This window comes from Cellulomonas endophytica, assembly GCF_004123805.1.
GTDB classification, from domain to species: domain Bacteria; phylum Actinomycetota; class Actinomycetes; order Actinomycetales; family Cellulomonadaceae; genus Cellulomonas; species Cellulomonas endophytica.
This window is the reverse complement of the sequence record NZ_RWJX01000015.1, coordinates 1-55,645: the sequence shown is the minus strand read 5'-3', so window position 1 is coordinate 55,645 and position 55,645 is coordinate 1. Positions and strand designations below refer to the sequence as shown.

The 55,645-nt window shown below is 77.8% G+C and carries 53 protein-coding genes (1 of these 53 cut by a window edge); 34 read left to right on the top strand and 19 right to left on the bottom strand.

Going from position 1 to position 55,645, the window contains the following annotated elements:
• On the bottom strand, positions 1-1,145 hold the 5' portion of the coding sequence (locus EJA20_RS06725; RefSeq protein ID WP_129337413.1) for a cation:proton antiporter domain-containing protein. It extends 133 nt beyond the left edge of the window; only the first 1,145 of its 1,278 coding nucleotides appear in the window; its start codon is at positions 1,143-1,145; its stop codon lies off the left edge, out of view.
• 224 nt (positions 1,146-1,369) lie between these two features.
• Here EJA20_RS06725 and EJA20_RS06720 point away from each other — a divergent pair, with 224 nt between their 5' ends.
• The 3 genes from EJA20_RS06720 to EJA20_RS06710 all read left to right on the top strand — a co-directional run bounded on the left by EJA20_RS06720 (position 1,370) and on the right by EJA20_RS06710 (position 6,446).
• Entirely contained in the window at positions 1,370-2,536 is a 1,167-nt protein-coding gene (locus EJA20_RS06720; protein ID WP_129337412.1) for a M20 metallopeptidase family protein, read from the top strand.
• 197 nt (positions 2,537-2,733) lie between these two features.
• Complete coding sequence (locus EJA20_RS06715) at positions 2,734-4,278, top strand: GGDEF domain-containing protein (protein ID WP_129337386.1); 1,545 nt, start codon at positions 2,734-2,736, stop codon at positions 4,276-4,278.
• Between the two features lie 77 nt (positions 4,279-4,355).
• Positions 4,356-6,446, top strand: coding sequence for a thioredoxin domain-containing protein (locus EJA20_RS06710; RefSeq protein ID WP_129337411.1), 2,091 nt, complete (start codon positions 4,356-4,358; stop codon positions 6,444-6,446).
• A 71-nt stretch (positions 6,447-6,517) separates the two neighbouring features.
• On the opposite strand, the gene EJA20_RS06705 is transcribed toward EJA20_RS06710, so the two are convergent.
• The 3 genes from EJA20_RS06705 to EJA20_RS06695 form a co-directional block, all read right to left on the bottom strand.
• Positions 6,518-7,711, bottom strand: coding sequence for an FAD-dependent monooxygenase (locus EJA20_RS06705; protein WP_129337385.1), 1,194 nt, complete (start codon positions 7,709-7,711; stop codon positions 6,518-6,520).
• 10 nt (positions 7,712-7,721) lie between these two features.
• Positions 7,722-8,222, bottom strand: coding sequence for a DUF427 domain-containing protein (locus EJA20_RS06700; protein ID WP_129337384.1), 501 nt, complete (start codon positions 8,220-8,222; stop codon positions 7,722-7,724).
• An 80-nt stretch (positions 8,223-8,302) separates the two neighbouring features.
• Positions 8,303-10,429 (bottom strand): putative bifunctional diguanylate cyclase/phosphodiesterase, encoded by a 2,127-nt coding sequence (locus tag EJA20_RS06695; RefSeq protein ID WP_129337383.1) that lies wholly within the window; start codon positions 10,427-10,429, stop codon positions 8,303-8,305.
• Between the two features lie 107 nt (positions 10,430-10,536).
• Here EJA20_RS06695 and EJA20_RS06690 point away from each other — a divergent pair, with 107 nt between their 5' ends.
• Positions 10,537-11,922 (top strand): aminotransferase class V-fold PLP-dependent enzyme, encoded by a 1,386-nt coding sequence (locus EJA20_RS06690; protein WP_205687402.1) that lies wholly within the window; start codon positions 10,537-10,539, stop codon positions 11,920-11,922.
• A 118-nt stretch (positions 11,923-12,040) separates the two neighbouring features.
• Positions 12,041-13,675 (top strand): RecQ family ATP-dependent DNA helicase, encoded by a 1,635-nt coding sequence (locus EJA20_RS06685; RefSeq protein WP_129337382.1) that lies wholly within the window; start codon positions 12,041-12,043, stop codon positions 13,673-13,675.
• Here EJA20_RS06685 and EJA20_RS06680 read toward each other — a convergent pair.
• From EJA20_RS06680 to EJA20_RS06670, 3 genes are all read right to left on the bottom strand, one after another.
• Positions 13,672-14,682, bottom strand: coding sequence for an RDD family protein (locus EJA20_RS06680; RefSeq protein WP_164983862.1), 1,011 nt, complete (start codon positions 14,680-14,682; stop codon positions 13,672-13,674). The genes EJA20_RS06685 and EJA20_RS06680 overlap by 4 nt on opposite strands.
• Positions 14,683-14,769: 87 nt before the next feature.
• Entirely contained in the window at positions 14,770-15,156 is a 387-nt protein-coding gene (locus tag EJA20_RS06675; RefSeq protein ID WP_129337380.1) for a hypothetical protein, read from the bottom strand.
• Positions 15,157-15,215: 59 nt separating this feature from the next.
• A complete protein-coding gene (locus EJA20_RS06670; RefSeq protein ID WP_129337379.1) occupies positions 15,216-15,713 on the bottom strand; it encodes a hypothetical protein in 498 nt (165 codons plus the stop codon).
• A gap of 107 nt (positions 15,714-15,820) precedes the next feature.
• On the opposite strand from EJA20_RS06670, the gene EJA20_RS06665 reads away from it, so the two are divergent.
• The 6 genes from EJA20_RS06665 to EJA20_RS06640 all read left to right on the top strand — a co-directional run bounded on the left by EJA20_RS06665 (position 15,821) and on the right by EJA20_RS06640 (position 21,083).
• Positions 15,821-16,672, top strand: coding sequence for a UbiA family prenyltransferase (locus tag EJA20_RS06665; RefSeq protein WP_240675130.1), 852 nt, complete (start codon positions 15,821-15,823; stop codon positions 16,670-16,672).
• A 65-nt stretch (positions 16,673-16,737) separates the two neighbouring features.
• Positions 16,738-17,787, top strand: a complete 1,050-nt coding sequence (locus EJA20_RS06660; RefSeq protein WP_129337378.1) for a type III polyketide synthase — start codon at positions 16,738-16,740, stop codon at positions 17,785-17,787.
• A 1-nt stretch (position 17,788) separates the two neighbouring features.
• Positions 17,789-18,409: an isoprenylcysteine carboxylmethyltransferase family protein gene (locus tag EJA20_RS06655; protein ID WP_129337377.1), complete on the top strand. Its 621-nt coding sequence runs from the start codon at positions 17,789-17,791 to the stop codon at positions 18,407-18,409.
• The gene (locus EJA20_RS06650) at positions 18,406-19,458 is read left to right on the top strand and encodes an NAD(P)/FAD-dependent oxidoreductase (RefSeq protein WP_129337376.1); all 1,053 of its coding nucleotides are present in this window, start codon (positions 18,406-18,408) and stop codon (positions 19,456-19,458) included. The genes EJA20_RS06655 and EJA20_RS06650 overlap by 4 nt, the downstream gene beginning before the upstream one ends.
• Before the next feature lie 736 nt (positions 19,459-20,194).
• Entirely contained in the window at positions 20,195-20,464 is a 270-nt protein-coding gene (locus EJA20_RS06645; protein ID WP_129337375.1) for an acylphosphatase, read from the top strand.
• Between the two features lie 100 nt (positions 20,465-20,564).
• Positions 20,565-21,083, top strand: coding sequence for a mycothiol transferase (locus EJA20_RS06640; protein WP_129337374.1), 519 nt, complete (start codon positions 20,565-20,567; stop codon positions 21,081-21,083).
• An 87-nt stretch (positions 21,084-21,170) separates the two neighbouring features.
• Here the strand turns inward: EJA20_RS06640 and gndA are convergent, their stop codons facing one another.
• Both gndA and EJA20_RS06630 read right to left on the bottom strand, forming a co-directional pair.
• Complete coding sequence (gene gndA / locus EJA20_RS06635; protein WP_129337373.1) at positions 21,171-22,622, bottom strand: NADP-dependent phosphogluconate dehydrogenase; 1,452 nt, start codon at positions 22,620-22,622, stop codon at positions 21,171-21,173.
• Positions 22,623-22,807: 185 nt separating this feature from the next.
• Entirely contained in the window at positions 22,808-23,641 is an 834-nt protein-coding gene (locus EJA20_RS06630; RefSeq protein ID WP_129337372.1) for an aldo/keto reductase, read from the bottom strand.
• Between the two features lie 190 nt (positions 23,642-23,831).
• Between EJA20_RS06630 and EJA20_RS06625 the strand changes: the two genes are divergently transcribed.
• A complete protein-coding gene (locus EJA20_RS06625) occupies positions 23,832-24,434 on the top strand; it encodes a DinB family protein (RefSeq protein WP_129337371.1) in 603 nt (200 codons plus the stop codon).
• Entirely contained in the window at positions 24,431-25,300 is an 870-nt protein-coding gene (locus tag EJA20_RS06620; RefSeq protein ID WP_129337370.1) for an inositol monophosphatase family protein, read from the top strand. The genes EJA20_RS06625 and EJA20_RS06620 overlap by 4 nt, the downstream gene beginning before the upstream one ends.
• A 64-nt stretch (positions 25,301-25,364) precedes the next feature.
• Here EJA20_RS06620 and EJA20_RS06615 read toward each other — a convergent pair whose 3' ends face one another.
• Genes EJA20_RS06615 through EJA20_RS06605 form a run of 3 tightly spaced genes read right to left on the bottom strand, consistent with a single transcriptional unit; the run spans position 25,365 to position 28,592 of the window.
• Positions 25,365-26,264 (bottom strand): ABC transporter permease, encoded by a 900-nt coding sequence (locus EJA20_RS06615; RefSeq protein ID WP_129337369.1) that lies wholly within the window; start codon positions 26,262-26,264, stop codon positions 25,365-25,367.
• Positions 26,251-27,279: an ABC transporter ATP-binding protein gene (locus tag EJA20_RS06610; RefSeq protein ID WP_129337408.1), complete on the bottom strand. Its 1,029-nt coding sequence runs from the start codon at positions 27,277-27,279 to the stop codon at positions 26,251-26,253. The genes EJA20_RS06615 and EJA20_RS06610 overlap by 14 nt, the downstream gene beginning before the upstream one ends.
• Positions 27,280-27,284: 5 nt before the next feature.
• The gene (locus EJA20_RS06605; RefSeq protein ID WP_129337368.1) at positions 27,285-28,592 is read right to left on the bottom strand and encodes a LolA family protein; all 1,308 of its coding nucleotides are present in this window, start codon (positions 28,590-28,592) and stop codon (positions 27,285-27,287) included.
• A 155-nt stretch (positions 28,593-28,747) separates the two neighbouring features.
• On the opposite strand from EJA20_RS06605, the gene EJA20_RS06600 reads away from it, so the two are divergent.
• The 5 genes from EJA20_RS06600 to EJA20_RS06580 all read left to right on the top strand — a co-directional run bounded on the left by EJA20_RS06600 (position 28,748) and on the right by EJA20_RS06580 (position 32,840).
• The gene (locus EJA20_RS06600; protein WP_129337367.1) at positions 28,748-29,401 is read left to right on the top strand and encodes a response regulator transcription factor; all 654 of its coding nucleotides are present in this window, start codon (positions 28,748-28,750) and stop codon (positions 29,399-29,401) included.
• 13 nt (positions 29,402-29,414) lie between these two features.
• On the top strand, positions 29,415-30,854 hold the full coding sequence (locus tag EJA20_RS06595) for an ATP-binding protein (protein ID WP_129337407.1): 1,440 nt from the start codon (positions 29,415-29,417) through the stop codon (positions 30,852-30,854).
• Entirely contained in the window at positions 30,851-31,063 is a 213-nt protein-coding gene (locus tag EJA20_RS06590) for a hypervirulence associated TUDOR domain-containing protein (RefSeq protein ID WP_129337366.1), read from the top strand. Before EJA20_RS06595 ends, EJA20_RS06590 begins: the two co-directional genes overlap by 4 nt.
• 10 nt (positions 31,064-31,073) lie before the next feature.
• A complete protein-coding gene (locus EJA20_RS06585; protein WP_205687401.1) occupies positions 31,074-31,886 on the top strand; it encodes an esterase/lipase family protein in 813 nt (270 codons plus the stop codon).
• A gap of 117 nt (positions 31,887-32,003) precedes the next feature.
• Complete coding sequence (locus tag EJA20_RS06580; RefSeq protein ID WP_129337365.1) at positions 32,004-32,840, top strand: alpha/beta fold hydrolase; 837 nt, start codon at positions 32,004-32,006, stop codon at positions 32,838-32,840.
• 62 nt (positions 32,841-32,902) lie between these two features.
• Here the strand turns inward: EJA20_RS06580 and mtnN are convergent, their stop codons facing one another.
• Entirely contained in the window at positions 32,903-33,667 is a 765-nt protein-coding gene (mtnN, locus tag EJA20_RS06575) for a 5'-methylthioadenosine/S-adenosylhomocysteine nucleosidase (protein ID WP_240675128.1), read from the bottom strand.
• Positions 33,664-34,164 carry an S-ribosylhomocysteine lyase gene (locus EJA20_RS06570; RefSeq protein ID WP_129337364.1) on the bottom strand — a complete coding sequence of 167 codons (501 nt, stop codon included), beginning with the start codon at positions 34,162-34,164 and terminating at the stop codon, positions 33,664-33,666. The genes mtnN and EJA20_RS06570 overlap by 4 nt, the downstream gene beginning before the upstream one ends.
• Before the next feature lie 54 nt (positions 34,165-34,218).
• Between EJA20_RS06570 and EJA20_RS06565 the strand changes: the two genes are divergently transcribed.
• The 4 genes from EJA20_RS06565 to EJA20_RS19415 all read left to right on the top strand — a co-directional run bounded on the left by EJA20_RS06565 (position 34,219) and on the right by EJA20_RS19415 (position 37,771).
• The gene (locus EJA20_RS06565) at positions 34,219-35,484 is read left to right on the top strand and encodes an MFS transporter (RefSeq protein ID WP_129337363.1); all 1,266 of its coding nucleotides are present in this window, start codon (positions 34,219-34,221) and stop codon (positions 35,482-35,484) included.
• 197 nt (positions 35,485-35,681) lie between these two features.
• Positions 35,682-36,563 carry a hypothetical protein gene (locus EJA20_RS06560; protein WP_129337362.1) on the top strand — a complete coding sequence of 294 codons (882 nt, stop codon included), beginning with the start codon at positions 35,682-35,684 and terminating at the stop codon, positions 36,561-36,563.
• Positions 36,564-36,685: 122 nt separating this feature from the next.
• Positions 36,686-37,108, top strand: a complete 423-nt coding sequence (locus tag EJA20_RS06555) for a ChaB family protein (RefSeq protein ID WP_129337405.1) — start codon at positions 36,686-36,688, stop codon at positions 37,106-37,108.
• A gap of 30 nt (positions 37,109-37,138) precedes the next feature.
• On the top strand, positions 37,139-37,771 hold the full coding sequence (locus tag EJA20_RS19415; RefSeq protein WP_240675127.1) for a DnaJ family domain-containing protein: 633 nt from the start codon (positions 37,139-37,141) through the stop codon (positions 37,769-37,771).
• Positions 37,772-37,783: 12 nt separating this feature from the next.
• Here the strand turns inward: EJA20_RS19415 and EJA20_RS06545 are convergent, their stop codons facing one another.
• Complete coding sequence (locus EJA20_RS06545) at positions 37,784-38,773, bottom strand: DNA-3-methyladenine glycosylase family protein (protein ID WP_240675125.1); 990 nt, start codon at positions 38,771-38,773, stop codon at positions 37,784-37,786.
• Positions 38,770-39,141 carry an RNA-binding S4 domain-containing protein gene (locus EJA20_RS06540; RefSeq protein ID WP_129337361.1) on the bottom strand — a complete coding sequence of 124 codons (372 nt, stop codon included), beginning with the start codon at positions 39,139-39,141 and terminating at the stop codon, positions 38,770-38,772. Before EJA20_RS06540 ends, EJA20_RS06545 begins: the two co-directional genes overlap by 4 nt.
• Positions 39,142-39,229: 88 nt before the next feature.
• Between EJA20_RS06540 and EJA20_RS06535 the strand changes: the two genes are divergently transcribed.
• A complete protein-coding gene (locus EJA20_RS06535; RefSeq protein WP_129337360.1) occupies positions 39,230-40,510 on the top strand; it encodes an amidohydrolase in 1,281 nt (426 codons plus the stop codon).
• 71 nt (positions 40,511-40,581) lie between these two features.
• On the opposite strand, the gene pgi is transcribed toward EJA20_RS06535, so the two are convergent.
• Positions 40,582-42,276 carry a glucose-6-phosphate isomerase gene (pgi, locus tag EJA20_RS06530; protein ID WP_129337359.1) on the bottom strand — a complete coding sequence of 565 codons (1,695 nt, stop codon included), beginning with the start codon at positions 42,274-42,276 and terminating at the stop codon, positions 40,582-40,584.
• Between the two features lie 117 nt (positions 42,277-42,393).
• Here pgi and EJA20_RS06525 point away from each other — a divergent pair, with 117 nt between their 5' ends.
• A complete protein-coding gene (locus tag EJA20_RS06525; protein ID WP_240675124.1) occupies positions 42,394-42,783 on the top strand; it encodes a hypothetical protein in 390 nt (129 codons plus the stop codon).
• 22 nt (positions 42,784-42,805) lie between these two features.
• Here the strand turns inward: EJA20_RS06525 and EJA20_RS06520 are convergent, their stop codons facing one another.
• Complete coding sequence (locus EJA20_RS06520) at positions 42,806-43,981, bottom strand: GNAT family N-acetyltransferase (protein WP_129337358.1); 1,176 nt, start codon at positions 43,979-43,981, stop codon at positions 42,806-42,808.
• Between the two features lie 73 nt (positions 43,982-44,054).
• On the opposite strand from EJA20_RS06520, the gene EJA20_RS06515 reads away from it, so the two are divergent.
• The 3 genes from EJA20_RS06515 to EJA20_RS06505 all read left to right on the top strand — a co-directional run bounded on the left by EJA20_RS06515 (position 44,055) and on the right by EJA20_RS06505 (position 47,859).
• The gene (locus tag EJA20_RS06515; protein ID WP_129337357.1) at positions 44,055-44,435 is read left to right on the top strand and encodes a DUF3039 domain-containing protein; all 381 of its coding nucleotides are present in this window, start codon (positions 44,055-44,057) and stop codon (positions 44,433-44,435) included.
• The gene (locus tag EJA20_RS06510) at positions 44,432-46,258 is read left to right on the top strand and encodes a DEAD/DEAH box helicase (protein ID WP_129337356.1); all 1,827 of its coding nucleotides are present in this window, start codon (positions 44,432-44,434) and stop codon (positions 46,256-46,258) included. The genes EJA20_RS06515 and EJA20_RS06510 overlap by 4 nt, the downstream gene beginning before the upstream one ends.
• A gap of 83 nt (positions 46,259-46,341) precedes the next feature.
• Positions 46,342-47,859: a serine hydrolase domain-containing protein gene (locus EJA20_RS06505; protein ID WP_205687400.1), complete on the top strand. Its 1,518-nt coding sequence runs from the start codon at positions 46,342-46,344 to the stop codon at positions 47,857-47,859.
• Positions 47,860-47,868: 9 nt separating this feature from the next.
• Here EJA20_RS06505 and EJA20_RS06500 read toward each other — a convergent pair whose 3' ends face one another.
• The gene (locus EJA20_RS06500; RefSeq protein ID WP_129337354.1) at positions 47,869-49,194 is read right to left on the bottom strand and encodes a nicotinate phosphoribosyltransferase; all 1,326 of its coding nucleotides are present in this window, start codon (positions 49,192-49,194) and stop codon (positions 47,869-47,871) included.
• A 62-nt stretch (positions 49,195-49,256) separates the two neighbouring features.
• On the opposite strand from EJA20_RS06500, the gene clpS reads away from it, so the two are divergent.
• The 7 genes from clpS to EJA20_RS06465 all read left to right on the top strand — a co-directional run bounded on the left by clpS (position 49,257) and on the right by EJA20_RS06465 (position 55,318).
• Positions 49,257-49,550 (top strand): ATP-dependent Clp protease adapter ClpS, encoded by a 294-nt coding sequence (gene clpS, locus EJA20_RS06495; protein ID WP_129337353.1) that lies wholly within the window; start codon positions 49,257-49,259, stop codon positions 49,548-49,550.
• 3 nt (positions 49,551-49,553) lie between these two features.
• Positions 49,554-50,264: a DUF2017 family protein gene (locus tag EJA20_RS06490; RefSeq protein WP_129337352.1), complete on the top strand. Its 711-nt coding sequence runs from the start codon at positions 49,554-49,556 to the stop codon at positions 50,262-50,264.
• A 20-nt stretch (positions 50,265-50,284) separates the two neighbouring features.
• Positions 50,285-51,100, top strand: coding sequence for a glutamate racemase (gene murI, locus EJA20_RS06485; RefSeq protein ID WP_129337351.1), 816 nt, complete (start codon positions 50,285-50,287; stop codon positions 51,098-51,100).
• A complete protein-coding gene (locus EJA20_RS06480) occupies positions 51,097-51,885 on the top strand; it encodes an MBL fold metallo-hydrolase (protein WP_129337350.1) in 789 nt (262 codons plus the stop codon). Before murI ends, EJA20_RS06480 begins: the two co-directional genes overlap by 4 nt.
• A 72-nt stretch (positions 51,886-51,957) precedes the next feature.
• The gene (gene rph, locus EJA20_RS06475) at positions 51,958-52,818 is read left to right on the top strand and encodes a ribonuclease PH (RefSeq protein WP_129337349.1); all 861 of its coding nucleotides are present in this window, start codon (positions 51,958-51,960) and stop codon (positions 52,816-52,818) included.
• A complete protein-coding gene (rdgB, locus tag EJA20_RS06470; RefSeq protein ID WP_129337348.1) occupies positions 52,815-53,492 on the top strand; it encodes an RdgB/HAM1 family non-canonical purine NTP pyrophosphatase in 678 nt (225 codons plus the stop codon). Before rph ends, rdgB begins: the two co-directional genes overlap by 4 nt.
• 17 nt (positions 53,493-53,509) lie before the next feature.
• Complete coding sequence (locus tag EJA20_RS06465; protein WP_129337347.1) at positions 53,510-55,318, top strand: ABC-F family ATP-binding cassette domain-containing protein; 1,809 nt, start codon at positions 53,510-53,512, stop codon at positions 55,316-55,318.
• Positions 55,319-55,645 lie beyond the last annotated feature (327 nt).

Here is a 55,645-nt window from a genome sequence, read left to right as displayed (position 1 = left end):
AGCGCACCGACCGCCCAGAGCGTGTCCGCCTCGGCGAACTCGCCCTCCTGCAGCGCGTAGGCGAGGTAGTACAGCGAGCCGACGCCGCGGACGCCGAAGAAGGCCGTCACGCGGCGCTCCTGCGGCCCCGTGCGCCCGCGGGCCAGCCCGACGAGCCCCGCCACGGGCCGCACGACGAGGAGCACGGCCGCGGCGACGAGGACCCCGTCCCAGCCGACGCCGTCGAGCAGGCCGCGCGCCACGGCGCCGCCGAGCAGCACGAGCACCGCGACGGTGAGCAGCCGCTCGACCTGCTCGACGAAGGTGTGCAGCACCTGGTGGTAGCTGTGGGTGCGCTCCGCGTGGCGCAGCGTCACGGCGCAGACGAAGACCGCGACGAAGCCGTAGCCCTCGACGAGCTCGACGAGGCCGTACGTGAGGAACGTCGCCGCGAGGGCGACGAAGCCCTGGGCGTGCTCCGTCAGGCGCACCCGGTCCGCGAAGGCGGAGAAGAACACACGGCCGAGCAGCCAGCCGACGCCCATCCCGCCGCCGACACCCGCGACGAGCCGCCAGAGCAGGTCGAGCAGCAGCCAGTCGCCCAGCCACGCGGCCGGCGCCAGCCCGCCGAGGCTGATGGCGACCGCCGCGTGCACGAAGGGGAAGGCGAGGCCGTCGTTGAGGCCGGCCTCGGAGGTGAGCGCGAACCGGGCCTCGTCGTCGACGGCCCCCGGCTCGTCGACGGGCTCGCTCACCTGCACCTCCGTGGCGAGCACGGGGTCCGTCGGTGCGAGCACGGCCGCCAGCAGCAGCGCGGCGGCGGCCCCCAGCCCGAGCGCGGCCACGCCGAGGGCGCCGACCGCGAGCATGGACAACGGCATCGTGATGCCGAGCAGGCGCCAGGTGCTGCCCCAGCCGCGCCACGAGAAGGGCCGGTTGATCGCCAGCCCGGCGCCCATGAGCGAGACGATGACGCAGATCTCCGTGAGGTGGAGCGCCACCTCCCCGTGGACCCGCGGGTCGGGGTCGGGCAGGTGCGGGAGCAGGGAGAAGGCGAGCACCCCGGCGCCGAGCACGACCGTGGGCATGGACAGCGGCAGGCGGCGCAGCGCACGGGGCAGCACGGCGGCCGCGAGCGTGGCGAGTCCGAGGGCGGCGAAGACCATCGCCGCCCCGTCGAGTGGGGGCACCCGGTGACGGTAGCCCCGGGGGCGGCCCGCGGCGCGGGGCCACCGCCGCCCCGCGCCCGGACCCTCCTCAGCCGGACCGGCGTCGCGGCCGCGGCTACGGTGGCCCCGGCGACGCCGCCCGGGCGCCCGCCGCGAGAGGAGCACCCGTGACGACGACCGGACCCGTGCCCGACCCGGCGCTGCTGGCCGAGGCCGAGGCGATGGCCGCCGACCTCGCCGACCTGCGCCACGACCTGCACCGGGTCCCGGAGGTCGGGCTGGACCTGCCGCTCACCCAGGCCCGGGTGCTCGCCGCGCTCGAGGGCCTGGACGTGGAGGTCACCACGGGCCGGACGGTCTCCTCCGTCGTCGCCGTGCTGCGCGGCGGCCGGCCCGGGCCGGCCGTGCTCCTGCGCGCCGACATGGACGCCCTGCCGGTCACGGAGGAGTCGGGGGAGCCGTTCACCAGCGAGCACCCCGGGCGGATGCACGCCTGCGGGCACGACCTGCACGTCGCGGGGCTCGTCGGGGCCGCGCGGCTGCTCGCCGCCCGCCGCGCGGGGCTGGCGGGGTCCGTCGTGCTCATGCTCCAGCCCGGCGAGGAGGGGCAGCACGGGGCCCGGGCCATGCTCGGCGAGGGGGTGCTCGACGCCGCCGGGGAGCGGGTCGTCGCCGCCTACGCGGTGCACGTCGTCTCCTCGCTCGTCCCGCTGCGGGTGGTCACGGCCCGGGCGGGCACCGCGATGGCGGCCTCGGACCGCATGACCGTCACCGTCCGCGGCCGCGGCGGGCACGGGTCCATGCCGCACCTGGCGGCCGACCCGGTCAACGTCGCCGCCGAGATCGTGCTGGCGTTCCAGTCCGTCGTGACGCGGCAGTTCGACGCCCACGACCCCGTGGTGGTGAGCGTCGGCCACATCCGCGCCGGCGAGGCCGAGAACGTCATCCCGGCGGAGGCCGTGCTCGCGGCGACGGTCCGCACCTTCTCGCCCGAGCAGCACGCCGTGGTGCCCGACCGGCTCGCCCGCGCGGCCGAGCACATCGCGGCCGCGCACGGGCTCGTCGCCGAGGTGTCCTACGTCCGCGGCTACCCGGTCACGGTCAACGACGCCGCCGAGGTGGACCGGGTGGCGCGCGTCGCGGCGACGGTGCTCGGCCCGGACGCCTACGTCCCGGCGTCGCGGCCCGTCTCCGGCGCCGAGGACTTCTCCTACGTGCTCGAGGAGGTGCCGGGTGCCTTCGTCTTCGTCGGCGCCACCCCTCCCGGTGCCGACCCGGCGACCGCGCCCTACAACCACGCGCCGACCGCGCGCTTCGACGACGGCGCCCTGCCGGTCTCCGCCGCGCTGCTGGCCGGGCTCGCCCTCGACCGGCTCGCCGCCGGCTGAGCGGGTCGCTCGGCCGTCCGGGTGAGCCTGCCCGCGGGCGTCGGGACCGGGCCGCCCCGTGCCGATGGGAGCGGTACGGCCCCGTCGTCCGGACGGGTCGGACGCGGGCACGAGGGGCAGGGCACGACATGGGGCACGGGGCCGGCGCAGGGACGCGCCCCCGCAGGGCGGCCGCGTGGGCCCCGGCGCTGCCGGCCGTGCTCCGGCCGCCGACGGGGCTCGTCGCCCGGACGCGCTGGCTGTACCTGCTCGCCGGGCTGGCCTCGCTGCTGCTCGTCGCGCCCGGGCTCGTCCACGGCGCGACCCCCGTGACGCTGGCGGCCCTCGTCGCCGGCACGGTGCTCCTGTCGGGCGCGTGGGTCCTGCGCTCCGCCCGCCCGGCCACCGGCGCCTGGCTCGGCGTGGTCGAGGCCGTCGCCCTGGGCGTCTTCCTCGTCGCCTGCCCCGAGCCGGCCATGGTCTTCGCGGTCGTCTTCCCGGCCCTGTGGTACCGCGCCGTGTTCGGCACGACCCGCGGCGTGGTCGCGTACGGCGTCGGCGCGTCCGTGGCCCTCGTCGCCGCGACGCCGGTGTGGGGGCTCGTGCCGGGCCGCGGCAGCGCCCCCTTCGACGCGGTCGTGCCGACCCTGCCGATCATGCTCATGACGGTCCTCGTGGCCCGGCACCTGGCCCTCGGGCTCTTCGCCCGCGAGCAGGCGAAGCGGCGCGACGCCGCCCTCGCGCGGCTGGGGACGGCCCTCATCGGCGAGCGCGACCGGGAGGAGATCCTCCGGCTCACGGGCGCGACCGCCGACGCGCTGTGCGACGCGACCCCCGGCCTGCGCCTGCTCGTCGCCCGGGCGGAGGCGGACGGCCTCGTCGTGGCGCGGACGGCCGGGCCCTGGCGCGCGGTGCCGGAGCGGCTCCCGCTCGGCGTGCTGCCCCCGGGGGCCGCCGCCGCCGGCGGGCGGGCCGCCCTGCGCGCCGTGGGCGGGGCGGGCGACGGCGCGGAGACCGTGACGGTCCTGGCCGTCGCCGACGACGCCGCCCTCGCGGACGCGGCGGGGGAGGCGGTGCGCTGGTCCTGCCTGCCCCTGCCCGACGGCCCCGGCCTCTGGCAGCTCGTCGGCGTGCCCGCCGCCTCGCGCGAGGAGGCCCTCACGGCCGTGCGCTCCCTGTCGAGCCACGTCGTCCTCGCCCTGGCGACGAGCGCCGCCCACGAGGCCCTCGCGCGGCAGGCCGCCACCGACACCCTCACGGGGCTGGCCGACCGCGCGGAGTTCCACCGCCTCGTCGCGGAGCACCTCGCGGCCCCGGGCGCCGCGGGAGCGGTGCTGTTCCTCGACCTCGACGACTTCAAGCGCGTGAACGACACGCGGGGGCACGCCGCCGGCGACGAGGTGCTGCGCACGACCGCGCACCGGCTCCGGCACGCCACCGCGCCCGGGGACGTGTGCGCCCGCCTCGGCGGCGACGAGTTCGCGGTGCTGCTGCGCCCGGCGCCCGGGCGCCCGGTCGACGACGCCCTCGTCGCGCGCCTGGCCGAGCGGCTCGTGGCGCTGGTCGCGGCGCCCGTGCCGCTGACGACCGGCGCCGTGCGCGTCGGCGTGAGCATCGGGACGGCGCCGCTCGCGCCCGGGCTGCCCGACGGCGAGGCGCTGCACCGCGCCGACCTGGCCATGTACGCCGCGAAGGCGGCGGGCAAGAACCGCACGGCCGCCTGGGACGCCGGGCCTGCGCTCGCGGGACGCCGGGCCGGCTGACGCGGGCCGCCCGGGTCGGCCCGGTCGGCCCGGGTGCCCGGGTCGCACCGCCCCGGCGGCTCGGCGACAGTGGAGGGGTGCCGAACCGCCTCGCCGCCAGCACGAGCCCCTACCTGCAGCAGCACGCCGACAACCCGGTGGACTGGTTCCCCTGGGGCGACGAGGCGTTCGCGGAGGCGCGCCGGCGGGACGTGCCCGTGCTCGTCTCCGTCGGCTACGCCGCGTGCCACTGGTGCCACGTCATGGCGCACGAGTCGTTCGAGGACGAGCGGACGGCGGCGTTCCTCAACGCGCACTTCGTCGCCGTCAAGGTCGACCGGGAGGAGCGCCCCGACGTCGACGCCGTCTACATGGAGGCCACGCAGGCGATGACGGGCCAGGGCGGCTGGCCCATGACGGTGGTCACCACGCCGGACGGCGCCCCCTTCTGGTGCGGGACCTACCTGCCGCCCGTGCCGGTCCACGGCGTCGCGTCCTTCCCCCAGGTGCTCGCCGCGCTGGCGGCGGCCTGGACGACGCGCCGCGAGGAGGTCGACGCGACCGCCCACGACGTCCGCACGGCCCTGGGGGACCGGCCGGCCTTCGTCGCACCGCCCGGGGCCGTCGTCGACGAGGCACGCCTCGAGGACGTGCTGCGGGCGGCGGCGAGCAGCTACGACGCGGCGCGGGGCGGCTTCGGCGGCGCGCCGAAGTTCCCGCCGTCGATGCTCCTCGAGTGGCTGCTGCGCCACCACGCCCGCACGGGCTCCGGCGAGGCGCTCACCATGGCGACCGGCACGCTCGACGCGATGGCGCGCGGCGGGATGCACGACCAGGTGGGCGGGGGGTTCGCGCGGTACTCCGTCGACGCCGGCTGGGTGGTGCCGCACTTCGAGAAGATGCTCTACGACAACGCCCTGCTGCTGCGCGCCTACGCCCACGCCTGGCGGAGCACGGGCGACCCGGCGGACCGGCGCGTCGCGGAGGGGGTGGCCGGCTCTCTCCTGCGGGAGCTCGCCACGGCCGAGGGCGGGTTCGCGTCCTCCCTGGACGCGGACAGCGCGGGCCCCGACGGGGTGAGCCGCGAGGGCGCCTTCTACGCCTGGACGCCGCAGGACCTGCGCGACGCCCTGGGTGAGGCCGACGCCGGCTGGGCGGCGGACCTGCTCGGCGTGACCGAGGCCGGGACCTTCGAGCACGGTGCCTCCGTGCTGACCCTGCGGCGGGACCCGGACGGGCCCGACGGGCCGGGCTGGAGCCGCTGGGAGGACGTGCGTGCCCGGCTGCTCGCCGCCCGGGAGCGGCGTCCGCGCCCGGGCCGCGACGACAAGGTCGTGGCCGGCTGGAACGGGCTCGCGGTGGCCGCGCTCGCCGAGGCCGGCGCCCTGCTCGAGCACCCGGACTGGGTCGCGGCGGCCGAGGGGGCCGCCCGGCTCCTGCGCGACCGGCACACCACGACGGGCCCGGACGGCGGCGTACGGCTCGCGCGCACCTCGCGGGACGGCGTCGTCGGTGACGCGCCCGGCGTCCTGGAGGACCACGCCCTCGTCGCGGAGGGCTACCTCGCCCTGCACGCCGCCACGGGCGACGCCGCGTGGGTGACGGCCGCGCGGGCGCTGCTCGACACGGTGCTGGGGCGGTTCGCCGACGGCCGCGGCGGCTTCTTCGACACCGCGGACGACGCCACGGACGCCGTCCTGGCGACGATCCGCCGGCCCCGGGAGATCGGCGACGGCCCCACCCCGTCGGGGCAGGCGGCGGCCGCGGGCGCCCTGCTGCAGCTCGCGGCCCTCACGGGCGAGCACCGGTACCGGGCCGCGGCGGAGGCGGCCCTGGCCGAGCCCCTCGCCCTCGCGCCGCGGTACCCCCGCGCCGCCGGGCACGCGCTCGCGGTCGCCGAGGCCCTCCTGGACGGGCCCCGGGAGGTCGCGGTGGTCGGGCCGGCGCAGGACCCGGCGACGCGGGCGCTGCTGCGGGCCGCCCGCCGCTCGCCCGCCCCCGGGGCGGTCCTCGCCGTGGGCCCCGGCGCGGGCCCCGGCGCGGGCCCCGGCGCGGAGGCCGCGGAGGTGCCGCTCCTGCGCGACCGTCCCCTCGTCGGCGGCCGGCCCACCGCCTACGTCTGCCGCGGGTTCGTCTGCGAGCTGCCCGTCACCGACCCCGACGCCCTCGCGGCCCGCCTGCGCGCCTGAGCGGCCCCGCCCCCGGCGCCCCGTCGGTCGGGCAGCCCGCCGGCCCGTCGGCCGGTCGACACGTCGGCCCGTCAGCCGACCACGGGCGGCCGCCACCCGACGACGGGCGTGAGCGCCCGCGCCGTGAGGGCCGCGGGCACGAGCCCGGCCGTGCGCAGGCCGAGCGCCCGCAGCGCCACGAGCGGTGGCGCCGACAGCTGGCCGACGCGTGCGAGGCGGCGCGAGCGGGTCGCGATCGCCGTCACGCGCGGCAGCCGCTCCGCCGACCACGTCGCGAGCGCCGCGTCGAGGTCCTCGGCCGCCCCCACGCGCAGGGCGAGCACCGCGGCGTCCTCGAGGGCCAGGCCGCCGCCCTGCCCGAGGTCCGGCGTGAGCGCGTGCCCGGCGTCCCCGACGAACGCGACGCGACCGGCCCGCAGCGCGGGCAGGGGGCGCGCCAGCTCGTGGACGTCGTGCCGGAGCACGGCCTCCGCCGGCGTCGCCCGGACGAGCGCCGCGACGGGGTCGTGCCAGCCGCCGAAGAGCCGCAGCAGCTCGGCGCGGTCGTCGGCGACCGGGCGTCCGGGCGGTGCCGAGACCGTGGCCCAGCAGTAGACCTCCCCGCCGGCCATGGCCAGCGCGCTGAACCGCCGCCCGCGGCCCCAGGTCTCGAACTGCCCGAGCCGGGCGACGTCGGGGGCCACCCGGGGCAGGAGCCGCCACGCCACGTAGCCGGCGGGGCGGGTGCCCGGGTGGCCCGGGAAGAGCGCCCCCCGCAGCCGGGAGCGCAGCCCGTCGGCCGCCACGACGAGGTCGGCCTGCGCCCGGCCGTCGGCCGTCGTCACGGTGGCCGGGCGGCGGGCGTCCCCCGGGTCGGCCGCGAGCACCTCGACCCCCGTCCGCACGGTGCCGGCGGGCAGCGCGCCGAGCAGCAGGGCGACGAGGTCCGCCCGCCGGAGCACGACGAAGGTGTCCCCGAGCACGGCCGTCACCGCGCCCAGGTCCTGCCGCAGGAGCCAGCGCCCGCCGGGCTCGCGGAACCCGCCGGCGCCCTGGGGCGAGGCGAGCCGGCGGACGGCGTCGCCGAGCCCGAGCACGTCGAGCGCGCGCAGCCCGTTGGGCGCCAGCGCGATGCCCGCGCCCACCGGCCGGACCTCCGGCGCGCGCTCGAGCACCCCCACCGACCAGCCCGCACGGTGGAGACCGACCGCGGCCGCCAGCCCGCCGATGCCGGCGCCCACGACCACCGCGTGCCGCCCGGCGGCCTCCGCAGCCGTCCCCGTCACGGTGGTCGCCCTACCAGCCGTGGGTGCCGGGGCCGCCCTTGAAGGGCCCGACGACGTCCGCCGTGACCCAGCCGCCGTAGAAGCCGCCCGGCTGGGGGGTGACGACCTCGCCGTCCACCGTGCACCGGTCGACGAGCGCGGCCATGACGGCGACGGACCCGGCGAGGATCTCGAAGCCGGCGCTCGGCGCGGGGTAGGACCACGCCGCGCGCGGTACGACGACGTCCCCGGCGACGACGTCGTGGTAGGCCGCCCGGCCCTTCCACTCGCACCACGAGGAGCCCTCCGCGTCGCGCAGCGCGCCGGGCGCGAAGGCGTCGCGCGGCAGGTACCAGGTCGGCGGGTGGCTCGTCTCGAGCACGCGCAGGGCGCGGTCCGTCGTCGCGACCCGTCGCCCGCCGAGCCACACCTCGACGCGGCGGCCGTCCGCCGCCACCCGCGGCGGGCGGGGGTAGTCCCACACGGACTCCTGGCCGGGGCCGGGACGGACGGGGGTGGGAGGAGGGCGCACGGGCCCAGCATGGCGGCCCGGGACGGCTCCGCGCGCCCGCACTCCGGGGCCCTCCCACGGGGTCCTCTCAGCGGGTCCTCTCAGGCGGCGGCGACGACGCCCGCGCCCCGCCCGAGCACCGCCCCCGACAGGTGCGGCACGAGCGCGGCCGGCAGGGGCTCGGCGAACCGGTAGCCCTGGCCCAGCGGGCAGTCGAGACCCTCGACGACGGCCACCTGGTCGGCGTGCTCGAGGCCCTCGGCGACGACCTCCAGGCCCAGGGTGCGGCCGAGGCGGATGATGGCCTGCGCCAGCGCGCGGTCCTCGGCGCTCGTGGCGACGCCGTCGACGAAGGACTTGTCCATCTTCAGCACGTCGATGGGGAAGCGGCGCAGGTAGGACAGCGAGGAGTAGCCCGTGCCGAAGTCGTCCAGCGCGAGCCGGACGCCGAGCGCCTTGAGCCGCGCGAGCGTGTCGGCGATCTCCGGGGTGTCCTGCACGAGGAGCGACTCCGTGATCTCCAGCGTGAGCCTGCCGGGGGCGATGCCGGCGTCCCGGAGCGCGTCGGCCACGTCGGCGACGAGGCTCGGGTGCGTCACCTGGCGGGCGGAGACGTTGACGCTCATGCCGAGGTCGGCGCCGGCGTCGGCCCACCGCCGGGCCTGCGCGAGCGCCTCCCGCAGCACCCAGCGGCCCAGCGGGACGACGAGCCCGCTGTCCTCGGCGAGCGGCACGAAGCGGCTCGGCGGCACGGCGCCGAGCGTGGGGTGCTGCCACCGCACCAGGGCCTCGTAGCCGGTGATCCGGCCCGTGGGCAGCTCGACGATCGGCTGGTAGTGCAGGTGGAGCGCCCTGTCGTCGAGCGCCCGGTGCAGGTCGGCGCGCAGCCCCTCGCGCTCGAGCTGCTCGCGGTGGTGCTGCGGCAGGAAGGTCTGGGTGCGGCCCTTGCCGGCGGTCTTCGCGGCGTACATCGCCAGGTCCGCCGCGCGCAGCACCCCGATGCCGCCCTCGCCGCAGGTCTGCGACGTGGCCACGCCGATGCTGGCCCCGGCGCGTGCGACGGCCCGGCCCAGGGCCACGGGGGCGCGCAGGGCCGCCTGGACGTCCGCGGCGACGCGGCCCGCGCGCTCCGCGGCGTCGTCGCCCTCGAGGAGGACGGCGAACTCGTCGCCCGCGAGCCGGGCCACGACGTCCCCCGGGTCGGACGCCTCGACCAGCCGCTCCGCGACCGCCCGCAGCAGGGTGTCGCCGTGCCCGTGGCCGAACGTGTCGTTGACGGTCTTGAGGTCGTCGAGGTCGACGAAGAGCACCGCGAACGGCCGCCCGGCCCCCCGCTGCGCGCCCTCCGCCGCGTGCAGCCGCTCCATGAACAGCGCGCGGTTGGGCAGCGCCGTCAGCGGGTCGCGGAAGGCCTGCGCGCGCAGGCGCTCCTCGAGCTCCGTGCGGTCCTCGACGTCGCGCGTCATGAGCACCAGCCCGCCGACGGCGGCGTCGTCGCGCAGGTCGTTGGCCACCGTCTCGACCCAGCGCCACCCGGCGGAGCGGTGCCGCATCCGGCTGCGCACGGAGGTCGCCAGCGGGTCGCCGGCCGTGACGGCCGCGAGGAAGGCGGCGAAGGCCGGCAGGTCCTCGGCGTGCAGCACGTCCCGCATCGGCGCGCCGAGGAGCGCGTCCGGCCGGTACCCGAGGACGTCCTGCACCGACGGCGTCTGGTAGGTGATGGTGCCCTCCGCGTCGAGGACCGTGATGACGTCGCTGGCGTTGCGCACGAGGGAGCGGAAGTGCTCGCCGTGCTCGAGGGCGTCGAGCAGGTCGTTGAACGCCCGGGCCGTGTCGCCCAGCTCGTCGTCGGAGTCGACCCGGATGCGGTCCGTCGTCGAGGCCGTCCGTTCCCCGTGCCCGCCGGGCCCGACGGAGGCGGCCACGGCGCGCAGGCGCTCGGCCAGGTCCCGCAGCCGGCCACCGACGACGACCCGGCACAGCGCGAAGTTGGCGGCGCCGAGGAGGGCGCCGGCCGCCAGGCACGCGGCCCGCAGGTGCGGCATCGCGTCGTGGTCGACCTCGACCCCCAGGACCTGGACGAACGGGGGGAAGACGGCCCCGACGACGAGCCCGAGGCCGACCATGCACACGGCCAGGTCCCAGATGACGCGGCCCGTCAGCCGGGGGCGGCGGGCGCCGGGGCGTCGGGGGGCGACGGGGCGGCGGCGGTGCGCGAGGGAGAGCACCTCGGGTGCATCGGCAGGTCCCCCGGGGACCTTGAGGGGTCGGGGCAGGATTCCTCCCGGTGCCCCCCGGGCTCCACCCGGGTGCCCCGCGTGCCGATGCCTCGGGCATGAGCCTCCTCACGCCGCCGCGGCCGGCCGTCCCCGCGCTCGCCCTCCTCGGCGACGACGTGCGCGTCCCCGTGCTCGGCGGCGGCAGCCGGCGGTCCGTGGACCTCGACGCCGCCGCCACGACGCCGGTCTCGCGCGCCGTGCAGCGCGCCGTGGAGGACCACCTGCCGTGGTACTCCAGCGTGCACCGGGGCGCGGGGGCCAAGTCGCGGTGGACGAGCGAGCGCTACGACGCGGCGCGCGAGACGGTCCGGGCGTTCGTCGGCGCGGACGCCGCGACGCACCACGTCGTCTTCCCGCGCGGCACCACGGAGGCGCTCAACCTGCTGGCGCACCGGCTGCGCCTGGCCCCGGACGACGTGGTGGTGAGCACGGCCGCGGAGCACCACGCGAACCTCCTGCCGTGGCGACGGTACGCGCGGGTGCGGCTCGTCGACGTGGCGCCGGACGGGACCTTCGGCGTCGAGGACGTCGTGCGCGCGCTCGAGGAGGCCCCGCGCCCACGGGTGCTCGCCGTCACCGGCGCGTCCAACGTCACGGGCTGGGTGCCGCCCCTGGCGGCGATCGCGGCGCAGGCGCGGCGGCGGGGGGTGCTCGTCGTCGTCGACGGGGCGCAGCTCGTCCCGCACCGGCCCGTCGACATGGCCACCACCGGCATCGACGTCCTCGCCTTCTCCGGCCACAAGATGTTCGCGCCCTACGGCGCCGGGGCCCTCGTCGTCCCGCGCGCCGTGCTCGACGAGGGCGAGCCGTTCCTCGTCGGCGGCGGGGCCGTGGCCGCCGTCGGTGACGACGACGTGGTCTGGGCCGAGGCGCCGGCCCGCGACGAGGCCGGCACCCCGAACGTCCTGGGGGTCGTGGCGCTCGCCGCCGCGGTCGAGGAGCGGGTCGCCCTCGGGTGGGACGCCGTGCTCGCGCACGAGGCCGACCTGCGGGCGGCGATCGACGCGGCGGTGGCCGCCGTCGCCGCGGTCGTCCCCGGCGTCCGGCGCCTGGGCCCGACGGACGCCGACCGCCTCCCGGTGGCGGCCCTCGCCGTCGACGGGGTCCCGCACGGCCTGCTCGCCGCGCGGCTGGCCGACGAGCACGCGGTGTCCGTGCGCAGCGGCTGCTTCTGCGCGCACCCCCTCATGGCGCGGCTGCTGCGGCTGACGCCGGAGGAGGTCGCCCGCGTCCGGGACGACGCGCGCGCGGGCCGGGCGGACGCGCTGCCGGGCGCGGTCCGCGTGAGCGCCCACGCCGCCACCTCGCTCGCGGACGTCGAGACCCTGGCCGGGGCGCTGCGCGAGGTCCTGACGACCCCGGAGCGGGGCGCCCGGTGGGAGCCGGACGGCCGCGGCGGGTTCGTGCCGCGGGCGGGCCGGGACCCCCGCGGGCCCCGCTGAGAGCGGCCCCAGCCGGGACCGGGCCGCCGCCGCGCGCGCCGACGGGGCCGGTCGTAGCGTCGTCGGGCCCCGCCGAGCAGCGGACGCGGGCCTGGGGCGAGCGGTGAGGAACGCGCAGATGCAGCAGCGGACGGACGCGTCGGGCGGGATCGGGCTGGACGCGGCGGTGGAGCGGGTGCTGGGCCCGGGCGCGGAGCTGCGGCCCGCGCAGCGGGACGCCCTCGGCGGGCTGGTGGACCGCGACACGGTGCTCGTCGCCCGGTCGGGCGCCGGCAAGACGGCGGTCTACGCGATCGGCACCCTCGTCTCGGGGCGGGCGACGGTCGTGGTCTCCCCGCTCGTGGCGCTCCAGCGCGACCAGGTCCGGGCGCTCGGGGAGGCCGGCGTGCGCGCGGCGTCCGTGAGCTCGTCCGTGACCCCGAAGCAGTCGCGCGAGGCGCTCGAGGCCGTCGGGACGGGGGACCTCGACGTGCTCCTGCTCGCTCCGGAGCAGCTGCAGCGCGACGTGGTGGTGGAGGCGCTCGCCGCCGCGGACGTCGGGCTCGTCGTCGTCGACGAGGCGCACTGCGTCAGCGAGTGGGGGCACGACTTCCGCCCCGACTACCTGCTGCTGCGGCCCGCGCTCGAGCGCCTCGGGCGTCCCCGGGTGCTCGCGATGACCGCGACGGCCTCGCCCCGGGTGCGCGAGGAGGTCGCCGAGCGGCTCGGGATGGTCGACCCGCGCGTGCTCGTGCACGACGCCGACCGTCCCAACATCTGGCTCGGCGGCCGCCCGGCGTCCGGCGCCGACGAGCGCGACAAGGCCGTCGTGGAGGAGGTGCTGGCCGCGGAGGGGGCCGGCATCGTCTACGCCCGCACGCGCCGGCACGTCGAGGAGCTCGCCGAGCGGCTCGCGCGCGAGGGGCTGGACGCGCTCGTCTACCACGCGGGCCTGCCCGACCGGCGGCGCTCGCAGGTCCAGGACGCCTTCCTCGGCGGCGAGGCCGACCTCGTCGTCGCGACGAGCGCGTTCGGCATGGGCGTCGACCGGCCGGACGTGCGCTGGGTCGTGCACGCCGGACCGCCGCCGTCCCTGGACGCCTACTACCAGGAGATCGGCCGCGCGGGCCGCGACGAGGCCCCGGCGCGGGCCGTCGTGGTGCACCGCCCCGACGACTTCGGCCTCAACCACTACCTGCGCTCCGGGACGGGCTCGCGCCCGGCGACGGTGCGTGCGGTGCTCGCGGCGCTGCCCGCCGTGGGCGGCGAGCCCGTGGACCGCGAGGCGCTCGGGCGCGGGGCCGGCATGTCGGCGCGCACCGCGGCCCGCGCGCTGACGGCGCTGCTCGGCGTGGGCGCCGCCGTCGCGCAGGGCGAGGGCTACCTGCGGGGCGACGACCGCTCCGCCGACGCCGTCCTGCGCGCCGTGCGCGAGCAGCGCGAGCGCGAGCACGAGCTCGAGCTGTCGCGGGTGGAGCTCGTGCGCACCTACACCGACACCCTCGACTGCCGCCGCCGGCTGCTGCTGGAGCTGCTGGGGGAGGAGCGTCGCGACCCGTGCGGCCGCTGCGACTCGTGCGACCGCGGCACGAGCCAGGAGGTCACGGAGGACGCGCGGGTGCGCCCCGGCCAGCGGGTGCACCACGAGGAGTTCGGCGAGGGCGCGGTGACCGTCGTCGAGCAGGACCGGGTCACCGTCCTCTTCGACGAGAAGGGCTACGTCACCCTGGACACCCGCCTGGCCCTGGACCTGGGCGTCCTCGAGCTCGTCTAGGCCCCGCGCCGGCCGGCGCGCGCGTCGAGGCGGCAGTCCGCCACCACGCGGTCGTCGACCTTCAGCGTGCTGGCGAGCACCCAGCCGTCCGCGACCGGCCGGGTGCCGTGCAGCTCGACGACGGCACCGTCGCGCTGCACCGGCGACCCGGGCCAGGCGGGGGGCTCGTGGCCCCCGGACACGGAGGTCTCGTCGACGAGCCCGTCGCTGGGGACGTGCACGGTCGTGTGGATGCCGACGGCGCGTCCGTCGAGGGCGCCCTCGGGCCACGACCACCGGACCGTGGTCGGTGTCGAGGCGGTCGTCCGGCGGACCCACAGCCGCCACTGGGACGTAGTGGTCGCGGCGTCGGCTGTGGCGGTGGCGACGACCCCCGCGGCGGCGTCGGTGGTGCGGCAGACCAGGGGCGTCGGGGCCGCCGTGCGGGACGTCGTCGCCCACGGGAGGGCGAGCCCGATGCCCAGCAGGACCACGACGAGGGCCGCCGCCGTGACGCGCTCGTCCTCGGGGGTGCGCGGCGACCCGTCCCGCCGGACGACGGCCCCTCCCCGCACGACGAGGGTCCGGGCGAGGCTGTCGGCGAAGGTCCGGCGCTCGCGGTGCAGGGCCGCCCGCAGGTACCCCAGCAGCAGGATCCCGTCGAGGAGGTGCGCGAGCTGGCGCAGCAGGACGCGAACGACCCCGACGGGACGTCGCGTCGTCGCGTCGACGACCGCCACGTCGAGCAGCTGCTTGCCGGGCGTCTGCCCCGTCAGACCCTGGAGGACGAGGAGGAGTCCGAGCGCCACCCAGGGCCCGGGCGCGGTCCGCCCCTCGGGGAGCACGAACGGGGGCAGCGCGACGGACGTCGGCAGGGGCGCCTCCACCCCGTCGCCGGCGACCCACCAGGTGACCCCGGCCAGGAGCAGCGCGTCGAGCGCCCAGGCCCACAGCCGCCGGCGGCGCGAGGCCAGGCCGGCGAGCCGGGCACGTGCGGGCGCCGACGGGGCGGGGCCGACGAGGGTCACCGGCCGATCGTGGCAGAGCGCCCGTGCCGGCGTCCCGGCTTCGGCGCGTCCCCTGGGCGCAGCCTCCACGGGCCGGTGAGGAGGGCCTCAGGGAGCGAGGGCGACGAGGAGCGCGCACACCGCCAGGACGAGCGAGACGGGCGTCATGACGGCGCGCTCGGCCGGGCTGCGCGAGATCGCGTTGAGCAGCACCCCGAGCGTGAAGTACCCGACGAGGACCCAGGCGCCGACGCGCACGACGCCCTCCGGCAGCGGCGTGGCGACGACCCCGGCCCGGTCCAGGAGCACCGCGGCCAGCAGGGCGTAGACCACGACGGACACCGCGCTGCCCACGCGCAGGCCCGTCGGGAGCCGACCCGCGTGCCCGCCGCCCCAGACGAGCCGCCCCCACGGGGCACCGCCGGCGAGCGCGGCCTGGAGGACGGCGAGCGCGGCGAGGACGACGGTGGCCAGGACGGCGGCGACGGTGGGCACGGCCGCACCCTAGGGGCGCGGGCGGTGCCGCCGGGCCGCGGTCGAGGACCGGGCGCGTCTCAGACGGCCGGGCCGGCCGGGCGGGCGCCGCTGAGGTCGACCTCGACGTGCGCGGCACCGCCGGCCAGCGCGAGGTCGACGAGCCGCGCGCCGGGCACCTGGCGGTCCAGGGCCCGCTGCACGTGCACGACGAGCAGCGGCTCCTCCGTGCCGCGCCGCACCTCGACGAGGTCCCCGAGCCCGCGCTGGCGCAGGATGCCCGTGAGCGTGGTCGAGAGCATGTTCGCCAGGGTGTGCAGCGGCAGGGCCCGGGCGTGGGAGGTGATGGCGAAGGTCGCGTCGCCGTCGGCGAGCCCGACCCAGCGCACGACGACCTCGACGGGACCGGCCAGCGACGCGGCGAACCGCACCGCGCCGGACAGCCCGGGGACGCCCTGCGGGTCGACGCGCAGCGCCACCCCGTCGTCGGTCGGGGCGGCGCCCACGACGAAGGACGGGAGCCTCCCCGAGGAGCGGGCGGCGTCGAGCGCCTCGGTCAGGGGGAGCCGGACCTGCACGGGGACCTCCGGGGCGACGGGTGGTGGTGACGGGCCGGCGACGGCGCGACGGCTCCGGGTCCACCCTGGCAGGATGACGGCCGGCGCGCCCGCGCCCGCAGGGGCAGGTGCCCGGAGGGCAGGTGGCGGTGCCGGTGGGGGTGGCGGTGCGCAGGCTGCACGGGCTCGTCGCGGCGACCCACCCCCTGCCCGCCGCGGCCGTCACGGCCTTCGCGGTGGCGTACGCGCTCGGCGTCGGGCTGGGCGCACGGGCTCTCGCGGTGGGAGTCGCCGTGCTGGCCGGCCAGCTGAGCATCGGGTGGTCCAACGACTGGATCGACGCGGGGCGCGACGTCGCCGTCGGGCGGGCCGACAAGCCCGTCGTCGCCGGCGAGGTGACGGCGCCGCTCCTGCGCACCGCGGCGCTCGCCGCCCTCGTCGTCGCGGTGCCGCTGTCCCTGGCGCTCGGGGTGCGCGCGGGCCTGGCGCACCTCGTCGTCGTGGCGGGCGGCTGGGCCTACAACGCCGGTCTCAAGGCGACCGTGTGGTCGTGGCTGCCCTACGCGGTGGCCTTCGGCACCCTGCCGTCGGTCGCCACGGTCGCGCTCCCCGGGGGCTCGCCGGCCCCGGCCGCCACGACCGCCGCCGCCGCGCTGCTCGGGGTCGGCGCGCACCTGGCCAACGTGCTCCCCGACCTCGACGACGACGCCGCCACCGGCGTCCGCGGGCTGCCGCACCGGCTGGGCCGGCGGCGGGCGCTGCTCGCGACCGTCGCGCTGCTGCTGGCGGCCGTGCTCCTCGTCGCGCTGGCCCCCGCCGGGGCGCCGGGGCCGCTCGCCCTCGCCGGGCTCGTCGGCGCCGCGGCCCTCACGGCCTGGTGCGTGCTCGAGGCCGTGCGTCGCCCCGGGGGACGCCGCCCCTTCACCGCGGCGATGGCGGTGGCCGGGATCGCCGTCGTGCTCCTCGTCGCCGGCGGCTGAGGAGCGGCCCGCGTCCGCGCGCGCCCCGGCGGCGGTGCGGCGTGTCGCGTGCGAGCATCCGGGGCATGTCCCGGATCGCGGCGGTGGCCACGGCGCTGCCCGAGCACGTGCACCCGCAGGCGGAGATCACCGAGGAGATCGCGGGGCTGCTGACGTCGGACCCCCGCCGGCTGGCCCTCCTGCGCCGCGTGCACGCCTCGGCCGGCGTCCGGACGCGCCACCTCGCGCTGCCCCTGGAGAAGTACGCCGCCGTGCAGTCCTTCACGGAGGCCAACGACCTGTTCCTGCGCGAGGGGCTGGAGCTCGCCGAGCGCGCGGTGCGGGACGCCCTCGACGCCGCCGGCCTGCGCCCCGCCGACGTCGACCACCTCGTCTTCACCACCGTCACCGGCGTGCACGCCCCGTCCCTCGACGCGCTCGTCGCGCAGCGGCTCGGGATGCGGCCGGACCTGCGCCGCTGGCCGGGGTTCGGCCTGGGCTGCGTCGGCGGGGCCGCCGGGCTCGCCCGCGTCGACGACCTGCTCGCGGGGCACCCGGACCACGTCGCCGTGCTGCTGTGCGTCGAGCTCTGCTCCCTCACGCTCCAGCACGGTGACGACTCGACGGCGAACCTCGTCGCGAGCGGGCTGTTCGGCGACGGGGTCGCGGCGGCCGTGGTGGTCGGCGACGGGCACGGCGCGGGCCCCGGGCCGGACCTGGTCGGGACGCACCGGGCCCTCTACCCGGGGACGGCCGACGCGCTCGGCTGGTCCGTCGGCTCCTCGGGCCTGCGGATCGTGCTGTCGGGGGGCATGGCCGACGTCGTCGCGCAGCACGTGGGCGACGACGTGGCGGCGCTGCTGGCCCCCCTGGGCGCGACGGTCCCCGACGTCGACGCCTGGGTGGCCCACCCCGGCGGCCCCCGGATCCTCGACGCCGTGGGGGACGCGCTGGGCCTGCCCGACCACGCGCTCGCGACGAGCCGTGCCTCCCTCGCCGCCGCCGGGAACCTGTCCTCGGCCGCGGTGCTCCACGTGCTCGCGGCGACGGACGCGGCCCCGGGCGACCTCGGCGTCCTCCTGGCGTTCGGGCCCGGGGTCACCGCCGAGCTCGTCGCGCTGCGCTGGGGGTCCTGAGATGTCGTCCGTCCTGCTGTTCGACCTGCTCGTCGCCGCGGCGGCCGCGGAGCGGCTCGTCGAGATGGTGGTCTCCCGGCGGCACGCCGCCTGGGCCTTCGCGCACGGCGGCACCGAGCACGGCCGGGGCCACTTCCCCGCCATGGTCGCGCTGCACACCGCGTGGCTGATCGGGTGCGTCGTCGAGGTGCACGCGGCCGACCGGCCGTTCGTGCCCGCCGTGGGCTGGGTGGCGCTCGCCGGGGTCCTGCTCGCCAACGCCGTCCGGTGGTGGTGCATCGCCTCGCTCGGCGAGCGCTGGAACACCCGCATCGTCGTGGTGCCCGGCCTGCCGCTCGTGACGCGCGGGCCCTACCGGTTCCGGTGGCTGCCGCACCCGAACTACCTCGTGGTCGTCCTCGAGCTCGCGGCGCTGCCCCTGGTGCACGGCGCGTGGGTGACGGCCCTCGTGGCGTCCGTGCTCAACGCGGTGCTGCTGCTCGGGTTCCGCATCCCGGCGGAGGAGCGCGCGCTGCGCGAGGCGGTGGCGGCACCCGCCGCACCCGCCGCACCCGCCGCACCGGTCGGCCCGGTCGGCCCGGTCGGCCCGGTCGGGCCGCCGTCCTCGACGGCACGGCCGTGACCCCGCGTCCCGACGTCGACGTGCTCGTCGTCGGCGGCGGCCCCGTCGGGCTGGCAGCGGCGCTGGAGGCGCACGCGGCGGGCCGGTCCGTGCTCGTCGTGGAGCCCCGCCAAGGCCCCGTCGACAAGGCGTGCGGCGAGGGACTCATGCCCGGGGCCGTCGCGGGTCTGGCGCGCCTGGGGGTCGACCCGCCCGGCCGCCGGCTGGCGGGCATCGCCTACGTCGGCGGCACCCGGCGCGCGGAGCACCGCTTCGCCGGGCCGGGCGGACGGGGCGTGCGCCGCACCGTCCTGGCCGCCGCCCTGGGCGACCGTGTCGCGGAGCGGGGGATCGAGCGGCGGGCCGGGCGCGTGACCGGGATCGAGCAGGGTCCCGACGGCGTGCGCCTGGCCGGGCCGGGGGTCGACGGTCTCACCGCAGGCTGGGTGCTCGCGTGCGACGGGCTGCACTCGACCGTGCGCCGGCTGGCGGGCCTGGAGGTGCCGGAGCGGCCCCGAGCCGTCGGTCGCCGGCGCTACGGCCTCCGCCGCCACTACCGCCTCGCGCCGTGGACGGACCTCGTCGAGGTGCACTGGGGCCGGGACGTCGAGGCCTACGTGACGCCCGTGGCGCCGGACCTCGTCGGGGTCGCGGTGCTCGGGCCCGCGCCCCTGGACCTCGACCGGGCGCTGCAGGGCCTGCCGGAGCTGGCGGGCCGGCTCGCCGGTGCCGAGCACGACGGCCCGGTGCGCGGCGCCGGGCCGCTGCGGCAGCGCACCCGGGCCCGGACGGCGGGACGGGTGCGGCTCGTCGGCGACGCCTCGGGGTACGTCGACGCGCTCACGGGCGAGGGGCTGCGCCTCGGGCTGGCGCAGGCGCACGCCGCCGTCGCGCACCTGGAGGACCCGCACGCCTACGAGCGGGCGTGGTCCGCCGCGACCCGCGACTACCGGGCGCTGACGACGACGCTGGTCGCCGTGGCCACCTCGCCGCTGCGGGGCGCGCTCGTCCCGGCGGCGGTGCGGGCGCCGTGGCTGTTCGCCGCCGGCGTCGAGCGCCTCGCGGTCTGACGCCCCACCCTCCCGATCCACCCCGCCGTCCCGCCCGGCCCTCCCGCCCCGCCGTCCCGCCCGGCCCTCCCGCCCCGCCGTCCCGCCCGGCCCTCCCGCCCCGCCCTCCCGCCCGGCCCTCCCGGCCCTCCCGGCCCTCCCGCCCGGCCCTCCCGTCCCGCCTCGTCGCGTCCGCTCCGCCGGATCCGCTCGGCGTCGCACTCCGCCGTCGGTGACGCACCTGGAGGTGCGACGGCGACGGAGAAGTGCGACGCCGACGCCGTCCTGCCGGTGGGGCACCGAGCCCTCCCCGACCCCCCGCGTGCTCCGCGACGCACCGCGCCCCCACGGCGCGCCGGATCGTGCGCGTCGCCCCCGCCCCTCGGGCCCGCCCCGCCGCCCCGTCCCGCCTCGTCGCGTCCGCACCGTCGGACCGGGGGTCGGCGTCGCACTCCGCCGTCGGTGACGCACCTGGAGGTGCGACGGCGACGGGAGAGTGCGACGCCGACGTGCGGAGGGGCGGCGGAGGGGCGGCGGAGGGGCGGCGGCGGGGCGGCGGCGGGGCGGCGGCCGGGCGGCGGCGGGGGTGTGCACCCCGGGCGCGGGCTGCCACGATGGCGGGGTCGGGCGGCGTCCGTGCCGTCCGCGGCGACGGCGCCGCGCGGCGGCCGGCAGGGGAGGGGTGGGCACCCGTGGACGAGGGGCGGAGCCGGGCAGGGGACGAGGGGCGCGCGACGGGTGCCGCGGCGGTCGCACCGTGATCCGGCGCCGGGTCGTCGCCACGGGGGCCGTGCAGGGCGTCGGCTTCCGCTGGTCGGCGGCGCGCGAGGCCGAGCAGCACTCCGTGAGCGGGTGGGTGCGCAACCGCAGCGACGGCACGGTGGAGGCCTCCCTCGAGGGCGAGGAGCACGCCGTGTGCGCGGTGCTCGCCTGGTTCCGCGAGGGCCCGCCGGGGGCGCGCGTGGACGACCTCGACGTCCGGGAGGACGAGCCCCAGGGCATCTCGGGCTTCGTCGTCCAGGACTGACCGCTGCCGCCGGCGCCGGTCCTGCGGCCGCCGCCGGGACGTGTGACGGTGGGCCGACGGCGGGGCACCGGGCCGCGCCGACCGGACCGGAGGGGTGCGCATGCGGGCGTCGGACGTGCTGGTGGAGGGGTTCGGCCGGGTGGGGCCGCTGCTGCGGGCGGCGGTCGAGGGTCTCGACGAGGAGGGCCTCGCCTGGCGGCCCGACCCGTCGGCGAACACGGTGGCGTGGCTCGTGTGGCACGCCGCCCGGGGGCAGGACGCGCAGGTGGCGCCGCTGGCCGGCACGGAGGAGCTGTGGACGTCCCAGGGCTGGGCCGCCCGGGCGGGCCTGCCCTTCGACGACGCCGAGACGGGGTACGGCCAGTCCGCCGACGAGGTCGCGCGGGTCCGCGTCGACCCCGACGTGCTGCTCGGCTACGTCGACGCGGTCGGCGCCGCCACGGCCGCCTACCTCGTGCGGCTGGAGGACGACGACCTCGACGTCGTCGTCGACGAGGCCTGGGACCCGCCGGTCACCCTGGGCGTCCGGCTCGTGAGCATCCTCGACGACGACGTCCAGCACGCCGGCCAGGCCGCCTACGTGCGCGGCCTCCTCGACCGGGCCCGCGCGGGGCGCTGAGGACGGGCGGCGGGACGGGCGAGGGGCCCGGCGGACGTGCCGCCGGGCCCCTCGTCGTGCGTCCTGCGCTGCGTCGGGCGTCCCGACTCAGGCGTCCTGCTCCGTGCGGTCGCCGGACCAGTCCGTGTGGAAGGTGCCCTCGACGTCCGTGCGCCGGTAGGTGTGCGCGCCGAAGAAGTCGCGCTGCGCCTGGATGAGCGCGGCGGGCAGCCGCTCGGCGCGCACGCCGTCGTAGTACGCGAGCGAGGACGAGAACGCGGGGGTCGGCACGCCGTGCGTGGCGGCCGCCGCGACGATGCGCCGCCAGGCCGCCACGCCGTCGGACACGGCCGCGGTGAAGTACGGGTCGGCCAGGAGCAGGGGCAGCTCGCGGTCGCGCTCGTAGGCCTCGGTGATCCGGTTGAGGAAGCGGGCGCGGATGATGCAGCCGCCGCGCCAGATGCGCGCCATGGCCCCGCGGTCGATGTCCCACCCGAACTCGGCCGACGCCGCGGCGATCTGGTCGAAGCCCTGCGAGTAGGCCACGACCTTGGACGCGTAGAGCGCCTTGCGGACGTCCTCGACGAACGCGTCGCGGTCCGGGACGCTCCAGGGCTGCGTGTCCGCGGGCAGCGTGCCGACGGCGGCGGCGCGCTGCGGGGCGGACCCGGACAGGGCGCGCGCGAAGGTGGCCTCCGCGATGCCCGTGATCGGCACGCCGAGGTCCAGGGCGTTCTGCACCGTCCAGCGGCCGGTGCCCTTCTGCTCGGCCGCGTCGGCCACGACGTCCACGAACGCGCCGCCGGTGCGGGCGTCGGTGTGGTGGAGCACGTCGGCGGTGATCTCGATGAGGAAGGACTCGAGGTCGCCGGTGTTCCACTCGGCGAACACGTCGCCGATCTCCTGCGCCGAGGCGCCCAGGCCCTGGCGGAGCAGGTCGTAGGCCTCCGCGATGAGCTGCATGTCGGCGTACTCGATGCCGTTGTGCACCATCTTGACGAAGTGGCCGGCGCCGCCGGGACCGACGTGCGTGCAGCAGGGGACGCCGTCGACCTTCGCCGAGATCGCCTCGAGGATCGGGCCGAGGGACGCGTAGGACTCGGGGGTGCCGCCGGGCATGATCGACGGGCCGAGGAGCGCGCCCTCCTCGCCGCCCGAGACGCCGGACCCGACGAAGTGCAGGCCCTTCTCCGACAGCGCCCGCTCGCGGCGGATCGTGTCCGGGAAGTGCGCGTTGCCGGCGTCGACGACGATGTCGCCCGGCTCCAGCAGCGGCACGAGCTCGTCGATGACGGCGTCCGTCGGGCCGCCGGCCTTCACCATGACGACGACCTTGCGCGGCTTCGCCAGCGAGGCGACGAAGCCCTCCAACGACTCCGAGGCGACGAACGTCCCCTCGTCCCCGTGGTCCGCGACGAGCGACCGGGTGCGGGCGTTCGAGCGGTTGTGGACCGCCGTGACGAAGCCGTGACGGGCGAAGTTGCGTGCCAGGTTGCGGCCCATCACGGCCAGCCCGGTCACGCCGATCTCCGCCTCGCCGACCTGCGGCTCGGTGCTCATCCTCGTGCGTCTCCTCCGGTCGGGGCCGGACGCGGGCGCGTCCGGTGGCCGGGGACGCCGGACGCCCCCGAGCGTCGCCAGTCTGTCGCACGACGGCCCCGGCGTCGGTCGCCGTCCGCCAGGCGGCACGACGAGGGGGGACGGCCACCGGCGTCCGGCGGCGTCCCCCCTCGTCGTGCGGCGCCTCAGGGCACGTAGTTGAACGTGTCCGGGTCGGGACCGGTGCGCTGCCCGCGGTCGAGCGCGGTGAGCGAGGCCATGGCGACCTCGTCGAGCTCGAAGTCGAACAGGGCGAAGTTCTCCTCCACCCGGGCACGGGTGACGGACTTGGGGAAGACGATGTCGCCGCGCTGGAGGTGCCAGCGCAGCACGACCTGCGCCGGCGTGCGGCCGACGCCCTCCGCGACGCGCACGACCGCCGGGTCGTCGAGCACGAGGCCCTGCGCGATCGGGGACCACGCCTCCGTGGCGATGCCGTGCTCGCGGCCGAAGGCCCGGACCTCCTCGTTGCCGAGGTAGGGGTGGACCTCGATCTGGTTGACCGCCGGCGTGATCGTGGTCTCCGCCATGAGCCGGTTGAGGTGGTGGACCTGGAAGTTCGAGACGCCGATCGCGCGGGCCCGGCCGCTGCGGTAGATCTCCTCCATCGCGCGCCAGGTCTCGACGAAGTCGCCGACGCCGGGCAGCGGCCAGTGGACGAGGAACAGGTCGACGTGGCCGAGGTCGAGCGCGGCCGTCGTGCGCTCGAAGGCGGCGAGCGCAGCCTCGGGGTCGTGGCTGTCGTTGTTGAGCTTGCTCGTGACGAAGACCTCGTCGCGCGCCAGGCCCGAGGCCCGGACCGCCTCGCCGACGCCCGCCTCGTTGCCGTACATCTGCGCGGTGTCGATGTGGCGGTAGCCGACCTCGAGGGCGGTCGCCGTCGCGGCGGCCGTCTCCTCCGGCGGGACCTGGAACACGCCGAACCCGAGCTGCGGGATCCTGACGCCGTTGTTGAGGGTGATCGTCGGTACGGCGGCCATGCGGGCGTCCTCCTGCGGTGGTGGTGGTGCGGGGGTGCGCGGCCGGGGGACGGGTCCTGCCCGGCGCGGCGCGCCCGTCCATCAGACACCGCCCGGCGGCCCGGCGCCCGTCGGCGGACGGGGCTTGACGCCGGCGCACGCCGGGCGGTTGGCTGGCCGAACACGTGTTCGAGAGGGAGGTCCGTCCACGATGAGCGAGATCCCGCCGGAGACGTTCCTGCCGACCGCCCGGGCCATGGTCATCGCGCAGCTGGAGTACGCGTGGGCGGAGGTGTCCGCACGGCTGGCCACCCTCTCGCAGGAGGAGCTCGACCGGGAGCCGGCCCCCGGCGCGCTGCGCGTCGTGCGGCGCGGCCAGGAGCGGCAGCCGCGCACGGTCGGGGCGGGGGACTGGGTCGCGGAGTGGCCGCAGGGGTACGACGAGCCGCTGCCGCGGACGATCGGCTGGCTCGTCGCCCACCTCACCGAGGTGTTCGGCGAGCGCCGGGAGTGGACGTTCGGGGAGCACCGACGCCGCCGCGAGGAGTTCGTCCTGCACGGGGAGGTGCGGGCCGCGGTGGCCGGGCTGACGCACGAGGTCGACGCGTGGCGGGCGGGGGTGCGCGCGCTGGGCGACGAGGACGTGTTCACCGTCGGCCGCAGCACCGCGACGCCGATCGACGCGCAGGCGCCCTTCGGCCACCTCGTGCTGCACCTCAACCGGGAGCTCATCCACCACGGGTCGGAGATCTGCGTGCTCACGGACCTGTACCGGGCGGCCCCGCGGCCCGCAGACGGCATGCTGGGGGCGTGACCTCCGCCCTGCCGCCCGCGTCCGCCCCGACCGCCACCGACCTGGACCTCGACCTCGCGCTGCGCGTCGCCCGGGACGCCGTCCGCCACGGCCTGGGGATGGCGCGGACGGCGTCCTCCCGGGAGGTCGTCGTGCAGAAGGCCGTCAACGACGTCGCCACCGAGGTCGACCGGGCCGTGGAGCTCGCGGTGCGCGACCTGCTCGTCGCCGGGCTGCCGCTGCCCGTGCAGGGCGAGGAGCACACGCCCGACGAGACCTCCCCGACGCGCTGGGTGGTCGACCCGATCGACGGCACGTCGAACTACGTCGTCGGCCTGCCCCTCTCGGCCGTGAACGTCGCGCTGCTCGTCGACGGCGTCCCCGCGCTCGGGGTGACGGCCGCGCTGGCGCCCGCCGCCGACGGCTCACCCGGCGAGGACGAGGTCGCCGCCGCCCGCGGGCGCGGGGTGTGGCGCGGCGAGGAGCGGCTGGGGGTGCGGGGCGGGCTCGAGGGCGCCGCCGTCACGGTCGGCGACGTGGGCTGGGTGCCGCGCGGGCCGTGGACGCCGCCGCTCCGCGCGGCGGTCATCGGCGCCGTCGGCCAGGTGGCGGGCCGCATCCGCGTCGTCGGGTCCTCCGCGCTGGAGCTCGCCTGGGTCGCGGCGGGACGGACCGCCGGCGCCGTGCTGTTCGGCAACAAGGCGTGGGACGTCGCCGCCGGGGTGGCGCAGGTGCGCGAGGCCGGCGGTGTGGTGCTCGACGCCCACGGGGCGGAGTGGTCGCTGGCGAGCGACTCCCTCCTCGCCGCCGCCGACGAGGACGTCGCGGCGACCCTGCTCGACGCCGTCCGCTCGGGCCGGCGGGCGGCGGGCGCACCGACGTCCTGATCCTGCGCACCGGCGCGGGGGTCACCTCCGCGCCGGCCGCCCGCGCGGGACCGGCCAGGACGCGTCAGGACGTGACGTCGGCGGTGGTGAAGCGGCTCCACGCCAGCGCGCCGAAGACGAGCGCCCAGGCCGCCTGGAGGCCGAGGCCCGAGGCGAGCACGTCCCAGCCGATCTCGATCCGGAGGAACTCGGCGAAGTCGAACCAGTGGTGGGTGAGCAGCACGGGGTGGATGGCGGACAGCTGCGGGAGGCTGTCGAGCACCGTGGACACCACGGGCACGACGACGGTCGCCGCCATGGCGCCGACGGGCACCTCCGTCAGGGTGGAGAAGAACAGCCCCACGGCCACGAGCCCGATGAACGACAGGCCCACGTAGAGGACGACGCCGAGGACCCGCAGCAGGCCGTCGCCCACGGGCACGACGTCGCCGGACAGGAGCGTCAGCGGCGCCACGCCGAAGAACGCGGCCCCGGTGACGAGCGCGACCGCCGCGATGCCGGCGACGGCCGTCGCCGCGAACACGAGCGCGCCGACCGCCTTGACGAGCAGCAGCCGCGACCGGCCCACGGGCACGACGAGCAGGTAGCGCAGGGTGCCGGTGGCGGCCTCGCCGGCGATGGCGTCCCCCGAGGCGATGCCGATGCACAGGGGCAGCAGGAAGGGCAGGCACACGAAGACCGAGGCCACGACGAGGAAGAGCCCGTTGCCGGTGACCTCGCCGATGAACCCCGGCCCCTGGTCGCGCAGCGCGCTGTCCTGCGTGAGCCGGACGACGAGCCCCAGCACCAGCGGCACGAGCGCGAGCCCGCCCAGCAGCGCCTGGTTGCGCCGCCGCCCCAGCACGAGCCGCAGCTCGGCGACCAGGAGGCGGGCCAGCGACCCGCGCAGCGCCGGGGCCGGCGGGAGGTCGCCGTAGCCCGTGCCCGGCTCGAGCAGGGCGCCCGGTGCGTCAGCGCGCGACATCGAAGCCCTCCCCGGTGAGCTCGACGAAGACCTGCTCGAGGGTCGGCCGCCGCACGGCGAGCGCAGCGACGTCGACCCCGGCCCCGACGAGGGCGGCGGTCACGCGGGCCGGGTCCGTGGCGCCCAGGGCGGCGCCCACGCGGTCCCCCGCGACGCGGACCTCGGGCAGGCCGAGGGCGGCGAGCACCTCCGCGGCCCGCACGACGTGCGCCGGGACGGTGTCGACCTCCACCCGCGCCTGCGCCGGGTCGGCGATGTCGGTCCGCCGGCCCTGCCGCACGAGCCGGCCGCCGCTCATGATCCCGATGTGGCTGCACACCTGCTCGATCTCCGTGAGCAGGTGCGAGGAGACGAGCACGGTCGTCCCGTCCGCGGCGAGCTCGCGCACGAGGTGGCGGACCTCGCGGGTGCCCTGCGGGTCCAGGCCGTTCGTCGGCTCGTCGAGCACGAGCAGGGCGCGCGGGCGCAGGAGCGCCGCCGCGAGCCCGAGGCGCTGCTTCATGCCGAGCGAGTACTGCCGGAAGCGCTTGTCGGCGGCGGCCGCGAGCCCGACGCGCTCGAGCGCCTCGTCCGTGCGGCGCGCGAGCGTGCGCGGGTCCGTGGTGGCGTCGGCGGCGTCGACGCGTGCCAGGTTCGCCCGGCCCGACAGGTAGGGCTGGAAGCCCGGCCCCTCGACGAGGGCACCGACGTGCGGGAGCACCCGGCCGGCGGCCTGCGGCACGGGGTGCCCGAGCACCCACGCCTGGCCGCTCGTGGGGCGCACGAGGCCGAGGAGCATGCGGATCGTCGTGGTCTTGCCGGACCCGTTGGGGCCGAGGAACCCGTAGACAGCGCCCCGGGGCACGGCGAGGTCGACGTGGTCGACCGCCACCTGGCCGGACCGGAACCGCTTCGTCAGCCCGTCCGTGGCGACCGCGAAGGCCCCCGGGGGGGCCTCCGTCGTCGTCGCCGACCGCGCCGCCGGCGACGACCCGGCGACCCGCTCGCGCGGGTCGTCGCGTGCCGCCGTGCGCAGGTCCGTCACGCGAGGTCGAGCAGCGTCTGCGGCGGCACGGCGCCGACGAGCACCCGCCCGTCGTCGGTGACCAGGACGCTCAGCAGCGTCGAGGTGAGCAGGCGGCCGCCCTCGACCTCGGTCGTCAGCGTCTCGTACAGGGTGGCGGCGTCGAGGTCGACGGCGGTGCGGCCCTGCTCGTCCGTGGGACGGAACTGCTCGACGAGGTCCTGAGCGCGCTCGCTGCCGATCGTCAGCGGCGAGACCTGCTCGACGAGGGCGGCCGGGTCCGCGGCGAGCAGCCCGGGGACGTCGACACCGCTGATCGTGGCGACCGCGTCCCACCCGGTGCCGGAGACGTCGACGCCGGGCGTCGGGGCCCCGGCGGTCGCCGGCCGGTCCATGCTCGAGGGGACGACGACCTCCTCCACCTGCGTGTCGGCGGGCGGCGTGAAGCCGAGGACCGCGTCGGACGGGGCGGCGAAGCTGACGTCGGTGAAGGTGAGCTCGAGCGCCGGCGCCGCCTCGTCCTGCGTGCTCCAGACCTGGACGCGCAGCGGCACGAAGGTGGAGCCGTCGACGTCGAGCACGACCCGGTCGACGAGGGTGCCGTCGGAGGTCGGTGTGACGACGACCTCGTACGCGGCGCGGTCGGCCACCGTGCTCTGCCCCGTCACCTCGACGGTGGCCGAGAGCTCGGCGGCGGCGAGCGCCGCGCGGGCGGCGGCCGCCGGCGTGGGCAGCGAGCCGTCGACGGAGGGGGCCAGCTCGGCCAGCACCTCGTCGGGCAGCTGCGCGGCGAGGTCCTCGGGCAGGGCCGTGGGGGCGCCGGCCGGCAGCGGGGCGTCGAGGGTGCCGTCGGCGAGGTCGGCGGCCATCGCCTCGTAGCGCGCCTGGCCCTCGGCGTCGAGGACGTAGTGCGTCGCGGTGCCGCTCGTGCTGGAGAAGGTCCACGCCTCGGGCCCGTCGTGGACCACGGAGTACTCCGACACCGTGCCGAGGAGGGCCACCCGGGAGCGCTCCGCGCCGTCGCTCCACACGCGCATCGTCGAGCTGCCGCCGAGCAGGGCCGTCGGGTCGGCGCCCGAGACCTCGGCGATCGGCAGGGACGGCAGCCCCAGACGGGCGGTGTAGACGACCGTGCCGGAGACGGGCGTGCGCTCGGCCTCGGCCACCGCCGCCACGAGCTCCTGCGCCGTCAGGCCGGGCAGCTCCGAGGAGTCGGCGGCGGCCAGGCGGGGGGCGGCGACGGCCCCGGCGACCACCACGGCGGCGACCACCGGGACGGCCCAGCGGGCGCGGGGGGAGAGGGGCGGCAGGACGGTCGACGGCATGCGCCCAGCCTCCCCTCCTGGCACTGTGCGACGCCTGAGACCTGCGGCGTCACCCCCCATCCTGGCCCTCCCCGACCCCTCGCGCACACCCCCGGCGCACCCGGCGGACGGCACGGCGACGGGCGGACCCCCGGGACGGGTGCCATGCTGCGCGGGTGCGGGTCCTGGTGGTCGACGACGAACGCGGGCTGCTCCGTGCCCTCCAGCGCGGGCTGACGGCGGAGGGCTTCGCGGTGGACGTCGCGATGGACGGGCTCACGGGCCTGCAGATGGCCACGGACCGGGACTACGACGTCGTCGTCGTCGACATCATGCTGCCGCGCCTCAACGGCTACGACGTGGTGACGAGGCTGCGCGAGCGCGAGGTGTGGACGCCCGTCCTGCTGCTCAGCGCGAAGGACGGCGACTACGACGTGGCCGACGGGCTCGACGTCGGGGCCGACGACTACCTCACGAAGCCGTTCTCCTTCGTCGTCCTCGTGGCCCGGCTGCGCGCCCTCGTGCGCCGGCCCGTCGCGCCGCGGCCCGCCGTGCTGCGGGTCGGCGAGCTCGTGCTCGACCCGAGCGCCCGGACCGTGACGAAGGGCGGCACGGAGGTCGAGCTCACGGCGCGCGAGCTCGCGCTGCTCGAGTACCTCATGCGGAACGCGGACCGGGTCGTGGGCAAGCTCGAGCTGCGCGACCACGTCTGGGACGGGCAGGGCGAGGACGTCAACGTCGTCGAGGTCTACGTGGGCTACCTGCGCCGCAAGCTCGGCCGCGAGGCCGTCACGACCATCCGGGGGGCCGGGTACCGGGTGGCGGGGTGACCGCCCCGTGAGGATGACCCGCCCCTCGTCGCTGCGGGTCCGGCTCACGATCGTCACCGCCGCGCTGCTGTGCCTGGCGCTCGTCGGCGGCGCCATCGCCCTGGGGCAGGTGCTCACCCGTGGGCGCGTCGGTGCCCTCGACGAGATCGTCCGCGACCGGGTGGCCGGCGTCGGGGCGCTCGTCGCGGAGGACCGGCTGCCCGCGACCCTGCCCGTCGACGAGCCCGGCGAGGTCGTCCAGGTGCTCGACGCCGCCGGCCGTGTCGTGGCGACGTCCTCCAACGCCTCCCGGACGCTGCCCGTGCTGCCCGCCGAGGAGGTCGCGGGCGTGCGGGAGGGGTCCGGCGGGCCGGCGGGGTCGGTGGCGCTGGCGACGAGCACCGTCTCGGCCTACGACCCCGAGGCGCGCGTCGGGGTGCTCGACGTGCCCGGCGCCCCGGACGGCCCCCGGACCGTGGTGGCGACGATGCCGCTCACGGAGGTGCGCGGCCTGCTGCGGGCGCTGCAGTTCTCCCTGCTCGGGATCGTCCCGGTGCTCACCACGATGGTGGCGGTCGGGGTGTGGCTCGTGCTCGGACGGGCCCTGGGCCCCGTCGACGGGCTGCGTCGCGCCGCCGCCCAGGTCGCCGCGACGGGCGGGCCGGGCTCGCTGCCCGTGCCGCCCGTCGACGACGAGATCGCGGCGCTGGCGCGCACCCTCAACGACATGCTCGACCGCCTCGACGCGGCGGCCGTGCGGCAGCGGGCCTTCGTCGCCGACGCCGCCCACGAGCTGCGCTCCCCGCTGTCGTCGCTGCGCGCGACGGTCGAGGTCGCCTCCGACGAACGCAGCGGCTACACGGGCCCGGAGCTCGCGCAGGACCTGCACGGCGAGGTCCTGCGGATGCAGACCCTCGTCGACGACCTGCTCCTGCTCGCCCGCCTCGGCTCCGCCCCGCGTGCCCGTGCGGGGGTCGACCTGGCGGCCGTGGCGCGCGACGGCGTCTCGGCGGCGGGGCAGCCCGCGCGGGACGGTCTCGTGCCCGTGGCCCCCGTCCGGGGGGCCGGGAGGGCGCAGGGCGACGCCCCGTCCCTCGCCCGCGTGGTGCGCAACCTCGTCGAGAACGCGCGCCGGCACGCCACCACCACCGTGCAGGTCACCGTCGCCCCGGGCCGGGTGGACGTGGAGGACGACGGGCACGGCATCGCCCCCGAGGACCGCGACCGCGTCTTCGAGCGGTTCGTGCGGCTCGACGAGGCGCGCGAGCGCGGCGCCGGCGGCTCCGGGCTGGGGCTCGCGATCGCCCGGGAGGTCGCCCGCGAGCACGGCGGCGACGTGGTGCTGGGCAGCTCGGGGCTCGGCGGCCTGAGGGCCTCCCTCGTGCTCCCGGTCGCGGACGCCGAGGTCCCGGGCGAGCCTGGGGAGGACGCGGAGGCCACGGGGCCCCGCCGGACGGCCCGGGAGGACGCATGAGCGACGAGCTGCACAAGGGCGACGAGGTCACCTGGAAGAGCCACGGCCAGACCGTGCCGGGGACGGTGGAGAAGAAGATCACCTCCGACACGGAGGCGGCGGGCCGCACGGTGCGCGCGTCGGGGGACGACCCCCAGTACCTGGTCAAGAGCGAGAAGTCCGGCAAGGAGGCGGTGCACAAGCCGTCGGCCCTGCACGAGAAGGGCTGACCGGAGCCGCGTGGGCACGCACCTGCCGTCCACCCGCGCCGCCGGCGGCACCGGGTCCGCCGGCGCGGCGCCCGGCCGGCGCCTCCCGCTGCGCGAGGTCCTGCGCCGGGGGGCCGCGTGGGCCGCGGACTACGCCTGGATCGTCGACCGGCAGGCCCGCGCGCTCCTGCGGCCGCCGGCGGCGGACCGGTGGTCCGACGGGCCCGGCGCCCCCGTGCTCCTCGTCCCGGGCATCTACGAGACCTGGGGCGTCATGGCCCCCCTGGCGCAGGCCCTGCACTCCGCCGGCCACCCCGTGCACGCCGTCCCGTCGCTCGGCTTCAACGAGGGCGACCTGGCGTGGTCGGCCGGGCAGGTCGCGGACCGGCTCGCGGAGCTCGACCTGCGCGGCGCCGTGCTGGTGGCGCACTCGAAGGGCGGCCTCATCGGCAAGCTGGCCCTCACCCTGCCCCGGACGGGGGGGCGGGCGGTGGGGCTCGTCGCCGTGAACACGCCGTTCGCCGGCTCGTCGTACGCGCGGTGGTTCCCCCTGCGGGCCGTGCGGGCGCTGTCCCCGCGGGACCCGCACCTGCTCGCGCTCGCCGCGCAGCTGCCGGTGAACGCCCGCGTGGTCACCGTCCACTCCCGGTTCGACCCGCACGTGCCGGGGGACCAGCGGCTCGAGGGGGCGGTGGACGTGCCCCTGCCCGTCGACGGGCACTTCCGGGTGCTGTCCTCGCCGCTGGTGCACCGGGAGGTCGCGCACGCCGTGGGCACGCTGGCGGAGGCGGCGCGGGTCTCGCCGGGCGGCCCGCGGCTCGCGGAGGGGACGGCAGGGCACTGACGCGTCGACGGCGTGGCCCCCGTCCGCCGTCCGTGTGATCTGCGCCCGCCGCGGTGCGCGGGCCCGGGTCGCACGGCAGGGTGGGCCGTCCGCCCGAGCCCCGTGGAGGACCAGCCGATGCCCCGCGCCCTCAAGGTCACCGACCTGCCGTCCGGCCTGACGATCCGCGTCGACCGGTTCCGGCACCGCGGCGTCTCGATGCGCGTGTGGACGATGGACGTGCCGGCCCTGCGGGGGACGGAGCCCGGCCGCCGGCACGACACGGTGCTCGTCCACGGGCTCGGGGTGAGCTCGGAGTACCTCCAGCCCCTGGCGCTGCGGCTCGTCACGCTCGGGACGGTCCACCTGCTCGACCTCCCCGGCTTCGCCTACGTGCCCCGCCCGTCGGGCCGGGCCACCTTCGGCATGGGCGACTTCGCCGACGTCGTGCTGGCCTGGCTGCGGCGGGCCGAGGTCGAGCGACCCGTGCTCGTGGGCCACTCCTTCGGCGCGCAGGTGCTCGTCGAGGCGCTGGCGCGCAGGCCCGGGGCGGCGACGCACGCCGTGCTGGTGGGGCCGACGGTGAACGACGAGGAGCGCTCCTCCCGGGCCCAGGTGGCGCGGCTCCTGCAGTCGTCGGTGTTCGAGTCGCACTCCACCCGGGCGGTCGTGCTGCACGCCTACCGGCAGTGCCGGCTCGGCTGGGCGCGGGTGGTGCTGCCCGCCATGGTGGAGCACCCCGTGGAGGAGCGGATCGCGCAGGTCCCCGTGCCGCTGCTGCTCGTGCGCGGGACGCACGACCACGTCGTCCCCGAGCACTGGGTCGAGCGGCTCGCGGCGGCCGCGCCCGACGCCCGGGTCGAGGTCGTGGAGGGCGCCTCGCACGCCGTGGTCCTCGACCACGCGGAGCGGCTGGCCGAGCTCGTCCGCGAGCACGTGCGGGGGACCGCGGGCGTGGGGAGCCCGGCGGCCTGAGGGAGCACGGCGGCCTGAGGGCGCCCGCCGGCAGGTGGCACCCCGGCGGGGCGGGCCGCCGGTCAGCCGGCCGGCACCGCCGCGGGATCGTCGTGGAGGCCGGCCCCGGCCAGGAGCACGTGGGCGAGCGCCTCCACGACGACGCGCGCCGAGCGCTCGGCGGCGTCGTCGACGTGCGTGAGGAAGTCGTCGTCCGCCGCCGGCCCGCACAGGTCGGACACGCCCCGCACCCCGAGGAACCGGGCGCCGGCCAGGTGCGCCACCTGCGCCAGGGCGGCGGTCTCCATGTCGGTGGTGAGGGCGCCGGGGAAGGCGGCCCGCACGGCCCCGACCCGCTCGGCGTCGACGAACGCGTCGCCGGAGACCATGAGACCGGTCCGGACACGGAGGTCGGGCACGGGGGCGGCCAGCGCGGCCGCCGCGAGGGACGGGTCGGCGACGAAGCGCTCCGGCATCCCGGGCACCTGCCCGAGCGCGTAGCCGAAGGCGCGCACGTCCGCCTGCGCCAGCGCGGTCTCGTGGGCCACGACGACGTCGCCCACCCGGACGTCGGCGCCGAGGCCGCCGGCGCTGCCCGCGCTCACGAGCACGGGGGCGCCGGTCCGCTCCAGGGCCACCGCGGCGGCCGAGGCGGCGGCGACGAGGCCGATGCCCGAGCGCACGAGCAGCACCGGCACCCCGCGCACCCGGACCAGGTGCGTCGGTGCGTGCAGCACCGTGCCGGTGTCCACCACGTCGTCGGCGCGCGCGAGGAAGGGCGCGGCCTCGTCGGGCATGGCGACGACGACGACCGCCGCCACCGCGCCCAGCGGGGACGCGACGCTCACGCGCCCTCCGCCGTCACCGTCGCCCAGCCGTCCCGGCCCGCGAGGAACGTGCGCGCCGCCTCCTGGGCGCCGTCCAGGGTGTGGTGCGCGCCCCAGCCGCACTGGACCTCGTTCGCGGCCGGCACCTCCGACGCCCCGAGGACGTCCCGGAGCGTCGTCTCGACGAGGCCCAGGACCTCGTCGTACGCCGGCTCGCCGGAGAGGATGAGGTAGAAGCCCGTCTGGCAGCCCATGGGGGAGAAGTCGACGACGGCGTCGGAGTGGTCGCGCACGTGCTCCGCGAACAGGTGCTCGAGGGAGTGGACGGCGTCCATCTCCAGGTGCGCCCGGTTCGGCTGCGTGAAGCGCAGGTCGTACTTCACGAGCACGTCGCCGTGGGGGAGGGTCTTCCGGTCGGCGAGCCGCACGTAGGGCGCCTGCACCGTGCGGTGGTCGAGGTTGAAGGACTCGACGTTGCGGCGGGGGGCCTCGGCGGTGCCGGGACGGGTCTCGGTCATGGCGCCATCCTCGCACCGGCCGGGACGGCGCCGCCGGTGGGACGATGGGCGGCGATGCCCCCCGCACCCGCCCGCCGGCGCCCGCCGTTCCTGTCCTCGCGCGCGCTGCTCGCCGTGCTCGTCCCCGCCCTGGCGTTCGAGACCGGCATCGGCGCGGTCACGCCCATGGTTGCGGTCCGGGCCGGGGACCTGGGCGCCGACCTCGCGACGGCCGGCGTCCTCGCCGCGCTGCTCGGCCTCGGCCAGCTCGCCGGCGACCTGCCCGCCGGGGCGCTCGCCGCCCGGGTCGGCGACCGCCGCGCGATGCTGCTGGCCGCCGCGTGGTCGGCGGTGTCCCTCGCCGGGTGCGCGCTGGCCACGGACCTCGTCGTCCTCGGCGCGTGCGTGCTGGCGACCGGCATGGCCAACGCCGTCTTCCTCCTCGCGCGGCACAGCCACCTCACGGAGGTGACGCCCGTGGAGTACCGCGCACGGGCGCTCTCGACGCTCGGCGGCGTCGGGCGCATCGGCGTCTTCGTCGGGCCGTTCCTCGGCGCGGGTGTCGTGCACCTGTCCTCGACGGTCGGCGCCTTCTGGCTCGCCGTCGCCATCACGCTGCTCACCGCCGTGCTCGTCGCCCTCGTGCCCGACGTGGCGCCGGCGGGGGACGCGGGCCCGCGCCCGGGCCGCGGGCGGGGGGCGCAGGTGCGGCTCCGCGTCGTGGTGCGCGAGCACGCGCGCCTGTTCGCGTCGCTGGGGATCGCCGTGCTGCTCGTCGGGGCGGTGCGCGGCTCCCGGCAGGTGCTGCTGCCCCTGTGGGGCGAGCACCTGGGCCTGGAGGCCTCGACCATCGCGGTCGTCTACGGGCTGTCGGGTGCGCTCGACGCCGCGGTGTTCTACCCCGCCGGCATCGTCATGGACCGGCGGGGCCGGCTGGCGGTCGGCGTGCCGTCCATGCTCGCGATGGCCGCCGCGATGCTCGCCCTGCCGGTGGCGACGAGCCTGCCGACGTTCGCGGTCCTCGCAGCGCTGCTGGGGCTGGGCAACGGGCTGAGCTCGGGCATCCTCATGACGCTCGGCGCGGACGTCGCGCCGGCGGCGGTGCGCTCGCAGTTCCTCGGCGTCTGGCGCCTCTTCCAGGACGCGGGCACGGGTGGCGGGCCGCTCCTCGTCAGTGCCGGCGCCGCGCTCGGCAGCCTCGCGGCCGGGGCGCTGAGCATGGGCGTCGTCGGGCTGCTCGCCACGGCGGCCCTCGTCCTCACGGTGCCGCGCTGGTCCGTCCACGCGTCGCGCGGCACCCGGGTGGCGGCCGGCCTCGCCCCGGACGGCCGCCCGGCCTGACGTGCCCGGCGCGCGGCGCGCGGCCCGCGCGGCACGTCGGACGGTCGACGCCCCGGGCTCCGACACCCGGGCGGCTGGTCCCCGGCACCCGCCCCTCGTGCCGCCCCCGGCCGTGGCGTTCCGCGCAGACACGGCCCCGGGTTGCCGATGGTGCCGTCGAGCGCGTGCCCCGCGCGCCGGAGACCAGGAGGACCCGCATGACCGTCCGTCGCCTCGCCGCCCTGCTGCTGGCGGTCGCGCCCGCGCTCGTCGCGCTCGCCGCGCCCGCGCTCGCGGCCCCCGCGGGCGCCGCCGGCGCCCCGTCCGCCGTCGTCCACCCCGCCGTCGCGGACGCCGAGGAGGACGGTCCCCGGGTCGCGGCCGACGGGGCGGCCGGCTGGGTCGCCGAGGGCTACTACCTCGTCCGCGCGACGGGCTCGGTCTGGTACGTCGACCCGGCCGCGGACGCGGCCTACACGCTGACGTTCCAGGAGTGGGCCGAGGACGGGTTCCCCGCACCGCAGCCGGCGCCGACGGACTACGTCCGCTACCCCTGGTCCCCAGGCATCAGCGCCGTGACCTTCTTCGGCCCCGAGCGCGACCAGTGGGCGTGGGACCACCTGGACCTCGGGCAGTGGTTGCGGGCCGGCGCCCCGGCGCCCCGCAGCGCCGGATGGGTGGAGGGCTCGGACTTCTACACGTTCGGGCAGGTCTGGACGATCCACGGGTGGGCGCCGGCGGAGGGATTCGTGCAGGACCCGTCGGGGGTCCGCCACAAGCTCACGCTCGCCCAGTGGCGGGACGCCGGCGAGCCCGACCTCCGCCTGCGTCACGACCGCGTGGTGCAGGTCGGGTGGGGCGGTGTCGCCCTCCCCGAGCTGCTGCTCGTGGACGGGGCCGGGCACCGCGTGATGACCTGGACGGACTGGGCGGCGGAGGACTTCCCGCGCCCGACCCGCGAGGGGCGCGTGCCGGGCGACTCCGTGTGGCGGCACGCCGGGCTGCCGGTGATCTACTACTCGAACGCCGCGCGGACCGTGCCGCTGGAGCACCTCCACTGGGTCTTCTTCCTCGGCTCGCCCGCTCCCGAGGTCCGCTGACACACCGGTGCCGGCGCCGCGGGCGCTGGTGCCGTGCGGGGGGCGGTGCGGCGGCGCAGGATGGTGGCACCGGCCGCAGCGGCCGGGGGCCTCGTGGCCCGGGGTCGGCGGAGGGGGCGGCAGTGCCGAAGACGACGAAGAGCGGGCGGCCGATCCCCGACGAGCTGCCGAGCACCCTCCAGCGCTCGGACGCCCACGCCCAGGCCACGTTCGCGAAGACCCACGACTCCGCGCTCGAGAGCTACGACGGCGACGAGCGGCGGGCCAACCAGGTCGCCTTCGCTGCGGTGAAGCACTCCTACGAGAAGGTGGGCGACCACTGGGAGCCGAAGGAGGAGAAGGGCCCGTCGGACCCGCAGGCGGAGGGCGGTGCGGGCACGGACCGCCAGACCCACGGCGGCGTGGACGCGAACGCCTCGAAGGCGCACCTCCAGGAGCTGGCGAAGCGCCTCGCCGTGCCCGGACGCTCGCGGATGACGAAGGACGAGCTCGTGGAGGGCATCCGCAGGGCCAACGACCGCGAGACCCGCCGCGCGCGCGGCTGACGCGACGGCAGGGGGAGGGGCGAGCAGGGCGTGGCGTGGTGGCGGGGCCGGGCCCGGCGGGACGACGAGGCGCGCGACGCGACGGGGGCGCTGCGGGACCCCAGGAGGTCGGTGGCGCAGTACCTCGTCGACCTGGAGGTCGAGCGCGACCGCCGGGAGGCGGCCGACGAGGGTCGGCGTGCCACGGAGGACGGCGGCACGGGTGACGGGATCCCCGACGACGGCCGTGACCGGCCCGGCCTGTCCGGGCAGGGTCCCCTGCCGGCCCGGGGGCGGATGGCCGACCGGGCGCAGTGGGTCGACCGGGTGGTCGACGACGCCATCGCGCGCGGCGAGTTCGACGGCCTGCCGCTGACGGGCCGTCCCATCCCCGGCCTGACGGGCACGCACGACCCCGACTGGTGGCTCAAGGGCCTCGTCGAGCGGGAGGGGCTGACGGGCGTGCTGCCCGAGGCCCTGCAGCTGCGGACGGACAGCGGGCGCCTGCACGAGCGCCTGGACGCCGAGCCCTACGAGCCGCGGGTGCGGGAGATCCTCGAGGAGTTCAACGCGCGCGTGGTCGAGGCACGGCGCCAGCTCCTGGGCGGGCCCCCGGTCGTCACCCCGCTGCGGGACGTGGAGGCCGAGGTCGCCGCCTGGCGCGAGCGTCGCGCGCGGCGGTGACGCCGGGCCCCCTCAGCGCAGGGGCCTCGCCCGCGGCGACCGGGGCCCGAACCGCGGGGCGCGGGCCGCCGCCGTGATCTCGAGCAGCCGCACCACGCGGTGGCGGTGCGGGCGCCACGGCTCGAGCAGGCGCACCATCCCGGGGTCGTCGGTGCGCTCGCCGGTGAGCGCCCACCCGACGAGGTGCGCCAGGTGGTAGTCGCCCACGGACACGGCGTCCGTGTCGCCCAGCACCCGGCAGGCCGTCTCGGCGACCGTCCACTCGCCGATCCCGCGCACGGTGAGCAGCCGCCTCCGCGCTTCCGCGACGGGGAGGTCGACGGCCTCCTGGAGCCGGTCGGCCACGGCCATCGCCCGGCGCACGGTGCCCGCCCGCGCCTCCTCCACGCCGGCCGCGCGCCACTCCCACACGGGCAGGTCGCGCCAGGTCGCCGCGGGCGGGGGCACGCGCATCCCCTCGGGGGCCGGGCCCGGGGCGGGCAGGCCGTGCCGCCGCACCAGCCGGCACCACGACGCCTTCGCGTCGAGGCCGACGACGCGCTGCTCGAGGATCGCGGGCACGAGGGACTCGACGAGGTTCGCGCTGCGGGGCACGCGCAGCCCGGGCAGGCGACGGTGCGCCGCGTGCACGAGCGGGTGCAGGTGGGCGGGCAGGCCGTGCGAGGCGTCCCGGGCGCCGAGGAGGTCCGGCACGCCGGCGACCGCATGCTCCGCCCCGGGTCCCCACGCGTGGACCCGGACGCCGTGCCGGGTGGTCTCCAGCCGCCTCGTCGCCGGGCCGGCCGGGGTGAGCGTGGCCTGCCAGAGGGCGCCGTCGGGTGCCACACGCCAGGCCGGGTCCGCGGCGCCGCGGCGCAGGAGCGCGGTCGTCCGGCGCACGTCGAGCGGGTGGTCCGGCGCGTAGAGCGCCTCCCGGGGCGCGGCGTCGTCCGGCCGATCGGCGTCGGCCCGGTCGGCGGCGGGTCCGGCCGGGCGGGCGAGGGGCAGGGGCTCGGCGGTCACCGGCCGCGCAGCCGATCGATCTCGCGCCGCTCGCGCTTCGTCGGGCGCCCCGCACCCCGGTCCCGCTGCGCCGCCACGGCCGTGTGCTCCTTCGGCGGCGGGGCGGGGGAGCGGTCGAGGTAGCAGCCCACCGCGACGGCGGCGCCGACCCGCTTGACCACGAGGCGCTGGACGACGAGGACGCGCTCGCGGTCGCCCACGCGCGCCCGCACCTCGTCACCGGGGACGACCATCGTCGCGGGCTTGGCGCGCTCGCCGTTGATCCGGACGTGCCCCCCGCGGCAGGCGGCGCCTGCGGCCGAGCGCGTGGCGAAGAGGCGGACCGCCCACGTCCACGCGTCCACCCGCGCCCGCGTCACCTCGACCACGCCCCGCAGCCTCTCACGCGCCGCCGACACGCCCTCCGGGCGCCGCCCGCCCGGGCGCACGGCCGCCGACCCTGCATACCGTGGCGCCATGACGACCCCTGACGCCGGACCCCGCACGCTCCCCACCCGCGACCCCGGCGCCCTGCGCCACCGCGGCACCCTCGCCGTGGTCGGCGGGCACGTCGTCCCCGTCGTCGGGGAGCCGGTCCCCGGCGGCACCGTCCTCGTGGTCGACGGCCGGATCACCGCCGTCGGCGCGGACGTGGCCGTCCCCGAGGGCGCCGAGGTCGTCGACGCGACCGGCCGCTGGGTGCTGCCGGGGTTCGTCGAGGCGCACGGGCACGTCGGCCTCCACGAGGAGGGCGAGGGCGTCGCCGGCAACGACACGAACGAGATGACCCGGACCAACGCGGCCGCCGTGCGCGCGATCGACGCGGTGAACGTCGACGACGAGGGCTTCCGGGACGCCCTCGCCGGCGGCATCACCTCCGTCGTCGTGAAGCCCGGCTCGGGCAACCCGATCGGGGGCCAGTCCGTGGCGATGAAGACCTGGGGCGGCCGCACGGTCGACGAGCAGGTCATCCGGGCCTCCGTGTCGGTGAAGTCGGCGCTCGGGGAGAACCCCAAGCGCGTGTGGGGGGAGCGCAAGCAGACGCCGCAGACCCGGCTCGGCACGGCCGCCGTCATCCGCGAGGCCTTCCTCGCCGCCGAGCACTACCGGGCCAGGCGCGACGCCGCCGCCGCGAAGGACGAGCCCTTCGCCCGCGACCTCACCCACGAGACCCTCGTGCGTGTGCTCGAGGGCGAGCTCGTCTGGGACCAGCACACGCACCGGCACGACGACATCGCCACCGCCCTGCGCCTGGCCGACGAGTTCGGCTACCGCCTCGTCGTCAACCACGGCACGGAGGGCCACAAGCTCGCGGACGTGCTCGCCGAGCGCGACGTGCCGGTCGTCTTCGGCCCCATGTTCACCAGCCGGTCCAAGGTGGAGCTGCGCGACCGGGGCATCGAGCACCTGGCCACCCTCGCCGCGGCGGGTGTCCGGGTCGCCATCACCACCGACCACCCCGTGGTGCCCATCAACTTCCTCGTGCACCAGGCCACGCTCGCCGTGAAGGAGGGGCTGCCCGCCCGCACAGCGATCGAGGCGCTCACGGTCAACCCCGCCGCCTTCTTCGGCCTCGAGGGTCGCATCGGCGCCCTCGAGCCCGGCCGCGACGGCGACCTCGTCATCTGGTCGGGAGACCCGCTCGACGTCACCTCCCGCGCGGAGCACGTCGTCATCGAGGGCCGCACGGTCTACACCTGGGACGCGGCCGCCGGCCGGGGCCGGGTCGTCGAGCGCGCGGAGCGCTTCGCCCGCTGACCGCCGGCGACGACGCGGGCCCGTCGCCCCCGGGTGGGGGGTGGCGGGCCCTCGTCGTGCGTCGGGACCGCTCAGCCGCGCAGCTCCAGGTACTTCGCGATGAGGGCCTTCGTCGACGGGTCCTGCGCCTCGAGGGCGTCGGCGTCCCCCTCGACGGCCGGCGTGATCTGCTGCGCGAGCACCTTGCCGAGCTCCACGCCCCACTGGTCGAAGGAGTCGATGCCCCACACGACGCCCTGGACGAAGGTGATGTGCTCGTACAGCGCGACGAGCTGCCCCAGCACCGACGGCGTGAGGGACGGGGCGAGGATCGACGTCGTCGGCCGGTTGCCGCCGAAGACCCGCGCCGGGACGACGGCCTCGGCGGTGCCCTCGGCGCGCACCTCGTCGGCGGTCTTGCCGAAGGCCAGCGCCTTCGTCTGCGCGAAGAAGTTCGCCAGGAAGAGCCCGTGGACGTCGGTGTCGCCGTCCTTGAGGGGGTGCGACGGGTTCGCCATGGCGATGAAGTCCGCCGGGATGAGCCGCGTGCCCTGGTGGATGAGCTGGTAGAACGCGTGCTGCCCGTTCGTGCCGGGCTCGCCCCAGAACACCTCGCCCGTCTGCGTCGTGACGGGGGAGCCGTCCCAGCGCACGGACTTGCCGTTGGACTCCATCGTCAGCTGCTGCAGGTAGGCCGGGAACCGGTGCAGGTGCTGGTCGTAGGGCAGGACGGCGTGCGTGTGCGCGTCGAGGAAGTTCACGTACCAGACGTTGAGCAGGCCCATGAGGACGGGCACGTTGCGCTCGAGCGGGGTCGTGGCCACGTGCTCGTCGACCGCGCGGAAGCCGGCGAGGAGCTGCTCGAACGCCTCGGGGCCGATCGCGACGGCCAGCGACGTGCCGATCGCCGAGTCCAGGGAGTAGCGGCCGCCGACCCAGTCCCAGAAGCCGAAGGCGTTGGCCGGGTCGATGCCGAACGCGGCGACCTTGTCCAGGGCGGTCGACACGGCGACGAAGTGCTTCGCCACCGCGGCCGAGCGCGCGTCCTCGTCGTTGGAGATCGCGCCGGCCTCGACGAGCCCGTCCCACAGCCAGGCGCGGGCCAGGCGCGCGTTCGTCAGCGTCTCGAGCGTGCCGAAGGTCTTGCTCGCGACGATGAACAGGGTCGTCGCGGGGTCGAGGTCGCCGACCGTCTCGGCGAGGTCGGTCGGGTCGATGTTCGAGACGAACCGGACCTCGAGCCCGTTCTGCACGTAGGGCTGCAGCGCCTCGTAGGCCATGACCGGGCCGAGGTCGGAGCCGCCGATGCCGATGTTGACCACGGTCCGGACGCGCTGGCCGGTCACGCCGGTCCAGGTGCCCGAGCGGACCTTCTCCGCGAAGGCGTAGACCTTCTGCAGCTCGGCCTGCACGTCGGCGTCCACGTCCTGCCCGTCGACGACGAGGGGCGGCTGCGTGCCCGCCGGCCGCCGCAGCGCCGCGTGCAGCACCGCGCGGTCCTCGGTGACGTTGATGTGCTCGCCCCGCAGCATCGCCTCGAGCCGGTCGGTGACGCCCACCTCCTGGGCGAGGCGCACGAGCAGCGCGAGCGTCTCGTCCGTGACGAGGTTCTTCGACAGGTCCACGTGCAGGTCGGCCAGCGGCAGGCTGAGGCGCTCGGCACGCGCGGGGTCGGCGGCGAAGAGGCCGCGCAGGTCCGGGCGGGTCGCGTCGCGGTGGGCGGTGAGGTCCGCCCAGGCCGAGGTGGTCGTCGCGTCGACGGGGGCGGCGGTGGGCTCGCTGGTCACGGTGCTCCTCGGGGGTCCGCCGGGGACGGCGGTGGTGGCGGCGGTGGTGGCTGCGGGACGCCCCCACCGTAGTGACCCGGGCGGTGGCGCGGCGGCCGGGCGGGCAGGATCGTCCCCGTGAGCACGCCCCGTCCCGCCCCCTCGGCCGTCGCCGCGCGCCGTCCCGTCCGCGGCCCCTGGCCGGCGCTCCCGACCGCCGTCCCCGCCGCCGTCACGCTCGTCCTCGGCTTCGCGGTGGCGCAGGGCACCGGCGTGCGCGCGCTCGGCGGGGCGGTGCTCGTCGTGGGGGTCGCCTGGTGCGCGTGGCGGTCCCTGCCGCCCGCGGGCGCGGTGCGGGTGGCGCTCGTGGTGCTCCTCGGCGCGCTGTGCTTCGTCGCCGCACACGTGCTCGCGGACCCGCTGGGGGCCTGGCCGGCGGTGCTCGTCGCGGCCGCGGTGCTGGCGGCGGGCACCGCGCTCCTCGTCGACCTCCCCGCGCGCGCCCGGGGCGCCGGACCCCGCGGTTGAACGCGTCGGGGCGGCGGGCCGCTCAAAGGGTCCGCTGCCACTCCGCGTCGACGGCCGAGGGCGCGAAGCCGAGCGCGACGTTGATGGCGAGCATCGGCCCGTTCTCCTGCGCGTTCCAGGTGTGCACCCGCCGGGCGGACGGCCGACGGGTGGCGAGCTCGGTGAGCACGCGGGCCTTGAGCAGCATCCCCAGCCGGTCCCCGCGGTGCTCGCGCAGCACGAGGGTGTCGTCCTGCAGCACCACGGCGGGCCGCCCCCGGGGCAGCCCGACGAGCGTGAACGCGACGAGGCGTCCGCCCGGCCGGTGCTCGGCCGCCGCCAGGAGGAACCCGTTCCCCCGGCCGTGGATCTCCCGGAACCAGACCCGCACCCGCTCCGCGTCCCACGGGTCCTCGCCGACGTCGAGCCCGCCCGCCGGGGCGTCGGTGGACATGCGCGTCTCCAGGAGCGCGACGTCGTCGAGCCACCGCTCCGGGACGGCGTCCTCCCAGACGTGGACGCGGTAGTCCTCCCCGGCGGCCCTCCGCGCCTCGTCGTGCAGCTCGGCGAGCGTCGCGGGCGGGACCGGCAGCGTGAGCGTCGACCCCCGCACGACCTGCTCGAGCGCCCACTCGTGGGCGAGGGCGAACCGGGTGGCGTCGTCGTCGGCCGGGATGCGGCCGCTCCCGGTGGGCGACTCCAGCGCGCCCGGGCCCGGCGGGGGCTCCAGGGCGTAGGACGCGTCGGACTGGAGCACCGTGCGGCCGTGCGCGGCGGCGAGGGCCAGGCAGGCGTCGTGCAGGCGCCCGCCGATGCCGCGCCGGCGCCAGCCGGGCAGGACGGCCACGTGCACGACGGCCACGTGCGTGTCCGCGAGCAGCGGCATCCGGACCATCGCGCGGCCGACGACGGCCTCCGCCCCGGTCCGGTCCCCGCGCACCGCGACGAGCCGGACGAGCCGCCGGTAGACCGTGTCGTCGAGCCCGCTGCGCGCCGCGGCGGCGTCGAGCGCGACGTCGTCGTGCCCGTGGATCGCGAGGTCCACCTCCCGCGACACGCGCGCGGTGCCGTGCAGCGCCCAGGACGCCGCCGGGTCGTCGGGGTCCGCGGCCGGCACGGTCTCCAGCCGGACCTCGACGGGCGCGTCGTCCCCGGGCCGGGGCACGACGAGGGGCGGCAGGTCGGTCACGTGCAGGTCGGGCGCGTCGGTGGCGGGCACGCCCGCAGCGTGGTGGCCCGGGCCTCACCGGCGCCACGGCTTTTCGTCGGGGGCCCGTCGTAGACTCGGCCCCATGAGCGAGCCGTTCCCCCCGAGCACGCCCGAGCCCGACCGGCTCTCCGACCCCTCGTCGGGCGCCTCCACGGGGCTCCTCGAGCGGCCGCAGTCCCAGGAGGCCGAGCCCGGGGACCACGAGCGCTTCGCGCACTACGTGCGCAAGGAGAAGGTCATGCAGTCCGCGATGACCGGCAAGCCCGTCATCGCGCTCTGCGGCAAGGTCTGGGTGCCCGGCCGCGACCCCGAGAAGTTCCCCGTGTGCCCCGTGTGCAAGGAGATCTACGAGGGCCTGCGCCCGCCCGGCGACGAGGGCGGCGAGTCCGGCGAGGGCTCCGGGGGCGGCGGACGCCGCTTCGGCTTCGGCCGCAACCGCGGCTCGGGCTCCGACGGCGCGTGAGCCCGGCACCCCACACGTCGCCCGCCGCGGGGCACGCCTCTCCCGCCGCCGCCACCCAGCTGCCGCCGGCCTTCCCCGGCCGCGCTCCCTGGGGGACGGCGGGAAAGCTGCGCGCCTGGCAGGCGGAGGCGCTGGAGCAGTACCGCGCGCGCCAGCCGCGGGACTTCCTCGCCGTCGCCACCCCCGGCGCCGGCAAGACGACCTTCGCCCTGCGCCTGGCCACGGAGCTGCTGGCGGCCGGCACGGTGCGGCGCCTGACCGTCGTCGCCCCGACGGAGCACCTCAAGCACCAGTGGGCCGACGCGGCCGCGCGCGTGGGCATCAAGCTCGACCCCAACTTCCGCAACAGCCAGGGCCGGCACGGGCACGGCTTCGACGGCGTCGCGGTGACGTACGCGCAGGTGGCGACCAAGCCGGCGCTGCACGCGGCGCGCACGGAGGCCGAGCGCACCCTCGTCGTGCTCGACGAGGTGCACCACGGCGGCGACGCGCTGTCCTGGGGCGACGCGGTGCGCGAGGCGTTCGAGGGCGCCGAACGGCGGCTGGCGCTGACGGGCACGCCCTTCCGCTCCGACACCGCCGCCATCCCGTTCGTCACCTACGCGCCGGACCAGCACGGCATCCGCCGCAGCGTCGCCGACTACTCCTACGGGTACGGCGACGCGCTGCGCGACCACGTCGTCCGGCCCGTCATCTTCCTGTCCTACGGCGGCTCCATGCGCTGGCGGACGAAGGCCGGCGACGAGGTCGCGGCGCGCCTGGGCGAGCCCCTGACCAAGGACATGACGGCGCAGGCGTGGCGCACGGCGCTCGACCCGGAGGGCGAGTGGGTGCCGAGCGTGCTGCGCGCCGCCGACCGGCGCCTGACGGAGGTCCGGCGCACGGTCCCCGACGCCGGCGCCATGGTCATCGCCACGGACCAGACGGACGCCCGCGCCTACGCCGGCCACCTCGCGCGCCTCACCGGCTCCTCGCCCACCGTCGTGCTCTCCGACGACGAGGGCGCCAGCGCGCGCATCGACGAGTTCTCGCGCGGGACCGGCCGCTGGCTCGTGGCCGTGCGCATGGTCTCCGAGGGCGTCGACGTGCCGCGCCTGGCGGTCGGGGTGTACGCGACGAGCGCCTCGACGCCGCTGTTCTTCGCGCAGGCCGTGGGGCGCTTCGTGCGTGCCCGCAAGCGCGGGGAGACGGCCTCCGTGTTCCTCCCGAGCGTCGCGCCGCTGCTCGCGCTGGCGCACGGGCTGGAGCTCGAGCGCGACCACGCGCTCGACCGGGACCCGAAGCCCGAGGAGCAGGGCGAGGGCTGGAGCCCGGAGGACGGGCTCCTGGCCGCCGCGAACCAGGACCGCAAGGGCTCCGACGCCCTCGGGCCGGACGGCAAGCCCGCGGCGTTCCAGGCGCTGGAGGCGCAGGCGTCCTTCGACCGCGTGCTCTTCGACGGCGGCGAGTTCGGCACGGGCGCGGAGGTCGGCTCCGAGGAGGAGCAGGACTTCCTGGGGCTGCCCGGTCTGCTGGACGCCGACCAGGTGACGACCCTGCTGCGCCAGCGCCAGGCGGACCAGGTCGCCGGGCGGCGCTCGGGGCGGGGGTCCGCGCCGGCCGGCCCGACGCCCGAGGAGATGGACCACCGGCGCCAGGCGGAGCTGCGCAAGGAGCTGGCGCAGCTCGTCGGGGCGTGGGCGCGCAAGAGCGGCCAGCCGCACGGGTCGGTCCACGCCGAGCTGCGGCGGCGCTGCGGCGGCCCGGAGGTCGCGCTCGCCGACCCCGACCAGCTGACGAAGCGGGTCGCCATGCTGCGCGACTGGTTCGTCGGGCGGCGCTGACCCCACCGGCCCGACCGCCCGGTCGGGGAGGCGCCCGTCCCGGCCGGTTGTCCGTGTCGGTGCCCTCTGGTCGGATGGCGCCCGTGACGACAGCCGCCTCGAGGACGAGCCCTGCGACCGGTCCGGCGACCGGGCCCCTGACCCTGCCGCGTGCGGCACCGGAGTCCGTCGGGGTGGACCCGGCGGGGGTGTCCGCCTTCCTCGACGACGTCGCCGCGCGCGGCCTCGAGCTGCACGGGCTCATGGTGCTCCGGCGCGGTGCCGTGGCGGCGGAGGGGTGGTGGGAGCCCTACGGCCCGGACCGCGTCCACCTGCTCTACTCGCTCAGCAAGACGTTCACGTCCGCGGCGCTCGGTCACGCGGTCGCGGAGGGCCTCGTCGACCTCGACGCCACCGTGCTCTCCTGCTTCCCCGAGCTCGACGACGAGGTCACGGACCCGCGCAGCCGGGCGATCCGGGTGCGGGACGTCGCCGCGATGGCGAGCGGGCACGAGACGGAGACCGTCGACCGGGCGTGGGCGCTCTCGCCCGAGGACCTCGTGCGGGGCTTCCTGCTGCTGCCGCCCGAGCACGACCCCGGGTCGCACTTCGCCTACAACCAGCCGTGCACGTACGCTCTCGCGGCGATCCTCCAGCGGGCCTCCGGCACCACCCTCACGGAGTACCTGCGGCCGCGGGTCCTCGAGCCGCTGGGCATCACGGTCGGCGGGTGGCAGCAGCGGCCGGAGGGTCAGGACCTGGGCTACTCGGGGCTGCACCTGACGACGGAGTCGGCGGCGCGGCTGGGGCTGGCGCTGCTGGGGGACGGCGTGGTGCAGGGCCGCCGGGTGCTGCCCGAGGGCTGGGTCGCGGAGATGTCGCGGGTGCACGTCGCGACGGCGCCGGTGCCGGACCCGGAGGGCGCCGGCGAGGTGGCGGGTGCCGGGGAGGGCTGGCGGGGGGACTGGGCGCAGGGGTACGGCTTCCAGGTCTGGCGCTCGCGGCACGGCTTCCGCGGCGACGGCGCGTTCGGCCAGTTCTGCCTCGTCCTGCCCGAGCTCGACGCGGTGGTCGCCACGAACGCCGCCACGGAGGACCTGCAGGGGATCCTCGAGGCGGTGTGGACGCACCTGCTGCCCGCGCTCGGCGACGGCGACGCCGGGAGCGAGGACCCCGCCGGTCCGACTCCGGCCGCGGCGGCGCTCGCGGAGCGCCTGCGGGGCCTCGCCCTCCCGGTCGCGGCCACGGCCGCGGAGCTGCAGGAGGGGACGTGGGTCGGCGGCGCGGCGGACGCCGTCGGGCTGGGGCGGCTGGAGCTGCGTCGTGCCGGCGACCGGTGGGTGGTCGAGGTGAGCCTCGGCGGCGAGGCCCTCGTCGTGGAGGCCGGCGTCGGCCGGTGGGCGGTGACGGAGCCCGTCGGCGGCCGCGCCGCGATCGCCGCCGCCGTCGGGGCACCCGACGCCGACACCGTCGAGGTGGAGGTGGCGCTCGTCGAGACGCCGCACCGGCTGACGGTGCGCGGCCGGCGCTCGACGGGCGAGCTGACGAGCACCTGGCGCACGCGTCCGCTGGGCGGGCAGCCCTCGCTCGTGTCCTACCAGCGCCCGCTCACGGCGGGCTGACGGACGAGCCTAGAGCTCGAGCAGCACCGTGGGCACGCCGGGCTCGTCGGCGGACAGGCGGCGCGACGAGCGTGGCAGCTCCGCGCGCGAGCGGGTGTGGCGGTCGGCCGCGCGCCGCACGCCCTCGGCCCCGGTGAGGCCCGGCAGCACGGTGCCGTCCTCGACGAGCGGGACGAGCAGGGGACGGAGGCTGTCGTCGGCGGGCCGCCAGGAGCGGACGGCCTCGTCGGGACCGGTGACGACGACCTCCTCGACGGCGCACCCGTCCGGCCCGAGGCGGCGGGCGGCGGTCTTGCGCCCGCCCTGGCTCGTCTTCGACGTCGACGCCTTCGCGACCGGGCGCAGCGCCCCGGACGCGTCCTCGCGGGCGACGAGCTTGTAGACCATGCCGCAGGTGGGGTGCCCGGACCCGGTGACGAGCGACGTGCCGACGCCGTAGGTGTCCACGGGGGCCGAGGCGAGGGCGGCGATGGCGAACTCGTCGAGGTCGGACGTCACGACGATCCTCGTGCCCGTCGCGCCGGCGGCGTCGAGCTGCGCGCGCACCTCGTGCGCGAGGACCCCGAGGTCGCCGGAGTCGAGCCGGACGGCGCCGAGCCCGGTGCCGGCGGCCGCGAGGGCGCGCTCGACGCCGCGGTGCACGTCGTAGGTGTCGACGAGCAGCGTCGTGCCCGGCCCCTGGGAGGCGACCTGGGAGGCGAAGGCGGTGGGCTCGTCGTCGTGCAGGAGCGTGAAGGCGTGCGCCGCGGTGCCGATCGTGGGCAGCCCGTACCGCCGGCCGGCCTCGAGCAGGGAGGTCGCGGCGAACCCGCCGACGACGGCGGCCCGCGACGCGGCGACCGCGGCGTCCTCGTTCGCGCGGCGGGCGCCCATCTCCAGGCAGGGGCGGTCCCCGGCGGCGGTCGTCATGCGGGAGGCGGCGCTCGCCACCGCGGAGTCGTAGTTGAGGACGGAGAGCACGAACGTCTCGAGGACGACGGCCTCGGCGAAGGTGCCCTCGACGACGAGCACGGGGGAGGCCGGCAGGAACACCTCGCCCTCGGCGTAGCCGTGCACCTGGCCCGTGAAGCGGTAGGACTCGAGCCAGGCGAGGGTGCGGTCGTCGACGACGTGCTGCTCGTCGAGCCAGGCGAGCTCCCCGGGGCCGAACCGGAAGTCGGCCAGCCCATCGAGCACGCGGCCCGTCCCGGCGACGACGCCGTACCGCCGCCCGGCGGGGAGGCGGCGGCTGAACACCTCGAAGACGCAGCGCCGGTCGGCGGTGCCGTCGGCCAGGGCGGCCTGGAGCATCGTCAGCTCGTAGCGGTCCGTGAGCAGCGCGGTCGACCCCGTCATGGCCCGTGAACCTACCCACACCCGCGCCGCGCCGCCCTCGGCGGCCCGCCTAGAGTGGCCCCGTGCCCGCCGCGACCGCGCCCGCCGAGGTCGTCGCCCCCGAGAGCGGCCTCGGCACCGCCGACGCCTGGGTGACCCTCGTGTGGAACGACCCGGTGAACCTCATGAGCTACGTGACCTACGTCTTCGAGAGCTACTTCGGCTACCCGCGCGGGAAGGCCGAGCGCCTCATGCGGCAGGTGCACGAGGAGGGCCGGGCGGCCGTGTCCACCGGCACCCGCGAGGCGATGGAGGTCGACGTGCAGGCGATGCACGGGTTCGGGCTCTGGGCGACGATGCAGCGCGGCGGCGAGTAGGGCGTGCGCGACTTCCGGAAGGTGCGCGGCGCGTTCGTCGCGGAGCTCGAGCCCGTCGAGCGGCAGGTCGTCGCGGGGGTGCTGGCCGACGTGGCGCTGCTCCTCGGCGCGCCCGCGGGCCCCGACGGGGACCCGCTCGACCCGGCGGGGGAGCCCGGGGCCGGGGGCGCGGCGGGGGACGGCGCGGGTCCGGCGGGGCTGGCCTCGAGCGCCGCGGGGCCGCTCGGCTGGAGCGTGGAGGCCCTGCCCGTCCCGGAGGACCCCGCGGTGCGCCGCCTGCTGCCCGACGCCTCTCGGGAGGACCCGGAGGTGGCCGCGGAGTTCCGTCGCCTGACGGAGGCGGACCTGCGTGCGACGAAGATCACGCGCCTGCTCGCGCTGCGCCGGGCGCTGCTCGGCGGACGTCCCGGGTGGCCCGCGGAGGCCCTCGTCGTGACTCCCGACGAGGCGCCCGCGGTGGCCGCGACGCTGACGGACGTGCGGCTCGTGCTCGCCGACCGGCTCGGCCTGACGACGGACGCGCAGGTCGACGCGCTCTACGCCGACCTCGACGCGGAGGCGGCCGCGCGGCCGCGGCGCCGGCGGGCGGGGACCGCGGGCACGGGCGGCGACGCGGCGGCCGAGGCGCGCCGCTCCCTCGCCGCGGTGTACGGCGCGCTGACCTACCTCCAGGAGACGCTCGTCACGCTCCTGGCGCGCGAGCGGCGTCGCTAGCCCTGGTTAGGGTCGGCGCCGTGAACGACGCCCCGATCGGGATCTTCGACTCCGGCGTCGGGGGGCTCACCGTCGCGCGGGCGATCCTCGACCAGCTGCCCCACGAGTCCACCCTGTACCTCGGGGACACCCGCAACACCCCCTACGGCACGAAGCCGCTGGCGGCGGTGCGGGCGTTCGCCCTCGAGGCGCTCGACGACCTCGTCGACGCCGGCGTGAAGATGCTGGTCATCGCCTGCAACACCGCCTCGGCCGCGATGCTGCGGGACGCCCGGGAGCGCTACACGCTGCGCCGCGGCATCCCCGTCGTCGAGGTCATCCTGCCGGCGGCGCGGCGGGCGGCGTCCGCCACCCGCTCGGGTCGCGTGGGCGTCATCGCCACGCGGTCCACCGTCGACTCGCGCGCCTACGACGACGCCCTGGCGGCCGCCCCGGGCGTCACCCTCACGACGCAGGCGTGCCCGCAGTTCGTCGACCTCGTCGAGGCCGGGGTGACCTCGGGGCCCCAGGTGCTGTCCGTGGCGCACGAGTACCTCGACCCGGTCCGCGACGCGGGCGTCGACACCCTCGTCCTCGGCTGCACGCACTACCCGCTGCTCACGGGCGCGATCTCCTACGTCATGGGCGAGGGCGTCACGCTCGTGTCCAGCGCGGAGGAGACGGCCAAGGACGTGTACCGGCAGCTCGTCGCCCACGACCTCGAGCGCGACCCGATGGCCGGCCCGCCGCGCCACCGCTTCCTCGCCACGGGCGACCCCCTGTCCTTCCAGGTGCTCGCGCGCCGGTTCCTCGGCCCCGAGGTGGAGCTCGTCGAGCCGAAGGAGGCGCTGCGATGAGGCTGCGCGTGCTCGGCTGCGCCGGGTCCTACCCGAGCGCGGAGTCCGCCGCGTCGAGCTACCTCGTCCAGGCGGAGGACGCCGACGGGCGGACGTGGTCCGTGGTGCTCGACCTCGGCAACGGGGCGCTCGGTCCCCTCCAGCGGTGGGGGGACCCGACGACCCTCGACGCGGTCGCCATCAGCCACCTGCACGCGGACCACGCGGCGGACCTGCTCGTGCTCAACGTGCTGCGCCGCTACCGGCCCGACGGCCCCCTGCCGCCCCTGCCGCTGCACGCGCCGGCCGACGCGGGGGAGTGGCTCGCGCTGCTCGCCGACAAGGACCCGGGCGTCGACGCGACCGGCCAGCTCGTCCTCCAGCCGTGGGAGGCGGGGGTGCCGGTGACGATCGGGCCGTTCACGGTCGTCGCGGTGCCCGTGCTCCACCCGGTGCCGGCGTTCGGCCTGCGCGTCACGGGGCCGGCCGAGGGCGACCCGGCCCGCCCGGTCACGCTCTCCTACACGGGCGACACCGACGAGTGCGAGGGCCTCGACACGCTCGCGCTCGGCGCGGACCTGCTGCTCGCGGAGGCCGCCTACGTGGAGGGGCGCGACGACGCGGTGCGCGGCGTCCACCTCACGGGCCGGCGGGCGGGCGCGGCGGCGGCGCGGGGCGGGGTGCCCCGGCTCGTGCTCACCCACGTGCCGGCCTGGAACGACCCCGGGGTCGCCGTCCGTGAGGCGCGCGAGGTGTACGACGGGGACGTCGTGCTGGCCGAGCCGGGGGCGCTGCACGTCCTCTGAGCGGACGGGTCCCGGGGCCGGGCGGCGTCGTCGCCGGGAGGGCGGCCGCGCGCTCGCCGTTAGGCTCGACGCATGACCCTCCCCCCCTCCGCGACGACGGTCGCGCGCGCCGACGGCCGCCGGGCCGACGAGCTGCGCCCCGTGACGATCACCCGCCGCTTCCTGTCCGCCGGCGAGGGCAACGTGCTCGTCGAGTTCGGCGACACCCGGGTCCTGTGCGTGGCCTCGTTCACGGAGGGCGTGCCGCGCTGGCGCAAGGGCTCGGGCGAGGGCTGGGTCACGGCCGAGTACGCGATGCTCCCGCGGGCGACGAGCAGCCGCTCCGACCGCGAGTCCGTGCGGGGCAAGGTCGGGGGCCGCACGCACGAGATCTCGCGCCTCGTCGGCCGGTCGCTGCGGGCGGTCGTCGACGTGGCCGCGCTCGGGGAGAACACGCTCGTGCTCGACTGCGACGTGCTGCAGGCCGACGGCGGCACCCGCACCGCGGCCATCACGGGCGCCTACGTGGCGCTGGCCGACGCGGTGGCGTGGGCGACGCAGAAGCGGCTCATCAAGCCGGGCCGCGCGGTGCTGCGCGACAGCGTGGCGGCCGTGAGCGTCGGGATCGTCGACGGCGTCCCGGTGCTCGACCTGCCCTACGTCGAGGACGTGCGGGCCGAGACGGACATGAACGTCGTCGTGACCGGGTCGGGGACGTTCGTCGAGGTGCAGGGCACGGCCGAGCACGCGCCGTTCGACCGCGCCGAGCTCGACGCCCTGCTCGACCTGGCGCTCGTCGGGACCGCGGAGCTCACCCGGCTGCAGACGGCCGCGCTGGCCGGCGAGGCCGGGCCGGGGACGGCGACGAAGGCCGCCGTGCCGACGGTGCCGACGGGTCCCGGGGCGCCGGCTGGGGGCGCCTCCGCCGCCGCGCCCGCCCCGGGGGACCGGTGACCGTCCCCGCCGGCGCGCGCCTGGTGCTCGCCACGCACAACGCGCACAAGGTCGCCGAGCTGCGGGCGATCCTCGGCGCCGCGCTGCCCGACCTCCCCGACGGGGCCGTCGTCGGCGCGGCGGACGTCGGGGCGCCCGAGCCCGTCGAGGACGGGGTGACCTTCGAGCAGAACGCGCTCATCAAGGCGCGCGCGCTCGCGGCCGCCACGGGCCTGCCGGCCGTCGCCGACGACTCCGGCCTCGCCGTGGACGTGCTCGGCGGGTCGCCGGGCATCTTCTCGGCGCGCTGGGCCGGACGGCACGGCGACGACGCCGCCAACCTCGCCCTGCTCCTCGCACAGCTCGCCGACGTGCGGCCCGAGCACCGCGCGGCGCGCTTCGTGTGCGCGGCGGCGCTCGTCGTCCCGCCCGGTGCCCCCGGGGTCGCGGCGGAGGCGGCGGCGGGGCTCGAGCACGTCGCGACGGGCGCCCTCGAGGGGACGCTCGCCGAGGTGCCGCGCGGGTCCTACGGCTTCGGCTACGACCCGCTCCTCGTGCCCCTCGGCGGGTCCAGGACCTGCGCGGAGCTGACGCCCGACGAGAAGAACGCGATCAGCCACCGGGGCGCGGCGTTCCGCGCGCTGGCGCCCGTCGTCGCCCGGGTGCTGGCCGGCCCGGCGGCGGAGGGGGCCTGAGCCGTGCGGGGGCCGCGATGACCGGGCCCGCCGTCACCGGGACGCGGGCGCCCGCCGGCACGGTGCAGCTCGTCGCGGACGGCGTCAGCTGGGCCTGGCCGGGGCGGCCCGTGGTGACGGGGCTGGACCTCGTGGTGTCCGCGGGCGACCGGGTGGGCCTCGTCGGGGAGAACGGGGCCGGCAAGACGACGCTGCTCCGGGTGCTGGCGGGGGACCTCGTGCCCCAGGCCGGGGCGGTGCGGCGGACGGGCAGCCTCGCCGTCGTCGAGCAGGCCCTCGACGTGGTGCCGGGGGACACGGTGGGCTCCCTCGTCGCGGCGACCCATGCGCGCGTCCGGGAGGCGCAGGCCGCGCTCGACGCCGCGGTGCAGGGGTTCGACCACGAGACAGGGGACCTGGCCGCCCTCGGCGCGGCGCTGGCGGCCGTCGAGCGGCTGGAGGCGTGGGACGTCGACCGGCGCGTCGACGAGGCGCTCACCCGCTTCGGCGCCCCGCGGGACACCGCGCGGCGTCTGGACGAGCTGTCGGTCGGCGAGCGCTACCGCGTGCGGCTGGCGTGCCGCATCGCCGAGCGTGCCGACCTGCTCCTGCTCGACGAGCCGACGAACCACCTCGACGCGGCCGGCATCGGGTACCTCACCGACCGGCTGCGCGCGTGGCCCGGCGGGCTCGTCATCGTCACGCACGACCGCCGGCTCCTCGACGACGTCATGACGGCGATCCTCGACCTCGACCCCTCGATGGACGGGCGGCCCGCGCTCTACGGGGCGACGCGCTACGTGGACTACCGGTTCGCGCGGGACGCCATGCTGCGGCGCTGGTCCGCCCGGTACCGGGCCGAGAGGAAGCGCGCGGCGGCGCTCGCGGAGCGGCTCGACCGGTCCTACGAGGGGCTGTCCGACGAGTGGCGTCCGCCGAAGGGGTCGGACAAGCACCGCCGGGGGACCCGCGCGCGGATCCACGTGAAGGCGGCCGACCGGCTCGTGCAGCGGCTGGAGGCGGAGGCCGTCGAGGTTCCGGTGCCGCCGCTGACGCTCGCGTTCCCGGACCTGCCGGCGCTGCCGAGAGCGGTCGACGGGGTGCCGGAGCCCTCCACCCTGCTCGAGCTGCGTGCGCCGCGCGTCGTCGCGCCCGGCGGGCACGTGCGACTCGACCTGCCGGGTCACCGCGTCGCGGTGCCGCCGTGCGGGCGCCTGCTCGTGGTCGGGCCGAACGGCTCCGGCAAGTCGACCCTGCTGGCGGCGCTCACGGGCGCCCTGCCCCTCGACCGCGGGGTGCGCTCGGCGGCGCCGGGGGTGCGGCTCGGCGTCCTCGGCCAGGAGCGCGAGGCGGCGGCGCGGCGCGCGCAGGCCGCGGGGGCCGGGGCCGGCGACGGTCCGGCCGGGCGGCCGTTCGCGGCGGTGCCCGACGACGACGTGCCCACCGGCCCGGTCGTCGAGGGCGTGGCACCCCTGGCACCCGACGAGGCCGCCGTCTCGGGGTTCGACGCCTACGGCCGGCACGCCCTCGACCTGCTGCGCGCCGGCCTGCTCGACCCCGACGAGCTCGTGCCGGTCGCGGCGCTGGGGCTGCTGACCGAGGAGGACCTCGACCGGCCGCTGGGCGAGCTGTCCATCGGCCAGCGGCGGCGCTTCGACCTGGCGTGCGCCCTGCTCGCCGCCCCGCACGTGCTGGTGCTCGACGAGCCGACCAACCACCTGTCGGTGCACCTCGTCGACGAGCTCACCGCCGCCCTGCGGAGTACCTCCGCGGCCGTCGTGGTGGCCACGCACGACCGCCAGATGCGCGCGGACCTGGCCGACTGGCCGGTCCTCGAGCTGGGCTGAGGAGGACCACCCGCGACCTCCGCCGCCCTCCGTCGACGCCCGAGCGTGACCGAACCGTCCGCAAGATGGCGGCGGGCGGCGGGCGGCGGGCGGCGGGCGTCGCGAGGACGAGGACAACACCTCGCGCGTCACACGGTCGAGGCACCCGGTCGGTCATCGCGCACCTGCGGGCCGACGACCAGGCTGTCGCGAAGGCACGGGCGGACGACGAGGCCGTCGAGTGCAGACCCGGCGATCGCACGACGAGGCTGCCGCGGGCGCGGGCGCGGGCGCGGGCGCGGGCGCGGGCGCGGGCGCGGGCGCGGGCGCGGGCGGGGGCGCGCGCGG

Coding starts and splice junctions, on each gene's coding strand:
- EJA20_RS06720 (WP_129337412.1), top strand. CDS start 1,370: ATGGCCGCCGACCTCGCCGACCTGCGCCACGACCTGCACCGGGTCCCG.
- EJA20_RS06690 (WP_205687402.1), top strand. CDS start 10,537: ATGAGCCTCCTCACGCCGCCGCGGCCGGCCGTCCCCGCGCTCGCCCTC.
- EJA20_RS06685 (WP_129337382.1), top strand. CDS start 12,041: ATGCAGCAGCGGACGGACGCGTCGGGCGGGATCGGGCTGGACGCGGCG.
- EJA20_RS06660 (WP_129337378.1), top strand. CDS start 16,738: ATGTCCCGGATCGCGGCGGTGGCCACGGCGCTGCCCGAGCACGTGCAC.
- EJA20_RS06655 (WP_129337377.1), top strand. CDS start 17,789: ATGTCGTCCGTCCTGCTGTTCGACCTGCTCGTCGCCGCGGCGGCCGCG.
- EJA20_RS06640 (WP_129337374.1), top strand. CDS start 20,565: ATGCGGGCGTCGGACGTGCTGGTGGAGGGGTTCGGCCGGGTGGGGCCG.
- gndA (WP_129337373.1), bottom strand. CDS start 22,622: ATGAGCACCGAGCCGCAGGTCGGCGAGGCGGAGATCGGCGTGACCGGG.
- EJA20_RS06630 (WP_129337372.1), bottom strand. CDS start 23,641: ATGGCCGCCGTACCGACGATCACCCTCAACAACGGCGTCAGGATCCCG.
- EJA20_RS06625 (WP_129337371.1), top strand. CDS start 23,832: ATGAGCGAGATCCCGCCGGAGACGTTCCTGCCGACCGCCCGGGCCATG.
- EJA20_RS06615 (WP_129337369.1), bottom strand. CDS start 26,264: ATGTCGCGCGCTGACGCACCGGGCGCCCTGCTCGAGCCGGGCACGGGC.
- EJA20_RS06605 (WP_129337368.1), bottom strand. CDS start 28,592: ATGCCGTCGACCGTCCTGCCGCCCCTCTCCCCCCGCGCCCGCTGGGCC.
- EJA20_RS06595 (WP_129337407.1), top strand. CDS start 29,415: ATGACCCGCCCCTCGTCGCTGCGGGTCCGGCTCACGATCGTCACCGCC.
- EJA20_RS06590 (WP_129337366.1), top strand. CDS start 30,851: ATGAGCGACGAGCTGCACAAGGGCGACGAGGTCACCTGGAAGAGCCAC.
- EJA20_RS06580 (WP_129337365.1), top strand. CDS start 32,004: ATGCCCCGCGCCCTCAAGGTCACCGACCTGCCGTCCGGCCTGACGATC.
- EJA20_RS06570 (WP_129337364.1), bottom strand. CDS start 34,164: ATGACCGAGACCCGTCCCGGCACCGCCGAGGCCCCCCGCCGCAACGTC.
- EJA20_RS06565 (WP_129337363.1), top strand. CDS start 34,219: ATGCCCCCCGCACCCGCCCGCCGGCGCCCGCCGTTCCTGTCCTCGCGC.
- EJA20_RS06560 (WP_129337362.1), top strand. CDS start 35,682: ATGACCGTCCGTCGCCTCGCCGCCCTGCTGCTGGCGGTCGCGCCCGCG.
- EJA20_RS06535 (WP_129337360.1), top strand. CDS start 39,230: ATGACGACCCCTGACGCCGGACCCCGCACGCTCCCCACCCGCGACCCC.
- EJA20_RS06515 (WP_129337357.1), top strand. CDS start 44,055: ATGAGCGAGCCGTTCCCCCCGAGCACGCCCGAGCCCGACCGGCTCTCC.
- EJA20_RS06500 (WP_129337354.1), bottom strand. CDS start 49,194: ATGACGGGGTCGACCGCGCTGCTCACGGACCGCTACGAGCTGACGATG.
- EJA20_RS06480 (WP_129337350.1), top strand. CDS start 51,097: ATGAGGCTGCGCGTGCTCGGCTGCGCCGGGTCCTACCCGAGCGCGGAG.
- rph (WP_129337349.1), top strand. CDS start 51,958: ATGACCCTCCCCCCCTCCGCGACGACGGTCGCGCGCGCCGACGGCCGC.
- EJA20_RS06465 (WP_129337347.1), top strand. CDS start 53,510: ATGACCGGGCCCGCCGTCACCGGGACGCGGGCGCCCGCCGGCACGGTG.